Genomic DNA, 55044 nt, shown 5'->3' on the forward strand with positions numbered 1-55044 from the left:
TGCTGGTGTTTCTGTTGGCCGATAGTGGCAACCAGAGCGACCTGGAAAAACTCCGCCCCGACCGCATTGCGTTTCTACAGGCTGTATCCGGTGCCGCTGCGGTGAGTATCGAAAGCCAGCGCCTGCAAGCCCGACAAAAACAGTTGCTGGACGCCTTCATCAAACTGCTGGCCGGCGCGATCGACGCCAAGAGCCCCTATACGGGAGGGCATTGCCAACGCGTCCCGGCCCTGACATTGATGCTCGCCCAAGCGGCTGCGGCCAGTCAGGACCCGGCTTTCAGCGGTTATCGACCCACCGAGGATGAATGGGAAGCGTTGCACATCGCTGCCTGGCTGCACGACTGCGGCAAGGTCACCACCCCTGAGTATGTCGTCGATAAAGCCACGAAGCTGGAAACCCTGAACGACCGCATCCACGAAATCCGCACCCGTTTCGAAGTGCTCAAGCGCGATGCCTGGATCAGCTATTGGCAAGCCCTTGCCGAAGGTGGTGACGAGCAACATCTGGCGCAACTGCGCCATGCCACGCTGGCGGAGCTGGATGATGATTTCGCGTTCATTGCCCGCTGCAATCTCGGCGGCGAGGCCATGGCTGACGCTGACCTGAAACGCCTGCGCAGCATCGGCCAACGCACCTGGACACGAACCCTGGATGACCGATTGGGGGTTTCCTGGGAAGAGAGCCGGCGCCAGGCACGCACGCCAGCACCAACGCTGCCGGTCAGCGAATCGCTGCTGGCAGACAAACCCGAACATCTGTTCGAGCGAATCGAGTCCGAACTGATTTCACCGGACAACCCATGGGGCTTCAAACTCGATGTGCCACGCTACAAATACAACCGTGGCGAGCTGTACAACCTGAGCATTGCCCGAGGCACCCTGACGAACGAAGAGCGCTTCATCATCAATCATCACATGGTGCAGACAATCCTGATGCTCAATCACCTGCCCTTCCCCAGTCACCTGCGCACCGTCCCGGAAATTGCCGGTGGCCATCACGAAAAAATGGATGGCACCGGTTATCCAAAACGCTTGAAGCGCGAAGAGATGAGCCTGCCAGCCAGAATGATGGCGATAGCCGATATTTTCGAGGCGCTAACCGCTGCTGACCGCCCCTACAAGAAAGCCAAGACCTTGAGCGAGGCGCTGGGCATCATGGCCAACATGTGCCGGGACGCCCACATCGATCCCGAGTTGTTCGGGTTGTTCATCAACGCCCACATTTACTTGCAGTACGCCGAGCGCTTCCTCGATCCCCGGCAGATCGATGCGGTGGACCCGTCAGGCCTGCTGATCAAGGCTGGCCTGCGGGCTTGATCAGCAATCGGTCAGGCGCAGGAAAATCGCTGCCAGTTGCTCGATGCCGGCCTGATCCTGTGTGGTGAAACGCGCCAGTTTCGGGCTGTCGAGGTCCAGCACGCCGATCAAGCGTCCGTCCTTGACCAACGGCACCACCAGTTCGCTGTTCGACGCACTGTCGCAGGCGATATGTCCCGGGAATGCATGCACGTCTTCGACCAATTGCGTTTGCAAAGTCGCCGCCGCCGTCCCGCAAACACCGCGTCCGAACGGAATCCGCACGCAAGCGATCTGCCCCTGAAACGGGCCGAGCACCAGCTCTTCATTGCGATTGAGGTAGAAACCGGCCCAGTTCAGATCGTCGAGCTGATTGAACAGGAATGCCGAAAACTGCGCGGCGTTGGCGATGAAGTCCCGTTCGTCCGCCAACAAGGATTCAAGCTGCGCATGCAGCATGCCGTAACCTTCGAGGCCCTGGCCGCTCTGCTGTAAATCGATCATGCCTTGTGCTCCAACAGTTTCAGCCCGACCCAATAGCGGGCAAATTGATACGCGCAACGTCCGTTGCGATTGCCGCGCCCGGTGGCCCAACGCACTGCGAGGATGTCCAACTGCTCATCGCGCTGCCACTTGAGGCCGGCCTTGTCGGCCAACTGGCCGATCCAATGCTCGACCACATTGAGGAAGTGCTCCTGGGTAAACGGGTAAAACGACAGCCAAAGCCCGAAGCGATCCGACAGGGCAATCTTGTCCTCCACCGCCTCGCTCGGATGCAGCTCGCCGTCGACCCGCTTCCAGTTTTCGTTATCGCTTTCCTTTTCCGGCACCAGGTGGCGACGGTTGGAGGTGGCGTAAAGCAAAACGTTATCCGGCGCTTGCTCGAGCGAACCGTCGAGTACGCTCTTGAGCACGCGATAATCGCCTTCGCCCGACTCGAACGACAGGTCATCGCAGAACAACACGAAACGTTGCGGCAGCTTGGCAATCTGTTCAACCACCCGAGGCAGATCCGCCAGATGATCGCGTTCGATTTCGATCAGGCGCAAACCGGTCTTGGCGTGTTCGGCCAGCAGAGCGCGGACCAGCGACGATTTACCGGTGCCGCGCGAACCCCAGAGCAGCGCGTGGTTGGCCGGCATGCCATCGAGGAACTGCCGGGTATTGCGCCCCAGTTGCTCCACCTGCCGATCGACGCCGATCAGGTCGGACAGACGCATGTCGAGACTGACTTCCAGGGGCAACAGAAAGCCGCTGCGCCCCTCACGCTGCCAGCGAGCCGCCAGGCTCTGAGTCCAGTCGATGGCTTGCCGAGGGGCAGGCAACAGCGGCTCGATGCGCGCCAGAACGGCGTCGGCGCGTTCAAGAAAAGCATTCAATCGGGAATCCACGTCTTCTCCTCGAGCACATTCACAGTAATGATGGCGATACAGCGACAATGCAAGGCGGTAGATGAGCATCAGCCCCTTGTGCAAAGGGCTCGCGAGCACATCGGTATCCATGCATGATCGGCTATGCTTGAGCAGCGAAGGGAAATGGAAGTGGTTCAACACCCCATGGATATCAAGTTCACCAACCGCCTGTCTTACAAGCAGGCGCGCGTTACCGTGCTGGTCGGTTTAATCCTGGGCATGCTGCTCAGCCTGCTACAGATTGGCATCGATTATGCCAGTGAAGACGCTTCCATCAACCGGGAAATACAGTCTTTACTGCAAATCAGCCACAACCCTGCCTCACGTATCGCTTACAACATCGACGCCGAACTTGCCCAGGAACTGACCCTGGGCCTGCTGCGCTCGCCTGCGATCATCGGCGCGAAACTGGTCGACAACAATGGCAATGTGCTGGCGGACGTCAAACGCCCGGGCCTGCAAAGTGGCTATCGCCTGCTGAGCGACTTCCTGTTCGGTGCCGACCGCCAGTTCGAAGATCGCTTGTACCTGGATCACTTGCCGAACGAATCCCTCGGCACTTTGCGACTGGATGTCGATACCTACTCCTTCGGCTACCGCTTCCTGCGTCGAGCCGAAGTGACCCTGCTCAACGGTTTCGCCCGCAGCCTGATCCTGACGGGTATTTTGCTGGCGCTGTTCTACGTGATGCTGACCAAACCCTTGGTGCGCCTCATTCGCGAACTCAGCGGCCGCGACTCTCGCAGCATGGAGTCGAGTTCACTGGAATGCCCGGCGGGGCACGCCGCCGATGAAATCGGAGTGCTGGTAAAAGTGGCCAATCAGCAATTCGAGAACGTCGAGACTGAAATCCAGCAGCGGCGCAACGCCGAAAATCGCCTGACCGACTATCTCGGTCAACTGGAAAACATCGTTTCGGCCCGCACCGCGGAACTCAAGGCGATCAACGCCCGGCTCAGCCAATCCAACCAGGAACTGGAAACCGCTCGCAGCACAGCCCTGGACATGGCTGAAGCACGCTCGGTGTTCCTGGCCAACATGAGTCATGAAATTCGCACTCCCCTTAATGGCCTGCTGGGGATGATCGCGCTGTCCCTCGACGGCCCGCTCAATCCAGAGCAGCAGCAACAACTGTCCATCGCCCACGACTCGGGCAAAGTGCTGGTGGAATTGCTCAACGATATTTTGGATCTGTCGAAGTTCGATGCCGGCCAGCTCGAGCTCGAACACATCCCGTTCGACCTCGGCTCGTTGATCGAAGACACCGCCAACCTGCTGTCACAGAACGCTGCGCCGAGTGTCGAATTGACGTGCCTGATCGATCCGCACTTTCCGGCGCTGGTCCTCGGCGATCCGACCCGAGTCCGGCAAATCGTCAGCAACCTGCTGTCCAATGCCCTCAAATTCACCCGGTTCGGACGGGTCGATGTGCGCCTGTCGACCTTCGGCGACGGCGTCCGAATCGAGGTCTGTGACACGGGCATAGGCATCCCGCAGGACGCCCAGGTGAAAATTTTCCAGCCCTTCACCCAGGCCGGTGCTGGCATTACCCGGCAGTTCGGCGGCACCGGATTGGGGTTGGCCCTGACCTACAACCTCTGCGAAGCCATGCAGGGGCGCCTCACCATCAGCTCCGAAGCGGGTTTCGGCAGCCAGTTCTGCGCGGAACTGCCGCTACCCCGACACACCCGGGCACTGGCTGCGCCTTCGCTGCAAGGCAAAATTATCGCGATCACCGCAGCCAGCAGCGGGTTGGCGGAATTGCTCGGCAACTTGTTGCCAGGCTGGGGACTTGAGTATCTACAGCTCTCCATCGATGACCCACTGATCGGTCTGGCACCCGACGTGCTGATTACCGATTGCCCCGAATGCCTGTTCAGCCTGCGCCCTACCTTCACCGCGCCGATTCTGCTGGTGACCGCTTACGGCAGCTTCATGCCCGGCGAACAGGTCAGCGCCCTCGCCCCGCTGCAGCAACAGGCACGCCCCTTGGCACGCAACGCGCTGTACCAGACCTTGCGACGCATCCTGCAACCGGATGGCGGCCCGCTCAGCGACACCCGGATCGACATTCACTCACCGCAGCGACGTGGACGGGTGCTGCTGGTGGAGGACAATCCGGTCAACCAACTGGTGGCCAAAGGCATGCTCGGGAAACTCGGCTGCGATGTCACTGTCGCTGCGCACGGTGCGGAGGCGCTGGATCAGCTGGAATTCAAGGAGTTCGATCTGGTGCTGATGGACTGCAACATGCCGGTGATGGATGGCTATGAGGCCAGCCGGCAAATCCGCCGTAGCGGGCGCTGGCCACAGTTGCCCATCGTCGCCCTGACCGCCAACGCCATGTCCGAAGAACGCGAACGATGCCGTGCAGCGGGCATGAACGACTACCTGGCCAAACCCTTTCGCCGGGAAGAGCTGGCCGCTCTGCTGGACGTGTGGATTCCCGTTATGACAGCGCCTTGATTTGCCCCAACAGGTGATCGAGGCCATCGCGCAGCTCATTCAGACGATCCAGATCCACACCGCTGTCGCAGAGCAGGCGAGCCTTCAATGGCCCGACCTGATTGCGCAACGCCAGGCCGGAAGGCGACAGGCTCAGGTGCACCTCACGCTCATCGCGCGCCGAGCGCTGCCGCTGGACCAGTTGCAACTGCTCCAGACGCTTGAGCAGCGGCGTGAGCGTGCCGGAATCCAGGGCCAGGCGCTCACCCAGCGCCTTGACCGTTGGTTGCTCGGGAGCTGTCTCCTGCCATTCCCACAACACCAGCATCGCCAGGTACTGCGGATAGGTCAGACCCAACTGATCGAGCATCGGCTTGTAGGCGCGAATGACCGCGCGGGAAGCGGCGTACAGCTTGAAGCAGAGCTGGCTGTCGAGATTCAGCGAATCGACTGACAAGCTGTTCATTTAAGCAAGGCTTCTATCTCGCGGCTCAGGTCCTGCGGCTTGGTCGCCGGGGCGAAACGCTTGACCAACTGGCCGTCCTTGCCAATCAGGAACTTGGTGAAATTCCACTTGATACCCTGGGAGCCGAGCACACCCGGTGCACGCTTTTTCAATTGCACAAACAGGGGGTGGGCGCTGGCGCCATTGACATCGATTTTCTTGAACAGCGGGAAACTGACACCGTAGTTCAACTCGCAAAACTCGGAAATCGCCCCTTCGTTGCCCGGCTCCTGCTTGCCAAACTGATTGCAGGGAAAGCCCAGCACGACCAGGCCTTGATCCTTATAGGTCTGCCACAGCTCTTCAAGACCTTTGTACTGCGGGGTGAAACCGCATTTGCTGGCGGTGTTGACAACTAACACGGCTTTACCGACGAAATCCGCCAGGGTCTTTTGCTCGCCCTTGATGGTGGTGCAAGGGATGCTTAGCAGGTTGTCGCTCATGTTTTGAGGTTCCGGATAAAAGGATGAGATCACAAAATAGCGAGCAATTGAATTGTGTGCAATTTAATTAATCAAAAGTCGCAAAAGTAGCGGACCGAAATTTGTAGGAGCTGGCAAGCCCGCTCCTACCACGGCATTACCACGCATCGGGTCAGGCGCGGGGGACCAGATCCAGGCACACGGAGTTAATGCAGTAACGCAGGCCGGTTGGCGGCGGTCCATCTGGAAATACGTGCCCCAGGTGCGCATCGCATTTGGCGCAAACCACCTCCGTGCGGATCATGCCGTGGCTGACATCGCGAATCTCGATCATGGCGCTGTCAGCGATCGGTTCGTAGAAACTTGGCCAGCCGCAACCGGAATCAAACTTGGTCCTTGAGTCGAACAGCGGTTCGTTGCAGCAGATGCAGTGGTAGACACCGTCGGTTTTGGTGTCGTTGTACTTGCCGGAGAACGGGCGCTCGGTGCCCTTGAGCCGGCATACGTTGTACTGCTCCGGATCGAGCATGGCTTTCCATTCTTCCAGGGTTTTTTCCAACTTTTCCATCGTCACACCTCAGCGGCTGAAAAAGCCCGATCTGTACCTTTTCCACGGATCGGGCGGCACGTATGATTGCGCCTCGTCAAACGCCAGTCTGGCAGCCAGACCACGCGCATTCAAACGGATTTATGGGTGCTGCCTCTCAAGGCGTCAGACCTGTGTGATTACGCAGGATTCCCAGTACGGTTGTTCATTCGCCGCCTGGATCGTTCATTTTCGGGAACACATCGCCATGCAGGTCAGCAAATCGAACAAGCTCGCCAACGTCTGCTACGACATTCGCGGCCCAGTGCTCAAGCACGCCAAACGCCTGGAAGAGGAAGGCCATCGCATCCTCAAGCTGAACATCGGCAACCCGGCGCCCTTTGGTTTCGAAGCACCGGACGAAATCCTCCAGGACGTGATCCGCAACCTGCCGACCGCCCAGGGCTACAGTGACTCCAAAGGCCTGTTCAGTGCGCGCAAGGCCGTCATGCAGTACTACCAACAGAAGCAGGTGGAAGGTGTCGGCATTGAAGACATCTACCTGGGCAACGGCGTTTCCGAGCTGATCGTGATGTCGATGCAGGCCCTGCTCAACAATGGCGACGAAGTGCTGGTCCCGGCGCCGGATTACCCGTTGTGGACCGCCGCAGTCAGTCTGTCGGGCGGCAACCCGGTGCACTATCTGTGTGACGAGCAGGCCAACTGGTGGCCGGACCTGGCAGATATCAAGGCCAAGATCACCCCGAACACCAAGGCGCTGGTGATCATCAACCCGAACAACCCCACCGGTGCGGTGTACTCGAAAGAAGTGTTGCTGGGCATGCTGGAACTGGCCCGCCAGCATAATCTGGTGGTGTTCTCCGACGAGATCTACGACAAGATCCTGTACGACGATGCCGTGCACATTTGCACGGCATCCCTGGCGCCAGACTTGCTGTGCCTGACCTTCAACGGTCTGTCCAAGTCCTATCGGGTCGCTGGATTCCGTTCCGGCTGGATCGCCATTTCCGGCCCCAAACACCATGCCCAGAGCTACATCGAAGGCATCGACATGCTGGCCAACATGCGCCTGTGCGCCAACGTGCCGAGCCAGCATGCGATCCAGACCGCACTGGGCGGATATCAGAGCATCAACGATCTGGTGTTGCCGCCAGGACGGCTGCTGGAGCAGCGCAACCGTACCTGGGAATTGCTCAACGACATCCCAGGGGTCAGCTGTGTCAAGCCGATGGGCGCGCTGTATGCGTTCCCGCGCATCGATCCGAAAGTCTGCCCGATCCACAACGACGAGAAGTTCGTCCTCGACCTGCTGCTCTCCGAGAAGCTACTGGTGGTGCAAGGCACGGCCTTCAACTGGCCATGGCCAGACCATTTCCGGGTCGTGACCCTGCCGCGTGTCGATGACCTGGACATGGCCATCGGCCGCATTGGCAACTTCCTCAAGTCCTATCGCCAATGAGCGGATTTTCACCGTGCGACACCTTCAGCGGTCGCACGGTGATTCATTCAGCAACACATGTATGTGCCCCGCCGCCCACCGAAGCCTCAATTCATCATCTATACCCACTTACCGGTCCGTGACTAACAACGTCGGGGCCTGCGACATCCAATGCCTTACAAACCCTTCCTGCTGGACCATCGGAAATGCCCTGCAAGCAGCTAAGCTTTTGCCGTAGGACACAGTTTGAAATAGTCACCTGGTTGAATACCCCGGTGCAGCACCTTATATACCCCGCAGTACGCTACATCTTTAGCAAAAGGAGATTTCTACAACCATGATGCGCATCCTGCTGTTTTTGGCCACTAACCTGGCGGTCGTGCTGATTGCGAGCATCACCCTGAGCCTTTTCGGCTTCAACGGGTTCATGGCGGCCAACGGGGTTGACCTCAACCTCAATCAGCTGCTGATTTTCTGTGCGGTCTTTGGTTTCGCCGGTTCCCTGTTCTCGCTGTTCATCTCCAAGTGGATGGCGAAGATGAGCACCAGCACCCAGATCATTACCCAGCCACGCACCCGTCACGAGCAATGGCTGCTGCAAACCGTCGAGCAATTGTCCCGCGAAGCCGGGATCAAGATGCCTGAAGTCGGGATTTTCCCAGCCTACGAAGCGAACGCATTCGCCACCGGCTGGAACAAGAACGACGCGCTGGTCGCAGTGAGCCAGGGTCTGCTCGAGCGCTTCTCACCCGATGAAGTGAAAGCCGTACTGGCCCACGAAATCGGCCACGTGGCCAATGGCGACATGGTCACGCTGGCATTGATCCAGGGCGTGGTGAACACCTTCGTGATGTTCTTCGCACGGATCATCGGTAACTTTGTCGACAAGGTGATTTTCAAGAACGAAGAAGGCCAGGGCATTGCCTACTACGTGGCGACCATTTTCGCTGAACTGGTCCTGGGTATCCTGGCCAGCGCCATCGTCATGTGGTTCTCGCGCAAACGCGAATTCCGCGCTGACGAAGCCGGTGCACAACTGGCCGGCACGGCTGCGATGATCGGCGCCCTGCAACGCCTGCGTGCGGAACAGGGACTGCCGGTGCACATGCCTGACACCCTGAACGCGTTCGGCATCAACGGTGGCATCAAACAGGGCTTTGCCCGCATGTTCATGAGCCACCCGCCGCTGGAAGAGCGTATCGATGCGCTGGCTCGTCGCCGGGGCTGAGAGACTCCCTGATAAACAAGAAGGCCCGCAGTGATGCGGGCCTTTTTTTGCTAGCTTGAACAAGGACTGCTCGCAAAGTAGCTACAGCAGTCGCTAAAAATTACCGGGTGGACACCCGATACACCCGCTCTTCAAGTCGCGTAACGCCTGCCTCCAGAAACTTCCCGCTCTCGCTCAGCACGTCCTGATCTTCCAGGATTTTTAGCGACCATGCCTGGCCAAACAATCGCTGCACTTCGTCATCCAGCACGGCAAACGGTGGGCCGTCCATTTGAGCCTGGTCATAATCGAGCGTGATCAAAAGCCCATGGCAATCCTTGGGCAGGATCCGCTTCAAATGCGTGGCATATTGCTCGCGCATCGAAGGCGGCAGCGCAATCAATGCGGCCCGGTCATATAACGCAGCGCAATCAGCCACATCGCCGGCTGTCAGCTCGAAGAAGTCACCACACCAAAGCTCAATGGAGCCTGCGCGATAAACCTTGAACGGCCCCTGCTCGCTGACGACAGGATCAAAGTGATGCTCGCTGAAAAAGTCCTCGATGGCTTTTTCCGACAGCTCAACGCCCAGAACCTCGTGCCCCTGATGAGCGAGCCACAACACATCCAGACTCTTCCCACACAAGGGCACCAGAACGCGACTACCCTCTTCCAGGCCCAACGCCGGCCAGAACCGCTGCAGATAAGGATTCACTTCCAGCAGATGAAAGCCGATCTGATTCGACGCCCATCGCTTGTGCCAAAACTCCGGCTGCATAAATAACCCCGAAAATTCGATCAAAACACCCTAAAACTTATATTAGATTTAGATCAATGATCTGATTGAAGATGGTGCCATCTTAACCCTCAGGAGCTCGTTCATGTTCCCCAGCCTGTACATATCCCATGGTTCTCCCATGCTAGCCCTGGAACCTGGCGCCAGCGGGCCCGCCCTGGCTCGCCTGGCGGCAGAGATGCCGAAACCCAAAGCCATCGTGATTGTATCTGCGCACTGGGAGAGCAATGAACTGTTGGTCAGCGGTAATCCACGACCTGACACCTGGCATGACTTCGGCGGCTTCCCCAAAGCCTTGTTTGATGTTCAGTACTCAGCACCCGGCAATCCACAACTGGCTGCCGAGGTCGTCGAACTGTTGAAGGCCAGCAACCTCCCCGCTCGCATCGACCCTGACCGGCCTTTCGATCACGGTGTCTGGGTACCCCTGTCACTGATGTATCCACTGGCGGATATCCCGATCGTGCAGGTTTCCCTGCCCACCCGTGGCGGCCCAGCCCTGCTGACCCGCGTCGGCCATGCCCTGAGCAGCCTGCGTGCGCAAGGCGTGTTACTGATCGGTTCAGGCAGCATCACCCATAACCTGCGGGAACTGGACTGGCATGCCGGTCCCGAGAGTGTCGAGCCGTGGGCGCTGGCATTCCGTGACTGGATGATCGAAAAACTTGCGGCCAACGATGAAGCGGCCCTGCACGATTATCGACAACAAGCACCGAATGCCGTGCGCAACCATCCCAGCGACGAACACTTGCTGCCGCTGTACTTTGCCCGCAGTGCCGGCGGTCAGTTCAGTGTCGTCCACCAAGGATTCACCATGGGCGCACTGGGCATGGACATCTATCGTTTCGGTTGATCCGCCAGGCCGATTCGTACCGGTCAAGCCAGGCACAAATCAGCAGGAAAAAAAAATCCCCGAACCAGTCGGGGATTTTTTATGTGCGATCAATCAGCCCGAAAGCGGATCAATCTTCGCGGTAGCGACGCAACTTCAACTGCTTACCGGCAACGCGAGTGTCCTTCAGCTTGGTCAGCAGACGCTCCAGACCATCTTCCGGCAGCTCAACGAGGCTGAAGCTGTCACGAACCTGGATGCGACCGATGGCTTCACGAGCCAGACCACCTTCATTGAGGATGGCGCCCAGCAGGTTCTTGGCAGCGATGCCATCACGCGCGCCCAGCGCGGTACGGCAACGAGCACGGCCTTCGGCCAGAGGGATTGGTGCGCGACGCTCGCGGTCACCACGCTCAGGACGATCACCGGAACGCTCTGGACGATCGCCACGTGGTGCGTTGTTCGGCACCAGTGGACGCTCTTTCTCGATAGCGGCCAGGTTCAGCGCTTGACCGTTGGTCGCCTTGCGCAGCAGGGCTGCGGCCAAGGCACGCGGGCTGCAACCGATATCGGCAGTCAGGCGATCCAGCAGATCACCATGGGTCGATTCAGCTTCAGCCACCAGCGGCGAAAGGCTGTTGGTCAGTTTCTTGATGCGCGCGTCCAGAACGGCTTGAGCGTCCGGCAGACGAACTTCGGCAACTTTCTGACCGGTTACACGCTCGATGACCTGCAGCATGCGGCGCTCACGTGGAGTCACCAGCAACAGCGCGCGACCTTCGCGACCGGCACGGCCGGTACGGCCGATACGGTGAACGTAGGACTCCGGGTCGTACGGCATGTCAACGTTGAACACGTGAGTGATGCGCGGAACGTCCAGGCCACGAGCAGCAACGTCGGTCGCCACAACGATGTCCAGACGGCCATCCTTGAGGGAGTCGATCACACGCTCACGCTGGTTCTGGGCAATGTCACCGTTGAGCGCAGCGGCTTTGTAGCCTTTGGCTTCCAGGGCGCTGGCCAGGTCCAGGGTCGCTTGCTTGGTACGCACGAACATGATCAGCGCATCGAAATCTTCCACTTCCAGCAAGCTGAGAACGGCTGAAGTCTTCTGGTCAGCGTGAACCAACAGGTGAGCCTGTTCGATCGCGGTAACGGTCTGGGTCTTGCTCTGAATCTTCACGTGCTTCGGATCGCGCAGGTGGCGCTCAGCGATGGCACGGATCGATTGTGGCAAGGTGGCCGAGAACAATACGGTCTGACGGGTTTCCGGCATGGCCTTGAAGATAACTTCCAGGTCGTCCATGAAGCCCAGCTTGAGCATTTCGTCGGCTTCGTCGAGAACCAGGTGGTTAACGGTGGCCAGTACTTTTTCGTCGCGACGCAGGTGGTCGCACAGACGGCCCGGAGTGGCGACAACGATCTGTGCGCCATTACGGATTGCTTTCAGTTGTGGGCCCATCGGCGCGCCGCCGTAGACAGCCACAACAGTTACGCCCGGCATTTGCTTGGCGTAGGTTTCGAAAGCGGTTGCAACTTGTAGCGCCAACTCACGAGTTGGGGCCAGGATCAGAGCTTGCGGCTCGCGCTTGGACGGATCAATGCGGTGCAGGATAGGCAGGGCAAAGGCAGCGGTTTTACCGGTACCGGTTTGCGCCTGACCAATCATATCGTGACCGGCGAGAATGATCGGAATCGACTGCTGCTGAATGGCCGAAGGCTCTTCATAGCCGGTAGCGACTACTGCAGCGACAATATTGGGATGAAGTTCAAGAGCGGCGAAGCCGCCGATTTCCTGGGTCATGGGTCTGCCTCTAAGTGCATCCGCAAAGACCCATGCTCCAAAGCTGCGCATGCCGTGTTGAGACTCAAGAGTCGCCCTGGCAGCTTTGTCGGCGGGGATTTGCGAAAACGAATGAATGAAAAGAATCGTCAAGGAGAGTCCGCGATGCGGACGTGCAGCCGAAGCTGACTTCGGGGAATTGCTCTACCTAAACGCGGCCCGGCTAAAGGCCGGCGCGCACTATACCGGAATTTGCTGAAAAAGGGAGCTTTTTTTATCGCAAAACTCCCGCGCACGGCGTTCTGTCACAGGCTTTGCGGATAATCTGACAAGCGTCTATTTTTCAAAGGCCCGGCCCTGCGGGCGATGGCGCTAAAACGGTTCATCTTGAACAGTCAGACCGTCGGTCCGACTGCCCTTCCCGCCCGAGGAAATGCACCATGAAAGAGCTCAACACCAGCCGCGTGAGCCGTGAAAAGCGTGGTCATGTCCTGATGATCGGCCTGGATCGGGTCGCCAAACGCAACGCCTTCGATCTCGACCTGCTCAACGAATTGAGCCTGGCTTACGGCGAGTTCGAGGCAGACAGCGAAGCACGGGTGGCGGTGGTCTTCGGCCATGGCGAGCATTTCACCGCCGGGCTGGACCTGGTCAACGCCAGCGCCGCGCTGACCGAAGGCTGGCAGACACCCCCCGGTGGCTGCGATCCGTGGGGGGTGTTCGCCGGACCGAGGGTCAACAAACCGGTGATTGTCGCCGCGCAAGGCTACTGCCTGACGATCGGCATCGAGTTGATGCTGGCCGCCGATATCAACCTGTGCGCCAGCAACACCCGTTTTGCGCAAATGGAAGTGCAACGCGGCATATTTCCCTTCGGAGGTGCCACCCTGCGCCTGCATCAAGTCGCAGGCTGGGGTAACGCGATGCGCTGGATGCTGACCGGGGACGAATTCGATGCCCATGATGCCTTGCATCTTGGGTTGGTACAGGAAGTCATGGCCAGCGAGGATTTGCTGCCCCGGGCAATCGAGCTGGCCGAGCGAATTGCCCGGCAGGCGCCGCTTGGGGTTCAGGCAACGTTGATGTCTGCCCGGCAGGCGCGTTATGAGGGGGAAACGGCGGCCGCGCAAGGGTTGCCGGCGCTGGTGAAGAAGCTGATGAGCAGCGAGGATGCCCGGGAAGGTGTTTTGTCGCTGGTGGAGCGACGGCCCGGAGTCTTCAAAGGCGTGTGAAATGTGTGTTGGCTTCCATGGCCTCATCGCGGGCAATCCCGCGATGAAGTCCGGTCGAGCAATAAATCAGGTCGCCGGCCGAATCGCCTTGATCAACGACTGCAACGAGTACCCCAACCGCGGCGCCAGCCCTTCGGCCCGGGCGATCAGGCCGTCCATGTCCAGGTGCTGATCCAGGTCCGAAGGCACGATCAGAATCACGTTGCCCTCCTTTACCGGCAACTCCCAGTAATGCCGATGATAAAGCCCGCGCAACAACGCAGCGCCCAATGGCTTGCCATCATCGGTGGCCCACTGATTGATCACCAGCCATCCGCCAGGATTCAGGCGTTTCTGGCAGTTTTCCAGGAAAGACCAGGCCAGGTGCCCGACGCCGGGACCGACATCGGTATACAGGTCGACAAAAATCAGGTCCGCCGGCTCGGCAGTGTCGAGCAGCTCAAGCGCGTCACCCACACGGATGTACAGGCGCGGATCGTCATCCAGCCCGAGGTATTCGATGGCCAGACGCGGCACGTCAGGGCGCAACTCGATGGCTTCGACATCCTCCAGCGGCAGGAACTTGAGGCACGCCTGGGTCAGCGTCCCGGCACCGAGGCCGAGAAACAGTGCGCTTTCCGGCTGCTCGTGGCACAGCGCACCGATCAGCATCGCCCGGGTGTAGTCATACTCGAGCCAGCTCGGATCGGCCGTGAAGACGCAGCTTTGTTCGATGGCATCACCGAATTCGAGAAAGCGGTAATCGGCCACTTCCAACACGCGAATCACGCCAAATTCGTCCTGCACCTCGGCGAGCAGATGCTCGACGCGCTCCTCAGTCATTTCGTCTCCTGATCGTCACCGGGCCCGGCAACGCAATAACACCGCGAACAGGGCGCGGCAAAGGCGCGATTGTCCGCGAAGCGACGGGAACAGGTCACGCACTAATTGCTGATAACATGGATGTCCGAGCGTAAAACATTAGAGACCGCGATGAGCCAACCCTGGAGCCCTGACAGCTGGCGCGCCCTGCCGATCCAGCAACAACCCCAATACCCCGACGCGGCGCATTTGCTGCAAGTCGAGCAAACCCTGGCCAGCTACCCGCCACTGGTGTTTGCCGGTGAAGCCCGGGAGTTGCGCCGTCAGTTTGCCGAGGTGACCCAGGGCCGGGCTTTTCTGTTGCAGGGCGGCGACTGCGCCGAAAGCTTTGCCGAGTTCTCCGCGGCGAAAATCCGCGACACCTTCAAGGTGCTCCTGCAAATGGCGATTGTCATGACCTTTGCCGCCGGCTGCCCGGTGGTCAAGGTCGGGCGCATGGCCGGACAGTTCGCCAAGCCACGCTCGGCCAACGACGAAACCATCGACGGCGTGACCCTGCCGGCCTATCGGGGTGACATCGTCAACGGTATCGGTTTCGACGAAAAGAGCCGCGTGCCAGACCCGGAGCGCCTGCTGCAGTCCTACCACCAGTCCACCGCCACCCTGAACCTGCTGCGCGCCTTTGCCCAGGGCGGGTTTGCCGATCTGCATCAGGTACACAAGTGGAACCTGGACTTCATCGCCAACTCGGCCCTGGCGGAAAAATACAGCCACCTGGCCGACCGCATCGATGAAACCCTGGCCTTCATGCGCGCCTGCGGCATGGACAGTTCGCCGCAACTGCGCGAGACCAGTTTCTTCACCGCTCACGAGGCGCTGTTGCTGAACTACGAAGAAGCCTTCGTTCGTCGCGACAGCCTGACCAACGACTATTACGACTGCTCGGCGCACATGCTGTGGATCGGCGACCGCACCCGTCAGCTCGATGGCGCCCACGTCGAATTCCTGCGCGGGGTGAACAACCCGATCGGGGTCAAGGTCGGCCCGAGCATGAACCCTGAAGACCTGATTCGCCTGATCGACGTGCTCAATCCGGACAACGATCCGGGCCGCTTGAACCTGATTGCGCGCATGGGCGCGAACAAGGTCGGCGATCACTTGCCGCAGCTCATCCGCGCCGTACAGCGTGAAGGCAAGCAAGTGCTGTGGAGTTGCGACCCGATGCACGGCAACACCATCAAGGCCAGCAGCGGCTACAAGACCCGTGACTTCGCGCAGATTCTTGGCGAAGTGAAGCAGTTCTTCCAGGTTCACGAAGCCGAAGGCAGTTACGCCGGCGGCATTCACATCGAGATGACCGGGCAGAACGTTACCGAATGCATCGGGGGTGCGCGGCCGATTACCGAAGACGGTTTGTCTGATCGTTACCACACCCATTGCGATCCACGGATGAATGCCGACCAGTCACTGGAGTTGGCGTTTTTGATTGCCGAGACCCTGAAGCAGGTTCGACGCTAACTCGCATCGCCCCCATCGCTGGCAAGCCAGCTCCCACAGGATTTACGTCGTTGGGCAATAATGTGCACGACGCAACATCTGTGGGAGCTGGCTTGCCAGCGATGCCCTCAGATCAATCACCGCAAATGCTGGCCAATGCCACCCGCAACCTGTCCGCACTCGCCCGCGGGCAATTCAACTGAACCTGTGCCAACCCCAGCCAATCCGCCATCTGCCGCAGATTGGCCGCCAAGGCGAGCATCCCTTCGTCATCCAACCCTGGCTCTTCTAAATGCACGGCGTGCACTGCCAATCGACCAGCCGCCCGCTCGGCGCGCAAATCGACCCGTGCGGCAATCCGCTCGTTGTGCAGGAAGGGCAAGACGTAATAGCCGTAGACCCGCTTGTCCTGCGGCGTATAAATCTCCAGCCGATAGCGAAAGTCGAACAGGCGTTCAGTGCGGCTGCGTTCCCAGATCAGTGAATCGAAAGGTGAAAGCAAGGCGCTGGCCTCGACCTTGCGTGGCACCTTGGGCTCCGGCAAGCAATAGGCCAGCTGGCGCCAACCCTCGACCTCGCAGGTGAGCAGTTCGCCGGCCTCGACCAACTCCGCCAGACGTGGGCGGCTGTCAGCGGGATTCAGGCGAAAGTAGTCGCGCAGATCCTTTTCCGTGCCGACGCCCAACGCTGTCGTGGCATGCAACAGCAGTCCGCGCTGGGCTTGCGCCTCATCAACCCGTGGCTGCGCAAGAATCGCCGAGGGGATCACCCGCTCCGGCAAATCATAAAGCCGTTCGAACCCGCGCCGGCCGGCCACGGTCACTTCACCGGCGGCGAACAACCATTCCAGCGCATGCTTTTCCGCACTCCAGTCCCACCACGGCCCGGCCCGCTCCTGGCGGGTCGACAGACTGCCGGCCCCCAGCGCGCCCTGCGCCTCGACGGAGGCCAGCACCCGGCGAATGACGTCCTGCTGCTCACGACCAAAACGCGCCAGTTGTTGATAAATGTCTTCGCCACGACTCGCACGCTGCATGCGCCAGCCCATCAACGGGTACATCGACAAGGGCAGTAAAGAGGCCTCGTGCCCCCAGTATTCGAACAGCGTTCGGCGTCGGCCCTGACTCCAGGCGGCCTGGTCGAGCACGTCGCAAGGGTAGTTTCCAAGGCGGGAAAACAGCGGAAGGTAGTGCGAACGCACCAAGGCATTGACCGAGTCGATTTGCAGAATGCCCAGCCGTTCGATCAGACGGTTGACCTGAAGCGGCTTGATCGTCGCTGGCGACTGCCGCCCGTTGAACCCTTGGGCGGCCAGCGCCAGACGCCGAGCCTGTTTGAGGGTAAAGGACAACGTTGCGGGCATGGGCATCTCCTTGTCTGCTCGCAACCTACCTCACCGGTAAGTGGTTTGTGTAGCGTGGCACTCATCATTTATGCATCGGGTCGTTCCAGAATGGCTTGACCGACTCGAACTCGACATCCGCCCGACTCATGCCGATGTCTTTCAGCGCTTCATCACTCAGGCTCGCCAGCAGTTCGCGCTCCTTGTGCAGTTCGTACCAGCGACTGAACTTGTGCAGCAGATCGGATACCAGGTGGATCGAGTGTTTTTCTACCGCTGGATATTCATGTTGACCTTTCATCTTGTTGCCCTCCGTTTTGGATGACTCCAGTCTCGCGCCGGGACTAAGATCAATCCAACGAATGTTTCTGATGTCACATATCTCGGAGATTGATGAATGTCCGCCTACCCGAGCATCGACACCGAAGTGCTGCGCACCTTCGTGGCCATCGCCGATCAAGGCGGCTTTACCCGTGCGGGAGAATTGGTCAACCGCACCCAGTCGGCCGTAAGCATGCAGATGAAGCGGCTGGAAGAAGATGTGTTGCAGCGTCAGCTGTTCCAACGCGACGGCCGACAGGTTCGGCTGACAGCGGAAGGCCAGGTTTTGCTCGGGTATGCCCGGCGCATCCTCAAGCTGCACAGCGAAGTCTTCAACACCTTGCGCGAACCGCATATGGTCGGCACGGTACGGATCGGTACTCCGGACGATTATGTGATGCGTTTTCTACCGGGGATTCTGCGCCGGTTTGCCCAGTCCTATCCGCTGATCCAGATCGAAGTGCACTGCGAGTCGTCCAAGCAATTGCTGATGCGCCAGGACCTCGACCTGTCCATCGTGACCCGCGAGCCAGGCAGCGAAATAGGCCAGCTACTGCGCAAGGAACGCTTCGTCTGGGCCGAAGCCCAGTGTTTCAGTGCCCACGAACAAACTCCGTTGCCGCTGGCGATGTTCAACAGTGACTGCTTCTGCCGCTTGTGGGCCTGCAATGCCCTCGATGCCATGGGCCGCGATTATCGCGTGGCGTACAACAGCGACAGCTTGTCGGCGATCATGGCGGTGGTCAGCGCCGGCCTGGCGGTGACCGCGCAACTGGAAAGCCTGATCACGGCGGACATGCGCATCCTCGGTGAGGCCGAAGACCTGCCGGTCTTGCCCGAGGCCAGCATCATGCTGGTGCGCAACCTGCACAACCCGTCACCGATCACCGAATGCCTGGCCGACCACATCGTCGAAGGCTTCAAACTTTAAAGGCGAGCATCACCGCGCAGCACACCAGGAAGCCGCAGAACAATCCACGCAGCAACCGCTCGGGCATGGCGTGGGCGATTCTCACCCCCCAACTGATGCTCATCAGGCCACCGATCGCCAGCGGCACTCCAATCATCCAGTGCACTTGATGGTGTACGGCATAGGTGACCAGCGTGACACCCGTGCTGGGCAGTGCCAGCGCCAGCGACAAGCCCTGCGCCACCACTTGAGTCGTGCCAAACAGACTGGTCAATACCGGCGTCGCCACGACCGCCCCACCTACGCCAAACAACCCGCCCATGGTCCCCGACGCCGCGCCGAGCACACCCAGCCAGGGCCATGAATAATTCATCTGCGCCGAGGCCGGCGCGCTGGCGGTGAACATGCGCACCAAGTTGTAGGCCGACAGGGCAACAAGAAACGCGACGAAGCCAATCCGCATGATTTGCGCATCAACGCCCACGGCCCAAATCGAACCGATCCAGGCGAAACAGAACCCCATCGAAGCCAGCGGCAACGCGTGGCGTAACTCGATGCGGTTGCGTTGGTGGTAACGCCACAATGCCAGCATCACATTCGGCACGACCATCACCAACGCCGTCCCTTGGGCAATCTGCTGATCCAGACCGCAAAACACACCCAGCAAGGGAATGGCAATCAAGCCTCCGCCGATACCGAAAATTCCGCCAAGGGTTCCCAGTGCTGCGCCGAAGACCAGATACATCAGAAACTCAATCACAGCAGTTTTTCCCTTTAGGTGAAGCGGTTCATCCTACGCAGTTGGGTCTGGCTCGGAAACGCACAGCAACGCACAATGGCTATGCCAACTTCGCACAGGCATTGACCACACATGAATCCCAATCAATTGACCGATCAACTGGGCCTGTTCCTGGACGTGCTGGAAACCGGCAGCTTTTCTGCGGCATCCCGCCGGCATCCGCTTACGCCTTCGGCGGTGGCCCGGCGCATCGATAGCCTGGAAAGCGCCGTCGGCAGTCAGTTGTTCATCAGGAGTACCCACGCGGTGCGCGCCACGCCGGCCGGCATGGCCTTTGCCGAGCGTGCGCGACGGATCGTCGCCGAGTTGCGCCTGGCCAGGGCGGAAGCCGTCTCCCTCAGCAGTGCGCCGGAAGGTTTGATCCGGGTCGATGCGCCGGCCGCGTTCGGTCGCCGGCATCTGGCGCCGGTGATCGCCGATTTCTTGATGCTTTACCCCGGCCTCGATGTGCAATTGCACCTGATTGACAGTTTTGTCGACATGCAGGGCTTGAACCTTGGCAAGGTCGATCTGGTCCTGCGCGCCGGGCTGATGGCCGACACCCGGCTGGTGGCCACGCCGCTGGCGAGCATGATGCGCATCGCCTGCGCCAGTCCCGACTATTTGCAGCGCCGGGGCGTACCCACCGATCCGACTCAGTTGATTGACCATGACGGCCTCGATTGGGATGGCTTGGCTCCCCCCTTCGCGTGGCGTTTCGAGCGAGACGGTCAAATGCAATTGCACCGCCCTACGCGGGTGCGCATGAGCGCCAACAATGCCGAGGCGCTGGTCTGCGGTGCATTGGCCGGACTGGGTATTGCGCATTTGCCTACCTGGCTGGCCAGTGAATACCTGCTGCGCGGTGAACTGTTGCCATTGTTCTGCGAGAACGGCCTGCCGAAACCCGAGAGCTCCGGGATCTATGCCTTGCGCCTGGAACAACAACCCAATTCCCGCAGCCGCTTGCTGCTGGAGTACCTGAAAAGCCGTTTCAGCCCGATCCCGCCTTGGGATCAGGTGCTGCAAACCCACTTGGGGCGCCACTAGTCGAGAATTGTCTGGCGCATTAAAGATTCGCCCGCTAGATTCTGAAGATCACTGATCAAGGCTTTGACATGACCACCGAGCGCGACACCCCGGATACCTGCGACGACCTGCTGCTGGACAATCAGGCCTGCTTCGCCCTGCACTCCACTTCGCTGATGATGACCAAGGTCTACAAGCCTTTGCTCCAGGCGTTGGGCCTGACCTATCCGCAGTACCTGGCGATGATGGTGCTGTGGGAACGGGACGGTTTGACCGTAGGCGAAATCAGCGCACGCTTGCTGACCGATCCTGGCTCGCTCACGCCACTGCTCAAACGCCTGGAGACTGAAGGTCTGCTCAGTCGCACTCGCAGCCGTGAAGATGAGCGCGTGGTGATCGTCGAACTCACCGCCAAGGGCCGCGCCTTGCGCGACAAAGCCCGTGACATTCCCCAATGCATTCTCGGCGCGAGCGGCATGACGCTGGAGCGCTTGCAAAAACTGCAGGCGGAGCTGCAAGCGCTGCGTCATCACCTGCAAGAAAGCCTGATTTAAAAGCACCTTCACCTGCCTGTGGAAACCTGAATCCTGTGGGAGCCGGGCTTGCCCGCGATGGCGGTATGTCAGCGCCATTGATGTCGACTGACAGGACGCTATCGCGGGCGAGCCCCGCTCCCACAAGAATCGCCTGGGTATCTGAAATCTCGGCCACAAATTTTTTTTTGCGACTCGTCTTTCCCCTCCCGCGCCTCTAAATCGAGCCTTCCAGCCAATTCGGTCGCATCGACGCGATCTCTGAATAGGTTTTTTTTAAAAATTTATATTGCGCACAAAATATTTGCGCGATACATTCATTTCGTACTTACTTAGCGCGCAAACATTTAGCGCAAACAAACCAATCCGAACGAGGCTTTCACCATGCAAACTCTCTACACCGCAATCGCAACTTCCACCGGTGGCCGTGACGGTCGTGCGGTTTCCAGCGACAACATCCTCGACGTCAAACTCGCCACCCCGAAAGAACTCGGCGGTGCCGGCGGCGCAGCAACCAACCCTGAGCAACTGTTTGCAGCCGGCTACTCCGCCTGCTTCATCGGCGCACTGAAATTCGTCGCCAGCCAGACCAAACGCAAAATCCCGGATGACGCATCGATCACCGCCCATGTCGGTATCGGCCAGATCCCTGGCGGCTTCGGTCTGGACATCGACCTGCACATCAGCCTGCCGGGCCTTGAACAAGCCGACGCGCAATCCCTGGTCGACGCGGCCCATCAGGTCTGCCCGTACTCCAACGCCACCCGCGGCAACATCGATGTGCGTCTTCACGTCACCGTCTAACCGCTGATTGCCCAGGCCCGAACAGGAAATGAACATGAACACTTTCAGCAAAGTCTTGAGCGGCACCCTTCTCGCCTTTTCCATCCAGAGCGCATTTGCCGGCGACGTTGAACACAACACCCAGGCATTCCTCGATGTGCTCAATGCCGGCACTGGCAAACCGATGGAGCAAATGACACCTGCCGAAGCACGCGCCGTACTGGTGGGTGCGCAGGCCGGGGTGAAGCTGACGCTGCCAAAAGCCGATGTCAGCCAGAAGACCATTCAAGTCGACGGCCAGCCGCTGAGCCTGACCATCGTCCGGCCGGCCGGGGTCAAGGGCGAATTGCCGGTGTTCATGTTCTTCCACGGCGGTGGCTGGGTACTGGGAGACTTCCCGACCCACGAACGACTGGTGCGTGACCTGGTTGTCGGTTCGGGTGCGGCGGCGGTGTTCGTCAACTACACCCCGTCACCGGAAGCGCATTATCCGGTGGCGATCAACCAGGCTTACGCCGCAACCCAGTGGGTGGCCGAGCACGGCAAAGAGATCAACGTCGACGGCAAACGCCTGGCTGTGGCCGGCAACAGCGTCGGCGGCAACATGGCGGCCGTGGTCGCGCTGATGGCCAAAGACAAGGGAACGCCGGCGATCAGGTTCCAGGTGCTGCTGTGGCCGGTGACCGACGCCAACTTCGAGACGGGTTCTTACAACCAGTTCGCCGAAGGGCACTTCCTCAGCAAAAACATGATGAAGTGGTTCTGGGACAACTACACCACCGACGCGAATCAACGTAACGAGATCTACGCCTCGCCGCTGCGGGCCACCCCTGCGCAACTCAAGGGCCTGCCACCCGCCCTGGTGCAGACGGCCAGCGCCGATGTCCTGCGCGATGAAGGTGAAGCCTATGCGCGCAAACTCGACGAAGCCGGCGTGCCGGTGACCTCGGTTCGCTACAACGGCATGATCCACGACTACGGTTTGCTGAACGTGGTGAGTCAGGTGCCGGCGGTGCGTTCGGCGATGCTGCAGGCTTCGCAAGAACTCAAAGCGCACCTGAAATAAAAAACCAGTGGGGAGCCTGCTCGCGATAGCGGAGTGTCAGTTGACTTCGATGCTCAGGGATCCGACGCCATCGCGAGCAGGCTCGCTCCCACAAGGGTGCAGACACAAAAAAGCCCGACTCAATGGTCGGGCTTTTTCATTCCTGAAGCTGTGCTTATTTGGCACGGCCTTTGTAGGAACCGCCTTCGCGGGTATCGATCTCGATCATGTCGCCGATTTCGATGAAGTCAGCAACCGACAGCTCGGTACCGTTCTTCAGTTTGGCAGGCTTCATCACCTTGCCGGAAGTGTCACCGCGAGCGGAACCTTCGGTGTAGTCAACCTGACGCACGATGGTGGTCGGCAGCTCTACGGAAACCAGACGGCCTTCGAAGAACACGGCTTCGCAAACGTCGGTCATGCCTTCTTCGATGAACGGCAGTACGCTTTCGATGTCTTCAGCGTTCAGCTCGTACATGGTGTAGTCGGTGGTGTCCATGAACGTGTAGGAGTCGCCGCTGATGAAGGACAGGGTCGCTTCTTTGCGGTCGAGGATCACGTCGTCCAGTTTGTCGTCGGCGCTGTAGACGGTCTCGGTCTTGTAACCGGTCAACAGGTTTTTCAGCTTGGTCTTCATGATCGCGCTGTTACGACCGGACTTGGTGAATTCAGCTTTCTGAACCAGCCAAGGATCGTTGTCGATACGGATCACGGTACCGGGTTTGAGTTCTTTACCAGTTTTCATTGCGAATATCCGAATTTGGATGGGATTTACAAAAATCTAGGCCGCGTATCATATCCAATTTAGGTAAAACTGTACCAGCGCCGTGGCAAGATCAGCCTGCAAGGCTTGTTCCAGACACCACGCCTGGGCGTGTTTTTCCAGCTCTGGCCAGTGTTTGCGGGTCGATCGCCAGTGATCGGTCATTTTCTCACCGGCATTCCAGGCCCGCCAGAGACCGCTGATCGCCTCGCCAGCCGGTCCGGAAAGGCCCTTCACATAGAGCGCAAGGAAGGCTTCCAGCTTGTCCAGATGGATATCCTCGTCCTGCTGATAGATGTGCCAGAGCATCGGCCGCCCCGCCCATTGGGCACGGACGAAAGAATCTTCGCCGCGCACCGCATTGAAATTGCAGCTCCACAGCAACAGGTCATATTGGTCCTGTCGGACGAACGGCAGCACTTGCACGGTCAAGGCATCGCGCACATGCACGGCGCCCGCCGCCAGCCCCTCCACCCCGAGCCAACGCTCGACATCGCCAAGAATCCGCCCTTCCGGTACCAACAGGTGAGTGGGTGTCGCGTCACCCGCCATGGCATCCAGCCAACTGGCCAGCCCGGTATTTTCGTAGGCAAACAACGAAATCAACTGAGCGCCTGGCGCACGATCGACTCCCAGGCCTTGAAGGAACAGTCGTTGCGCTTCGGGATCTTGTTGAAATTGCTGACGCCGCTCCAGCAAACCCCTCTCACGCAGCAAGCCACCGGTGCCCTGGTTGAACCCCGGGAAGAAAAAGAACTTCTGCACCTGCTTGTATTTCACCGACGGCAAGCCATGGCAGCTGACGACCCAATCCTCGGCACTCAGATAGTCGAGGTTCATCCACAGCGGTGGTTTTTCCCGTTCGGCCATGGCCTCCATGTAAGCACCTGGCAATTGGCAGGCGAACGCGGCGATGACCACATCGGCGGCCTCAGTGGGTTGCCAGTCCGCCATCCACTGCCGCACCTCGACACCTTGCTGCCATTGCTGCGACGCGTGGATGTCGATTTGCGGGCAGAGGCGCTCGAAGGCGCGCAGATCATCGACCCACAAACGCACCGCCAGCGAATGCTCGGTGACCAGTTGTCGGGCCAGGCGCCAGGTCACACCGATGTCGCCGAAGTTGTCGACCACGGTGCAAAAAATATCCCAGCGGGTTTTCGTTTCAGGCATTCCAGGCTCCCGTTGGCAAAAGCGCCGATTGTCCGCATAAATTACCCCGCGCAGAAGGGCCGACGGCGATTAATCTTCATGCGACAATCGCCACTCGCCCGCGCCCATCGCCAGGAGGCAGCCATGCCCTACCGTCCCAACCCGCGCCGCCCGTTGACCATTCAGCTCAACACCTTACAACTGAGCGGCAGCATCGCCCTCGGTTTGTGGCTGGGGTTCATCGCCATCGCGCTGACCTGCTGGCTCGCATCACACTTTTTGTTCAAAGAGCAATTGGCCCCCGTGGCCCAGGCGGTGCAGCAACTGGCCAACCCGCCCGTTACACAACCGGTGCCGGACATTCCTCCACAGAGCCCGCTGTTCGAACAATACGAAGAGAACCTGCGCAAGAACGAGCAGGCACAAAGGCTCGATCAGGCTCGCAGCAGCACTCGCAATCTGTCGAACCCCAAGTGCCAGTTCTGGCTACAACAGGACCACACCGCACCGAGCGAGAAAAGCCGCGCCAACGTTTTGCAATTCTGCGATTGACCATGAACAAACAAACCGTCCACCAGCTGATTCTCGACAAGTTGCGCGTTGATCTCGACATCGCCGAACGCGCCGCACAGACCGCTTACGAAACCGCGACCCACGAAGAAAACATCGCCGAAAACAAGTACGACACCTTGGGGCTGGAGGCGTCCTATCTGGCCGCTGGCCAGGCCAGGCGTGTCGAAGAAATCAGGCAATCGCTGGCGCTGTGCCAAAACCTGATACTGCGCCCTTATGACCAGCGGCGCGGTATTGAAGTCGGCGCGCTACTGGGCCTGGAGGACGAAAAGGGTCGCGAGCAATGGCTGTTTCTGGCACCTGATGCAGCAGGCCTGAAGGTCGATCTGGTGGGGCAACTGATTACCGTCATTACCCCGCGCTCACCGCTGGGCAAAAGCCTGCTGGGCAAATTCGAGGGCGATGAGGTGGAGATTCAGGTGGCGGGCGCTCGGCAACAGTTTGCTGTCACCGAGGTCGTATAAACAGGCTTAGTGGACCGGCAATTCGACGCCGTCGAACAGCTCTTCCAGCTCTTGCTTGTTGTGGCACTGGATGGCCTTGGCCATGACTTCGCGAGTCAGGTGCGGGGCGAATTTCTCGATGAAGTCGCACATGAAACCACGCAGGAAAGTGCCGCGACGGAAACCGATCTTGGTGATGCTGGATTCGAACAGCTCACTGGCATCGAGCACCACCAGGTCGCTGTCGAGTTTGGTGTCGACCGCCATTTTCGCCACGATGCCCACGCCCAGTCCAAGGCGGACATAGGTCTTGATCACGTCGGCGTCGGCTGCGGTGAACACCACTTTCGGCGTCAGGCCGCGATGACTGAACGCTTCGTCGAGCTTCGAACGGCCAGTGAAACCGAACACATAGGTCACGATCGGGTATTCGGCCAGCGCTTCGAGGGTCAGCTTCGACAGCTTGGTCAGCGGGTGACCCTGGGGCACGACCACACAGCGGTTCCAGCGATAGCACGGCATCATGACCAGATCGCCAAACAGCTCCAGCGCTTCAGTGGCGATGGCGAAATCCACGGTGCCATCGGCGGCCATTTCGGCGATCTGCATCGGCGAACCCTGATGCATGTGCAGGGCCACGTCAGGGTATTGCTTGATGAAATTGCTGATCACCGGCGGCAATGCATAACGCGCCTGGGTGTGGGTGGTGGCGATCGACAGGGTGCCTTTCTTCTCGTTGGAGAATTCCTGGGCGATCTGCTTGATGCTTTCCACCTTGCGCAGAATCTCGCCAGCGGTGGTGATAATGCGCTCGCCGGCCGGGGTGACACGGGTCAAATGCTTGCCGCTGCGGGCGAAGACCTCGACGCCCAGTTCGTCTTCCAGCAGTCGAATCTGTTTACTGATGCCCGGTTGCGAGGTGTAAAGGCTTTGGGCGGTAGCGGAAACGTTGAGGTCGTGGTGCGCCACTTCCCAGATGTAGCGCAGTTGTTGAAGCTTCATATGAATCCCTCAAAGCAAATAGACGCCACGGGCATCAGCGACGGTATATAACTATATTAATGGCTTGAAGAATAAATCTAGAACTTTTTTATCAAACTGCCACTATTCATTCGTGGTCTAGCGATCCCCTTGGCGACGACGCTGCACCAGCGGCACCAGATAGACCGGCACCTGCGCCAGTTGCAAGACCCGCGCGGCGGTGCGCCCCAAAGGCGTTTCCGCGCCAGCAACGTGGCTGTGACTACCTAGGATCAGCAAATCGACCGAGAGTTTCTGCGCCTGGTCCAGAATCACCTGTGACGGGTCGCCCTGCAGCACCCGCACCGCCCGAATCCGCTCCAGATCCTGAGCCCCCTCATCCCCCAATTCTTCACGAAAGCTGTCGAGCACCTGCCGTTCGATGTTGGCAATGACCGTGTTCAGGCCCTGACTGTGAAACTCGTTCAACGCCTGCTCGTCGAGATAACTCTGCAGCACCGATTCGGCAAACAGCCCCATGGGCTCAACCGCGTGCACCACGTAGAGGTCGGCATTGAATGTCCGTGCCAACGCCAGGGCATGCTGCATCACCAGTGGTGCGTAGAGGCCGAGGTCAGTGGCATACAGCATCGAATGAATCATATGACCTCCTCGAGTGCCAAGATGGCGGAGATTGATTCAGCTTAGCAGTGCCCAGCCGGGTACGACGCCCGGCGTAACATGTTGAACGGCGGGGTTTAAACCTTTTGCTCGTTGCTGATGCCGTGGGGCACATGCCCGGTGGCAACGACTTCGCGGGCCAGTTCGCAATGACCGGCCTGATCGTCGAAGAACACGTCAGCTGCAAAGGCTTCCAGAAAGGCCGACTTGGTGAGTCCTCCGAGGAACAGCGATTCATCCAGACGAATGTCCCACTCTCGCAATGTGCGGATCACCCGTTCATGGGCGGGTGCCGAGCGCGCCGTCACCAGGGCTGTGCGAATCGGACAGGCGTCGTCCGGGAACTCACGCTGCAATAAATTGAGGGCCGCGAGGAACCCCTTGAACGGCCCTCCGCGCAATGGCTCACGGGCGGCTTCGCGCTCGCTGGCCTGGAACGCTTCCAGACCACCGGCCTGATAGACGCGCTCCGATTCGTCGGAAAACAGCACCGCATCACCGTCAAAGGCGATGCGCAATTCATCGCTGGCCGCACGGCTGGCGCCTCCCGACAGAATGGTCGCCGCGGCGAAGCCTGCGTCCAGCGCGTTGCGCACGTCTTCGGCATGGGTCGACAGAAACAAATCGCAACCAAACGCCTTGAGGTATGGATAGGGGCTACGCCCCCCGACAAAGGCTGCGCGGGAAATCGCCAGGCCATAGTGATGGATCGAGTTGAACACCCGCAGGCCGGTGTCGGCACTGTTGCGCGACACCAGGATCACCTCGACCCGGGCGCGGCCGAGGCTGGTATTGAGATTGAGGAGTTTTTGCACCAACGGAAAGGCATCGCCCGGCTCGAGGATTTCGTCCTCATGTTCGATCTGGTATTGCCGGTAGGCCTCGACGCCACTCGACAGGTAGACCTTGTGGCTTTCACTCAAGTCGAACAACGCGCGCGAAGAAATCGCCAGTACCAGCTTGTCGTCAATTGCCTTTGGCATGCCCTTCCCCCCCTTGGTTGATCGACTCAGGTGTTACGTCGATCGATAAAACTCAAACTGCGATACAAGGCCTCGATGCGTGGCATTTCACATCCCGCCGCTTTGGCGGCTGCCAGTGGACGGGCATAAATGGCGGCCAGTTCCAGCGGGCGCTTGTGCAGGAAGTCGTGATACATGCTTGGCCAGTAATCGGGCATTTTTTCGGTGACCATGAACAGATGCTCGGCATAGCCCGCCGGCACATCATGCCCGCAAGCGATGGCCCCTTGAACCACTTCGGCCATCAGCGCCTTGATCAGCTCGCGGCTGTCGGGATCGGCCATCAACGGAGTAGTGCTCGCCCCGAGTAAAACCGACAGACCGTTATAGGGAATATTCCAGACCAGTTTTTGCCAGCGCGCCTGGTGCAGGTTCGCCATCGCCTGGGAATCGATACCGGCGGCACGAAACAGTCCTACGCCTTCCTCGACAATCGCCGCACGCGCCGCCTCATTGGCTGCGGGGCCGCTGTGGTAGCCGACATGTACCGCGCCGAGCGCCTGATGGGTAATGACACCCGGACCTTCGCGATGCACACAGATGTAACAAAGCCCGCCGAGCACGTGCAGCGAATCGGGGAGTAACTCACGCAGGCTGTCTTCGACGTCCAGGCCGTTTTGCAGCAGCAATACCTTGGCGTTGGGCGCGGCAGCCTGAAGTATGGCGGGCGCCAGGTCCACATTGCTGGTGGTTTTCGCGCCGACCAGCAGCCAGTCGCACGGCGGCATGTCTTCAGCCGACGAGTAGGCCTGGACCGGGTTCAAGGTCATGGCCCCGTAGGGCGCACTGTCGACGTGCAGCCCGCGTTCGGCCACCGCGGAAAACTCGCTACGCAACAGGAAATGCACATCAAAACCGGCACGTGCCAGCATCACACCGTAAAAACCGCCAATTGCACCGGTTCCGATAACACCGATTGTCGGTTTGGCAACTGCCCCCATCATGGCAACTCCTCTGCTGTTCGACTCAGCGCCTTGCGTACCGCCCGATTGAGTTCGGTGGCGGTCAGGCGCGAGTTCAATGCCCCGAAAAACTCGCCGTCGCGTACGACAAACAGCGCCGGCAAATGAAAGACCTGATAACGCGCGACCACTCCACCGTTATTGCCGGCATCGATCCAGCACAGCTGATCGACGGCCAGATCCAGAGACGGCAATTGTTCACGGGCAAAACGGCAACTGGAGCAGCCTACGCTGGTGAATATCACCAGCGAAACGCCGCTCATCGTCAGCAGCCTTTGGTCGGCGTCGAAATCAGTCAGTTCCAATTCGACCACTATACTGGGGGAAACAATGTCAGATGGCCGACACATGGAGTCCGTGTTCATGGGACGTTTTATTCCTCATCCTGACGAAGTGCCCGTTGAATTGACGTTGCTGACACCTGAGTGTATTTCACGGCAACAGCTGCACACTACCAGCCTCGGGGGCATGGCTTGCAACTATCACCGCGCCTGGCGACACGGCACGGCACTGGAAGTGCGCATGCCGACCGTGAACCCCGACCTGCGATTTCTGGGCTACGTCGCGTGGTGCTTGCGACGCAAACACGGCTATCTGGTGGGCATTGCCTTCGTCGACGAGCAGACGCTGTTCAGCGCGCGGATGGGCGAGCAGGTGTGCCAGATCGAGCGCTTCTGCCGCCAGCATGACGCGCACAATGACCTGCAGGAAGTTCAGGCGCTGGCCCTCGAATGGGTTCAGGAACACGCCGACGAGTTTTCCCATGACACGGTGAGCCGGGCATTTGCACAGTCAATGCTGGATTAAAGCCATTGCTGCCCATTGTCGAGCCACGGTGTAACGCGCTAAGGTTCCGCTCCCCGACGCGCTTAATTTGCTGTGCTCCGCCGCGCGGGTTCGCTGGCGGCCGGCACCCGTGACCTGACGAGTAAACGATGGCTGATTTACCGATCAACGACTTAAACGTCGCCTCCAACGAGACGCTGATCACTCCCGACCAGCTCAAGCGTGACATTCCACTGAGCGACGCTGCCCTGCGCACCGTCACCAAGGGCCGCGAAGTCATTCGCAATATTCTTGATGGCACGGACCACCGCCTGTTCGTGGTCATCGGGCCGTGCTCGATCCACGACATCAAGGCCGCCCACGAATACGCCGAGCGCCTGAAGGTGCTGGCTGCCGAAGTGTCCGATACCCTGTATCTGGTCATGCGTGTGTATTTCGAGAAGCCACGCACCACCGTCGGCTGGAAAGGCTTGATCAACGATCCGTACCTGGACGATTCGTTCAAGATCCAGGACGGTCTGCACATCGGTCGTCAATTGCTGCTGGACCTGGCCGAAATGGGCCTGCCAACCGCCACCGAAGCACTCGATCCGATTTCCCCGCAATACCTGCAGGACCTGATCAGTTGGTCGGCGATTGGCGCGCGCACCACAGAATCCCAGACTCACCGCGAAATGGCTTCCGGCCTGTCCTCGGCCGTCGGCTTCAAGAACGGCACCGATGGCGGCCTGACCGTGGCCATCAACGCCCTGCAGTCGGTTTCCAGCCCGCACCGCTTCCTGGGCATCAACCAGGAAGGTGGCGTGTCGATCGTGACCACCAAGGGCAATGCCTACGGTCACGTGGTGCTGCGCGGTGGCAACGGCAAGCCGAACTACGACTCGGTCAGCGTCGCCCTCTGCGAGCAGGCGCTGAACAAGGCGAAGATCAAGCCGAACATCATGGTCGATTGCAGCCACGCCAACTCCAACAAGGACCCGGCCCTGCAACCGCTGGTGATGGAAAACGTCGCCAACCAGATCCTCGAAGGCAACAAGTCGATTATCGGCCTGATGGTTGAAAGTCACTTGAACTGGGGCTGCCAGGCGATCCCGAAAGACCTCGCCGACCTGCAATACGGCGTGTCGATCACCGACGCCTGCATCGACTGGTCTGCCACCGAAAACACCTTGCGCAGCATGCACGCCAAGCTCAAGGACGTGCTGCCTAAACGCGATCGCACCTGATCGCGCCATTGGCTGCAGACAAAAAAACGCCGGGCTGAGCCCGGCGTTTTTTTATGCGTTCGTTTTATCAAGCTTACTGGCTCAGCTTGGCGGCATGCCGCTGGTGACGCTCCATGTAGCGCTCGACATAGGAGCACGATGGAATGACCGTGTAGCCCATTTCCTCGGCGTACTGCAGCGCCTGCTCGGTCAGCGCCGCCGCAATGCCGCGACCTCGCAATGCATTGGGCACAAAAGTGCGATAGATATCCAGGGTCTGTTTCCCCAGATCCATATAGGTCAGGTAGGCACGATGACCGTCCACATTGGTCTCGAACTGATGACCAGCCTGGTCATGGTGGATGGACAACGCCTCGCTCATCACTACTCCTCGCGGGTCTTGGATTCCGACCCCTACCTTACCGATGTTTTTCCGGCGAAGAAACATCTACGCCACCCCGTGCCTGAATGGACACCGAGAAGAGCTACACCGATCTCGCCCAACCGAGCACGTACAAATAGTAGGCACCATTGGCAAAAATGCTCAAGGTACGCTCGTCATCACGCAGGTTGGCGGGTGCCGCTCCGGGTTACGCAGGGCTGGCTCGACCGAAGATCTCCCCCCGGGTCGATAGCCTGAACATTGCCGGATGTTGAGACTTGAGACGAACGCCCTTTGTTAAAGTCACCTGAACATGGAGAAAGATATGAGAGGCGCCGCACAAGATCCGAACGAAAGTGTAGACGAATCCATCTAGACACACTTTAGCCAAGACCGGGGAGAAGTGCCTTCCAGAGCGGGGAACTTTTCCTTGTTGGCTCGCTCAGGCTCGGGCCTTGTAGCTGGATATTTTTTAAACAATGCAGTTAAAAGTTGCTCGAAAAAGAATCAACGCCTACAATTTTTTTGGCTTCTTGCTTTACGTCAGTTTACTTACGACAAGTAATGGGTAGTATGTACGCCGGCTAATTCCTCACTCTGAGGAGATAGCTAATTAATGGAAAGTCCTTGAAGGGGAACACGATGAACAACGTTCTGAAATTCTCTGCTCTGGCTCTGGCCGCAGTTCTGGCTACCGGTTGCAGCAGCGCATCGAAAGAAACCGAAGCACGTCTGACTGCTACTGAAGACGCAGCAGCTCGCTCCCAGGCTCGTGCAGACGAAGCTTACCGTAAAGCTGATGAAGCTCTGGCTGCTGCTCAAAAAGCACAACAGACTGCTGACGAAGCTAACGAGCGTGCTCTGCGCATGCTGGACAAAGCTAGCCGCAAGTAATAATCCTTCGGGATTGTTATCAAGCCGACCCATTTTTGGGTCGGCTTTTTTATTGCCCGGCGTTTGTCGCAGGCAATAAAAAACCCGCCGACGCGGCCTGCGTCGGCGGGTTCTTTTCAAGGCTTATTGCATCGGGTCAAGCGGTGCACTCGTGACCATCGGCGCGGAATTGCTCGGCACGGCGATTTCCACCGGCAGGCCGTCTTCTGCAGCAACAACGTCACGCACCACGTCCCAGTTCATGCGCAGGTTGTTGGTGATGTCTTCACGCTTGAGCATCGCGTTGATCACCGCAGTGTGCTTGTCGACCACCGAAGGGTTGCCGCTGTCATCGAGCGGGGTGTGAGCTTCGAGATACACCTTGCCGCCACTCACGCCGAACTTGTACGGATCGTTGATGATACGAACCGAGGTACCCACCGGCACCATGCCGGCCATCTCCAGCACGTTGTTGTTGAACATGCGGAAGCAACCGTGGCTGGTGCGCATGCCGATGCCGAATTTCTTGTTCGAGCCGTGAATCAGGTAGCCAGGCGTGCCCAGGCTGAACTTGAACGGCCCCAGCGGGTTATCCGGTCCAGCCGGCACCACGTTCGGCAACGGGTCACCGTCGGCGGCGTGCTCAGCCTTGATCGACGCTGGAGGGGTCCAGGTCGGATTAGGCGTTTTCGCAGTGATGGTGGTGTGGGCGATTGGCGAGCCCCAACCCTCACGCCCGATCCCCAGCGGGAAGGTGTACACCACGTTCTTGCCTTTCGGGTAGTAGTAGAGGCGGTACTCGGCGAGGTTGATCACGATGCCTTCACGCGGACCCGGCGGCAGGATGAAGCGAGTCGGCAGGATGATTTCAGTGCCGGCGCCCGGCAGCCAGGCATCGACGCCCGGGTTGGCCGCGACCATTTCCGTGTAGCCCAGATCATAGGCCGTGCCGAGGTCGGCAAAAGTGTCTTCGTATTTGGCCTTGATCACCTGCACCTGACCGATGATGTCCTCACCGGGTGGTGGCAGGGGGAACTCCAACGCTGCGGCTGGGCCGGCCACAAACAGGGCGGCAAGGGTAAGGCAGCGGGTGACGGCAGGAAAGCGCGGCAACATCCGGAAAATCCTTCGCATGATCAACAGAGGGTATAAGGACGCGATTGTACACCGCCGTCCGTTATTTCGGGGAGCTGGCCGATAGCTTGCTATCGTTGACGATTTACAGCTCGAACCGCAGCTCTGGCCAGATCGGCGAGGTGCCGCGTTTTTGCGACTCGAGAATCGCCCGACACAACGAACACAGGCGCTGGTCCTGGAACACCCGGCGATCGACACTCGACCAGCGCGGCTGCGCCGGCAGCAGGCTGCCACACAAGGTACGGTCCGCCGAGCCGCCCAGCTCCAGCTGACGGGTCACCAGATGCACCCGCACTTCCTGGCAGGCGAACAGATCCAGCTGCTCGTCAGGCTCGATCAGTTGATAGGCAAAAAGTGACCAGGCGGGACGCGGCATCGGGGGCTCCAAATCGGGGGCGCCACCTTAGCCGAAAGCCCGCGCCTAGAAAAGAGTCATAACAGCGGTTTTAAGGTAGGCCAGACATTCTCCAGCAACTTGTCCTGGGCCCCGGCTGCCGGGTGTATGCCGTCGGCCTGCATCAAGTCCGGATGACCGCCCACGCCGTCGAGGAAAAACGGCACCAGCGGGATGTTTTTCTCGTTGGCCAGATTGCTGTAGACCTCGGCGAAGGCGTCGGTGTAACGCTTGCCATAATTGGGCGGCAGCTGCATGCCGAGCAACAGTACCTTGGCACCGCTGGCACGGGAGCTGTCGATCATCGAGGCAAGATTTTGTTGCAATTGAGTTGGCGGCATTCCGCGCAGGCCGTCGTTACCCCCAAGTTCGAGGATCACCAACTCCGGCTTATGCTCTGCAAGCAGCGCCGGCAGGCGCGCCTGGCCGCCAGCACTGGTATCACCACTGATGGACGCATTGAACACCTTCTCGTCGAAACCTTCGCGCTTGAGCCGTTGTTCAAGCAGAGACACCCACCCCACCCGGGTATCCAGGCCGAAACCGGCGCTGATACTATCGCCAACGATCAGGACAGTACCCGCCGCTGCGTTCTGGGCCATGCACAGCAAGGCCAGGCCAGCACTCAAAAACCACACACGCATCGGATTCTCCATGGGCGCAAGCATTCTCACCGCGAAGAACCTCAGCAAAGTGGTCCCCAGCGCGGAAGGTGAACTGACTATCCTGCACGAACTCAGCCTGCAATTGAACAAGGGCGACAGCCTGGCCATCGTCGGCGCCTCCGGTTCGGGCAAATCCACCCTCCTCGGCCTGCTCGCCGGCCTCGACCTGCCCAGCAGTGGTGAAGTCACCCTCGCCGGACAAAGCCTGAGCAACCTCGACGAAGACCAGCGCGCCCGCATTCGCGCCGAGCATGTGGGGTTTGTCTTCCAGTCATTTCAGTTGCTCGACAGCCTCAATGCCCTGGAAAACGTCATGTTGCCGCTGGAACTCGACGGCCGCATAGATGCTCGTGAACGGGCTACCGAATTGCTCAAGCGCGTGGGCCTCGGACAGCGCCTCACCCATTCGCCACGCCAGCTCTCCGGCGGTGAACAGCAGCGCGTGGCGATAGCCAGGGCGTTTGCCGCCGAGCCCGACGTGCTGTTTGCCGATGAGCCCACCGGCAACCTCGACAGCCATACCGGCGAGCGCATCAGCGACTTGCTGTTCGAACTCAACAAGGAACGCGGCACGACCCTGGTGCTTGTGACCCACGACGAACGCCTGGCACACCGTTGCCGGCGCCTGATCCGCCTCGAAGCCGGCCTGCTGGTCGCCCCCCTGGAGCCTTGATGGCACGCTTGCCGTTTGTGCGCCTGTTCAGCCTCGCCATCCGCCAACTCATGCGCGACGCCCGCGCCGGTGAGTTGCGCGTGTTGTTTTTCGCCTTGGTGGTGGCCGTGGCGGCGAGTACGGCCATCGGTTATTTCGGCGCCCGCCTGAACGGCGCCATGATGCTGCGCGCCACCGAGTTTCTCGGCGCCGACCTGTTGCTCGAGGGCAGCTCACCGACGCGCCCGGAGCAGATAAGAAGCGGCACCGATCTGGGCCTCGAACATGCGCAAGTGGTGGAGTTTTCCAGCGTCATCGCCACCGACAATGGCATTCAACTGTCGAGTATCAAGGCCGCCGATAATGCCTACCCATTGCGCGGCGAACTGAAAAGCGCCCCTGCCCCATTCGCCCCGGAAACACATGGTGGCGGGCCGAAACCCGGCGAAGCCTGGGTCGAAGCCCGATTGCTGACCGCGCTGAACCTGAAGATCGGCGACAGCATCGATGTCGGCATGAAAACCCTGACCCTGGCGCGGGTGCTGACCTACGAACCCGACCGTGCCGGCAATTTCTACAGCCTGACACCGCGGGTTCTGATCAATCTCGACGACCTCGCGGCAACCGGCGTGGTGCAACCCGGCAGTCGAGTCAGTTATCGCGAGCTCTGGCGTGGCAATGCCCGGGCGCTGGAAACCTATCGCCAACTGATCAAGCCTGGTCTGGCGGCCAACCAGCGCATCCAGGATGCCCGCGATGGCAACCGGCAGATTGGCGGTGCGCTCGGCAAGGCCGAACGTTACCTGAACATGGCCAGTCTGGTGGCGGTCTTGCTCGCCGGGGTCGCGGTGGCATTGTCGGCGACGCGCTTCGCCACCCGCCGCTTCGATGCCAGCGCGCTGTTGCGCTGCCTGGGCCTGTCCCGGCGCGAAACCCTGGTGCTGTTCAGTCTGCAACTGACCGTGCTCGGACTGCTCGCCAGCATCAGCGGCGCGGCCATTGGCTGGCTGGCGCAACTCGGTCTGTTTGCCTTGCTGCACGACTTGTTGCCGAGCGACGTGCCACCGGGCGGCCTGTTCCCGGCCTTCGCCGGAATCGGTACCGGGCTGGTGGCATTGGCCGGGTTTGCCTTGCCGCCATTGGCGGCATTGGGCCGGGTGCCGCCCTTGCGGGTGTTGCGCCGCGACATGCTGCCCATTCCGTCCAGTACCTGGATGGTTTATGGCGCCGCGTTGGCTGCGTTGGGTCTGATCATGTGGCGCCTGAGCCTGGATCTGCTGCTGACGTTCGCCCTGTTGGGCGGCGGCATGATTGCGGCGCTGGTATTGGGTGGGTTGCTGCTACTGCTGTTGAAAAGCCTGCGGCGCATGCTCGCCCGTGCGTCCCTGCCGTGGCGCCTCGGTCTTGGCCAATTGCTGCGTCATCCGCTGGCTGCCGCAGGTCAGTCCCTGGCGTTCGGTTTGATCCTGCTGTCAATGGCGTTGATCGCTCTACTGCGCGGCGAGTTGCTGGACACCTGGCAAAACCAGTTACCCAAAAACGCACCGAATTACTTCGCACTGAACATCCTGCCCGCGGATAAACAAGCCTTTACTGATCGCCTGATCTCACTGTCGGCGCAATCGGCCCCCCTCTACCCGGTAGTGCCAGGACGGCTGATCAGCATCAACGGTGAACCGGTGCAGCAAATCGTCAGCAAGGATTCAGCTGGTGATCGGGCGATCCAGCGTGACCTGAGCCTGACCTGGGCGGCGGACCTGCCGGCGGGCAACAAACTCACGGCGGGCCACTGGTGGCAAGAACAAATTCCGGACGAAGTGCCTGGCGTATCGGTTGAAGGCAAGGTCGCTGAAAGCCTGAAACTCAAGCTCGGTGACCACATGGTATTCAGTGTCGGCGGGGTCAACCGCGAGGCGAAAGTCACCAGCCTGCGGGAAATCAACTGGGACAACTTCCAGCCGAATTTCTTCATGATCTTCCAGCCCGGCACCCTGAAGGATCTGCCGGCGACTTATCTGACCAGCTTCTACCTGTCCGCGGGCCATGATCAGCAGATCGTCGACCTGTCCCGCAGTTTTCCGGCAGTGACGATCCTGCAAGTCGAAGCCTTGCTTGAGCAACTGCGCAGCATCCTCGCCCAGGTCACCCTGGCGGTGGAATACGTGCTGCTGTTCGTGTTGGCGGCCGGGATGGCGGTATTGTTTTCCGGCCTGCAGGCGACCCTGGATGAACGCATTCGTCAGGGCGCACTGCTGCGAGCACTGGGGGCGGAACGCCAGTTGCTGGTCAAGGCGCGGCGGATCGAATTTGGTTTGCTGGGCGCCGTCAGCGGATTACTGGCAGCGCTGGGGTCGGAGGTCGTGAGCCTGGTGCTTTACCGTTTCGCCTTTGACCTGCCCTGGCATCCACATCCGTGGCTGTTGCTGCTGCCGCTGATCGGGGCCGTACTGATCGGCGGTGCCGGGGTGTTCGGCACGCGCCGCGCCCTGAACGCCAGCCCCCTGACAGTCCTGCGCGAGGGTTGATACATTCAACCCTGCACCGGTCCCTGAAGATTGCAGTTATTCGAGGGGCTCATCCTGTTTGCGGTATGAAATCTCATTGATCCACCACAACACTTCTCCGGTGGGGGTCTGCACAACGGCCTCGTCCCCCACCTCTTTCTTCAGAAGCGCACGCGCCATCGGCGAATCTATCGAGATGTAATCGTTGCGACCGTAGATCTCGTCATACCCCACGACCCTGAATTTCTTGATGTCCCCTGCTTCGTTTTCGATCTCGACCCAAGCCCCGAAAAACACCTTTCCTTCCTGTTCGGGTGAATACTCGACAACCCGGACATCCTCGAGCCGTTTGCGAAGGTATCGGACGCGCCGATCGATTTCCCGAAGCAGCTTTTTGTTGTACTGATAATCCGCGTTTTCACTGCGATCGCCCAGCGATGCCGCCCAGGTGACCTTGCGCGTGGTGTCGGGGCGTTTTTCTCGCCAAAGGAAATCAAGCTCCTGCTTCAAAGCCTCATGACCTTCCTTCGTGATGATGTTGGTGCTCAAGACGGGCCTCTCACTAACAATTATCCGGGCACGAATGTGCAGCGCCCTGTCCACGGGTTCACAGCGAAGACGCCGGTATCCCGGCGCGTTCGTATCATAACTTCAGCCAGCTGCGTTCAGGTAAACCGCATCCAGAGTGGGAATGGGCAGGATCAAGGCTGCAAAAGTTGAAAACCGTCAGGAGAGAACAAGGACTGATTGCCCGCCACTCAATCGTTAATCAAACGCACCGTTGAGGACTTCATAGATGATCCCGGTTGCCAGCGCGACCAGTATCAAGTCGGTGCCCGCTTGCTGCCATTCATAACCGTCATAATGAGGCAGCCTGCCAATCAATCGACTGTCCAGCTTCTTCGCAATCCCCGGCGGTAGCGGCTTGCCCCGCGCGAGGTTTTTCTGGATGCCGGGGGGCAATGCAGGGCCGGGGCTCCAGTAATCCCGGTATCCGCCCACGATCCCGAGAACGCTTCCATGATTGATACTGGGGCCATCCTCCCAGTCGTCCCCCCCGGCATTTTTGCCTTTGCTGCCCTGCCCACCCTGATTGCCATGGCCCTGGCTGTTTTGCGGATTTCCCTTGCCATTTCCCTGGCCCTTTCCATTACCAGGGTCAGCCCATGCAGTTGCCGACCCGGAGACCAGCGCAAGACAAGCTACAGCAACAACCAATGTGCGAGATGTGAGCATGAGTCGTTCCTTTGGCATGGCTGAATATGTCCATGAACCTTAGACGCTCTTGGCGATGCGGGTTCCGTATCACTTATCCAGCCCGCCCTGGGAGCCAATGATACGAACAAGCGTGGCGACCATTGTCAGTCGGTTTTTTTCCGCCTATCTTATACAAAACCTATACAACAATCGCGATCATGTACAATAAACACAGTACCACTCCACACAGTACGTTGACGGTGAATGCCCGCTCGGCGCTCGGGAAATCAGGTTCCTGAACGCGGCGCCAGTCATCCCTTCATGACAGATTCGCCGATAAGCGCTGGGTGACGGGTGTGGGGGCATCAAACCTTGAGTGACCAGCACTCCCCTGCCGCCAGGGGAGTCCCTTTCCTGAAGGCCGTATGGCTGAGAAAAACAACGTGAACCCATCATTAGCCGAGCATTACCGTGAAATTCTCGTCGGCGTCGGCGAGAACCCAGAGCGCGAAGGACTGCTGGACACGCCCAAGCGCGCGGCCAAAGCGATGCAATACCTGTGCAACGGCTACACGATGAGCCTGGAGGACGTGAGCAACGGCGCCCTGTTCGAATCGCAGAACGATGAGATGGTCATCGTGCGCGACATCGAGCTGTATTCATTGTGCGAGCATCACATGCTGCCCTTCATCGGCAAGGCCCATGTGGCCTACCTCCCTACCGGGCGAGTGCTGGGCCTGTCGAAAGTGGCGCGAGTGGTCGACATGTTCGCCCGTCGCTTGCAGATACAGGAAAACCTGACCAGACAAATTGCCGACGCCATCCAGCACATCACCGATGCCGCCGGGGTGGCCGTGGTTATCGAAGCGAAGCACATGTGCATGATGATGCGCGGCGTAGAGAAGCAAAACTCGGTGATGACCTCGTCGGTCATGCTCGGCGCCTTTCGTGAGTCGTCCACAACGCGCCAGGAGTTCCTGCAACTGATCGGGCGCCGCCCTTAACTTCCGGACGGGAAAACGGTTATCCCCGATTGACTGCTTGGCGCCTGCCGATAGCGGCAATCTCTCTGCTTATGACAGCGAACGCCTACTCTGGTAGGCAAGGAGTGCACCTTGAATCTGCAAGCGTTGACCGAGCGGGCCTCGAAGGGCGAAATCCGCGAACTTGAGCTGCTGTCACTGGAGGGCGGTTTTTATCTGGCACGTGTCAGGCTGGATCACGGTCAGTTCACGCTGCTGGACGATGCCGCGAAACCGATGCACCTGCGCTCCGTCAGTCACCTGCGTGAATTGCTGCAACTTGTCCCGCCCTTTCCCTGCGTGCTGGTGCAGCAGTGTGTTCATGATGAGATGTGCGGCGTGCGCGAAGGCCCCATCGAGTCGATGCGCATGCCTTTTTCGCTGGCTGCGCCTTGGTGAGCCTGTGAACTCGGCCACTGCCCGATGAAAAAGACCCGTCGGTTGTGCCTGGTCCTGGGCGACCAGTTATCGTTTGATCTGGCCTCATTGAAGGGGCTGGATAGCGAGCTCGATGTGGTGTTGCTGGTAGAGGTGATGGAGGAAGCCAGCCACGTCCCCCATCACCCGCAAAAAATCACGCTTATCTTCAGCGCCATGCGCCATTTTGCCGAGGCGTTGCGGCAACGTGGCAGCCGTGTGCAATACATCGCCCTGGATGATCCGCACAACACCGGCTCGGTGCCTGGGGAGCTACAGCGCTGGCAGTCGCTGTTGCAGCCGGAGGAATTGCACCTGACTGAGTGCGGCGACTGGCGCCTGGAGCAGTCGATCAAGGATCTCGGCTTACCGGTCCAGTGGCATGCCGATTCGCGTTTTCTCTGTTCCCGTGTGGAGTTCTCGGCTTGGGCGAAAGGCAAAAAGCAGCTGCGAATGGAGTTTTTCTACCGCGAGATGCGGCGCAAGAGTGGCCTGCTGATCAATGGCGACGGCACTCCGGTGGGCGGCGCCTGGAACTTTGATGCAGAAAACCGCAAGGCCTTGCCCAAAGGCGTAAAACCTCCGTACCCGGCACGCTTTTGCGCGGACTCGATCACCCGAGAAGTAATAGCGCTGGTGAGCAAACACTTCAGCCACCACTACGGCTCCCTGGACACCTTCGACTATCCCGTGACCCACGCCGAGGCACAGGCGCTGTGGGACTATTTCCTGGACTATGGCCTGGCCGCCTTTGGCGATTATCAGGATGCCATGGCCAGCGACGAACCCTTTCTGTTCCATGCCCGTATCAGCGCGGCGCTCAATATCGGTCTGCTGGACCTGCGTCAGCTGTGCAGTGATGTGGAAGCCGCCTATTGGTCAGGCAGTATTGCGCTGAATGCGGCCGAAGGATTTATTCGGCAACTGATCGGCTGGCGTGAGTACGTGCGTGGCGTCTACTGGCTGAAAATGCCGGACTATGCCAGCGGCAATCTCTTCGGTAACAGCAGGCCGTTGCCGGAGTTCTACTGGACCGGCGACACGCAAATGAACTGCATGCATCAGGCGATTGGCCATAGCCTGGTACATGCCTACGCCCATCACATCCAGAGACTGATGGTGACCGGCAACTTTGCACTGCTCGTCGGCGTGGCCCCGAGCCAGATTTGCGACTGGTACCTGGCGATCTACATGGACGCCTTCGACTGGGTAGAACTCCCCAATACACTGGGCATGGTCATGCACGCCGATGGCGGTTATCTGGGCTCGAAACCGTACTGCGCCAGCGGGCAGTACATCAAACGCATGTCTGACTATTGCCGTGACTGCGCGTACAAGGTGAGCGAAAGCACAAGCGAGGACGCCTGCCCCTTCAACTCGCTCTATTGGCATTTTCTGATGCGCCATCGCGACCTGCTGCGGGGTAATCAACGCATGGCCATGGTTTACAGAAACCTCGACCGCATGCCAGACGCCAAGCAGCAGGCACTCTGGCAACGTGGCCAGGATCTGCTGGCCAAACTGGACGCCGGAGAAGCGTTTTAGCACTCTGAATTTCAGCGACGGGTGATAAGCCCTTGGCGGGCCACACGGGTCAGTTGCCTGATCACTTCGACCGCCTCTGCGGCGCTGGGCGATTGAATGACCGCCAGATCGAAACTGTCGCTGGCAAACCGGGCCAGGGACTCTCCGTCCTCGACAAACTGGATCAAGAACGCTGCCGGTCCACCGGAACGACGTGGCCAGCCATCGAGATAACGCAAGAGCGTCGGCTGATGTTTACCGCCAAGCAGGATTTTTGGATTGCGCTGGGTGAGATGTGCCGTAATCGGCGCGGGACGTACAACGGGGCTGAGTGCATTCATCGTGTCGTGTCTCTGCCTCAAAAGTCTGCATGGCAGGTGAGAGGCAACACCGAACCAGCGCTTTAGCGGTATTTCGAAGCCTCTTTTCAAAGCTTCTGACGGCCACTCGATGAGTCACCTGGCGCCCCGCAAGTAGCTGTTTAAATCGGCGCATGACGAGCATCCTATTGAAGCTGACCGGACAGTGTCAAGAATGACGCGCAACAAAAAGGCCCGCGCGATGCGGGCCTGATGGGTTGAGTCAGAGCGGTCAGCCGGCGATGGCGCGGTCGGCCGACAGCTTGCCCGCACCTTCGATCAATACGGCGATGCTGCCACCCAGCAGCGCCAGGGCGAACTCATAACCGTTGTTGGCCATGAACAAGCCGTTGTGGATGTGCACCGAGAAGATTGCCACCAGCGACAGAAAGGTCAGGCCCAGTGCCGCCGGACGCACCAGCAACCCGATGATCAAGGCCAGGCCGGCAAAAAACTCAGTGCCGCCCGCCAGTGTCGCCATCAGATAGCCCGGCGCCAGGCCGATGCTTTCCATGTACTGCGCGGTGCCGGCCAGGCCATAACCGCCAAACGCGCCAAAGAGTTTTTGCGAGCCGTGGGCAGCGAAGATGATGCCGACAAAAATTCGCAGAACGGTCAGGCCATAGCCGGCGCGGGTAAACAGAACCTTGTTAATCAGTGTGCTCATGCTGCGTCATCCTTAGAGAGTATGGGTTGGTTGGCCGCTATATTAATCAGTAAATATCATGTTAAAAGCGCAAAAAACCCGCCATAACAATCAGTTTATTCGATCATTTTCGTAGGGCAACCTTCTGCCCCTGGGGCTCCAACGACTCCCGCTCCCGATCGAACGCCAAGTAATACTTGTTCACACTATTAACATAGCTGACAGGTCCCATCCCCACCTGCTCCATGGCGATGCGCTCCACCTGGAAAAACCACTGATTCGGATTCAACCCTCGACGCCGTGCTTCGGCGCGCATCCCCTGCACCCGCTCCGGACCGATGTTGTACGCCGCCAGCACAAACGCCATGCGCTCACGCTCGTTGAGTTTCGGGCTGGAGAAGAACTTGCGGCGAATCATCGCCAGGTACTTGGCCCCGGCCTGCACATTGGCATCCAGATTCTGAATATTGTTGACGCCTACACGCTGAGCCGCGGACGAGGTGATCTGCATCAGGCCGGTCGGACCGTCGCCACCACCGGCCGCGGGTTGCAGGGCGGACTCCTTGAACGCCAGCGCGGCCAGGTTCAGCCAGTCCATGCCTTGGGCATCCGCATGTTTCTGCAGCACCGGGCGCAGCTTTTCCAGGCGCTGGCGGTCTTCCTTGGCCAAGGGATAGTGCACTTGATACAGACGCCGATAAATCCGCAGGAAATCGGCATCCTGATCCGACGGTTTCTTATAAGTGGTCAGGAAGCGATCGATGCTGGCCCGCAGCATCGACGCGTCGCGGCGCACGAACCAGAACTCCTCGCCCGGATCGCTGATTTGCACCTGCCGATCGAAACGCAATTTGGGCAGGATCTTGCCCCAACGCTCTGCGATCGGTTGTTCGACGATGGTCAGGTGAAAAATCTCGCCCTGGACCATCTCCAGTACGTCCTCGACCGCCAGTGTCGGATCGACCCACTCGATCTTCACGGGCGGCAGTTTATGCAGGGCGAGTTTCTGATTGATCTGGCTGACGGCGTCCCCGGCAGCGCTGCCGGTGGGCAAGGCCAGGGTTTTACCCGAGAGTTGTTCGAGGCGGGTGTACCGGCGCTCGCCTTTTATGCCGACCAACACCAGCGGGATGTTGCTGGCGATCGGTTCACTGGTGCTGACGGCGTAACCCGCCTGCAGGTCAAGCAACTCGCCCGGCGCGACCAGATCCCCCTCCCCGCGCTGCAGCGCGCCGAGCAATTGATCCTTGGCTTTGGGAATGATCTTGAGGGTGATTTCCTGACCATCACGGGCGTAGCCATTGAGGTATTGCTCGAAGGCCCGCAAGCGATGGTATTCGACGCCAATGGGCTGTCCCTGGACTTCCCCGGAGCTGTTGCGGCTTTGATTGACCAGCACACGCAGTACGCGACTGCTGCGAATGTCCGTCAGATCACGCACCTTGGTCGCCGGCACGGCTTGCAGCGGCCCGGGCAGACGCGCAACCGCCGGCATCGGCAGCAGCAGCGAACAACACAGCAGTAGCAAAACCGAGGGACGAATCATCCACTCTCCGGAAAGAATTCAGGTTGATCACATGAGTGATTTCATGAAATCAAACGAAAAAACAGAGCGCCTGGAGCGCTGGCAAAGTGCGAAAGACTGGCACAGTGATGGCACATCAACCACCCTGTCCTGGCTCGTGGCATCAAAAGACAGCTTTAACTCGTTGTAGTTCTTGGCTTTTCTTATAAATCTACACTGATATGCTTTCCGGCCTTTGGTCCGAGGTAGCACCATGCAACTCATCGATATCGGCGTCAACCTGACCAACCCCAGTTTTGCCGACAAACACCAGGCTGTACTCGACCGCGCCTACGCGGCCGGGGTTTGCCAATTGGTGCTCACCGGCACCAGCGTCGAGGGCAGCGAACAGGCGCTGGAGTTATGCCAGCAACTGGACGAAAGCGCTCAGCGGCTGTTCGCCACGGCCGGTATTCACCCGCACTCGGCCAGCGATTGGAACGCCGACAGTGCCCGGCGTTTGCGCAGTTTGCTCCAGGAACGGAATGTGGTCGCCGTGGGCGAATGCGGGCTGGATTTCAACCGCGATTTCTCGCCGCGCCCGCAGCAGGAAAAAGTCCTTGAGGAGCATCTGGCGCTGGCGGTCGAATTGCAGTTGCCCGTTTTTCTTCACGAGCGGGACGCCAGCCAGCGTCTGCTCGACATCCTGCGTGACTTCCGCGATCACCTGCCCGCCGCCGTGGTGCATTGCTTCACCGGCGAACGGAAGGCGCTGTTCAGTTACCTCGACCTGGACTTGCACATCGGTATTACCGGCTGGATCTGTGACGAACGCCGGGGCACCCATTTGCATCCGTTGGTCAAGGAGATCAAGCGCGGGCGCCTGATGCTCGAAAGCGATGCACCGTACCTGTTGCCACGCAGCCTTCGGCCCAAGCCGAAGAATGGCCGCAATGAACCGGCCTACCTGACCGAAGTGCTGCGCGAAGTGGCGTTGCATCGCGGGGAGAGCCAGGAAGATCTGGCCGCTCACACCACAGCCTGCGCGCGGGTGTTTTTTGGCCTGCCTTCGATTCCCGAGTAATCATCAAACCCTGTTGGAGCGGGCTAGCCCGCGATGACGGAGTGTCAGTCAACATTATCGGCGCCTGATTCACCGCCATCGCAAGCTAGCTCGCCCCACAGGTTGAAGCGGTGGCTCATTGACGCATGTCAACATTCGGCAACCTGCATAGCGGCACAATACTGGCACCTTGCCAATGCTGTTTCCGCTATCAGAGAAAACCTCCATGGGTGCCTGGCTTAGCAATATCTCGCTGAAGTACAAATTCTGGGCGGTGAATGCCGTCGCCTTCGTCACCACCCTGCTGCTGGTGCTATACGCTGTGCAGCTGGAACAGCAAGCCCGCAGTCATGCCGCCCAGGCATCGGTCCTGGCCCAGGCGCGATTACTCGGCGCCTGGCCTGCGGGACAGCCGTTGCCAAAAGCTGACAATGTACTGATCTCCGATCGCGGACATGCCCCGCTCCTCAACGGGCAGCCTGTGCTGGAACTGACCGATGCCAAGGGCTGGGTCGAGATCGACTCCATGCCGTTGTTCGGTGACAACCTGCTCATTGGCGCCGAGGCATTCACCCGCGCTGATGGTCAGCAAGTCGCAGTGATCGCCCATGGTCCGAGCCTCAGCCAAGTATTCAGCGAGCGTTTTGCCAACTACGCCGTGGCCGTGTTCATCCTGATGCTGGCGATGCTTGGGGCTTCGCAATTGCTGATCCGCTTCCTGCTCAGCCAGCTCAACACCTTGAAGGATGTGATGCTCCACGTCGAAAAAACCGGCGACCTCTCGGCCCGCGTCCCCCTGGCGTGCAGCGACGAAGTCGGGCAGATGGCCAACGCCTTCAACGCCATGCAGGCGGGTTATCAACGGGTGGTCAACACGGTTGCCAGCACCGCCCGGCAACTGGACGACGGTGCCGCGCGACTGGCGCTGAGCATGAACGAGGTGCGCCACGGCATGCTCGGCCAGCAAAGCGAAACTGATCAGGCTGCCACGGCCATCAACGAAATGACCGCCACCGTCTATCACATTGCCCAGCACGCCGGTGCCACCCGCGATCTCTCGCAATCGGCCGATACCCTGGCCGGCAGTGGGCAGGAAGTGGTCATGCGCGTGCAACGGTCGATCGCCGGCTTATCCACCGGGGTGCAGCAGACGGCCGAAATGATTCAGCGCCTGGCCGAAGACAGCCAGAAGATCAACGGCGTGGTCAATGTGATCCACAGCATCGCCGAGCAAACCAACCTGTTGGCGTTGAACGCGGCGATTGAAGCGGCCCGGGCTGGTGAAATGGGGCGCGGGTTTGCCGTGGTCGCCGATGAAGTGCGCAACCTGGCCAAACGCGTGCAGGCCTCTACCGACGAAATCACCGTGATGGTGTCCGCGCTGCAGGCCGGAACCCGGGATGCCGTGGACTTCATGCAAGAGAGCTCGTTCAAGGCCGACGACTGCGTGCAACAGGCCCAGGAAGCGGGGGCGGCGCTGGCGCAAATCACCGGCGCAGTGGCGCAGATGCGCGAAAGCAATACACAGATCGCCGTGGCGGCCGAGCAGCAGAGCCAGGTGGCGGAGGAGATGAATCGGGCGGTGGTGAGCATTCGCGATGTCACCGAGAACACGGTGCGCCAGACCGTCAACTCGGCAACGACCAGCAATGACCTGGCGGCATTGGCCGGGGAGTTGAGCAAGGCCATCGGGCAACTCAAGCTGTGAGGGAGTCATCGCGAGCAGGCTCGCTCCCACAAAGGGATAGTCCTTGGCCACATATTGTGGTCTGACAAAACTCCCTTGCTCGCGATGGTGCCGGCCCGGTCAGGATCAATATTGACCATGACCTCTATCACCTCAATAGCCAAGCTTGATTCGCCGCTCACAGCGGCCAGACCTATCCTTTAATCATGTGTTCAACATGGATCGAGGATTAGCATCATGGGTAAACGTCACCCCAACCTTCCCGCGTGGCAATGGCGCGCCTACCCGAACAATCATCAGCATCCGACCAATCTGGTATTGCACCTGATTGCCGTGCCGCTGTTCATCCTGGGGTTCCTGTTGATTGTTACCGGGGTGTTCGGCTTGAGTTTCGTGAACATCGCCATCGGCGTGATCGGCCTGTTGGCCGCGCTGGCCTTGCAACGTCACGGTCACAGCCTGGAGGCACAAGCGTCCGAGCCGTTCAGTGATCGCAAGGATGCCATCTCGCGCCTGCTGGTCGAGCAGTTCCTGACCTTCCCGCGTTTTTTCTTCAGTGGCGGCTGGTGGCGCGCCTGGCGTGAGCGCCACCGCCGTCATTGATCAGGCGAACACCGTCACGGTCTGGCGGCTCATGGCAATCAACCGGCCTTGCGCATCCCACAGCTTCGCGGCGGCATGGCCGTAGCCGTCGGCGGCATGTTCGGTTTCGACGAGGTATTTGCACCAGTCCAGGGTGCTCAGCTCAAGCAACGGCTGCACGAATTCGATGGTCCAGGTCAGAGTGCTGCCCATCGCCGGCTTCTTCAGAAACGGCATCAGCGCCGGTGGCCAGGCGTCGACCAGTGTCAGGATGTGCGATTCCGTAACCGGCTCTTCCTTCACATCGCCCCGCAAACGCACCCAGCCGCCCATCTGACGCGATGTGTTGCCGGTGAACGGCAGCCCGCCGACACTCCAGCGCATCGCCAGGTGCCGCATGAATTCCGGGGTTACACCCTTGATGTAGGGCAGTTCCTGGCAGTCATCCCAGTGTTTCATTTCCGGGGCCGGTTGCGCCGTCACCGCCACTTCCGAAGGGCGCGAGGCGCCGAAACTGCCCTGGATCAACGTCACCACCTGCCCTTTCTGTATCGCCCGGCCCAGCACCTGGCTGACGGCTTTGCCTTCGCGCAACACATCGACTTCGAAACTGACCGGCACTTCCGGCTCGACCGGTCCCACAAAGGTGATCGCCAGCGAACGCACCGGCCGATCCGCCGGCACCCTGGCGCGCATGGCTTCGTATTGCAAGGCAGCCACCAGGCCACCGAAACTGGCTCGGCCCTGAGCCCATCCGGCCGGAATGGACAGCTCCAGCGGCTGGCGACGGACAGCATCGAGCAGATCGGAAAAACGCATGCAAACCTCAAGGCAGGAAAAGGATGAAGGAATCTTAACCAGCCGGCGCGGCGGGCACAGTGATGATTACGGCCAAATTAAATGACAGATAAGCCGAACAGGATTGATGTGGTGCATGGATGCCAGTGAGGGGCAACCTCCCCCCCATCAAGTCCTGAGTGTATTCAGGGTGTGAAGCAGGCCTTGCTGAGCTTATCCAGGACACGATCAGCACGCTGCTCAGCCTTGACCATGGTGGTTTTCCAGACCGCGACACAGGGCTGCAAATCCGCCTCCTGCTCTGCCCTGGCCAGCCATTGCCAGCAGTCATGCCAATCACCCAGGGCACTTTGCGCGGACTTCAAGCGAGGTAAAGCCTTGGCTGGCAGTCGATCCAGTTCGGGATAGGCTTCGATGCCATAACGCACGCGCTTGATCAGCAGACGCAAACGATGACGGTCATGGGCAGGGTCGTGCAGGGCCTCGTCGAGTTTCTTCCATTGCTTGGCCAGGCGCTTTTCGATGCGCCTGCGCAGGCCCTTGAGCAAACCCTGACGCTGGGCGGCCCGCAGGAACCGCGGAAAGGCATCGACGATCATCAGCAAATGCGCCAGTTCAGGACTGACCGCCACCGCAGGATAGGCTTCGACCATCTGCGCCATGCGCCGCTGCGCCGCCTCGGGTTGACCGTGCTGGAGCAGATACGCCGCCAGCACCTCGCGATCGCGCAAGGGCGTGGTCAATTGGCCAACCGCAGAGGCTGCCGCCTCCAGTTGTTCGACACCGGGCAAGCCACGCAATGGCCGCAACAGGCTGCGCAATCGACGCACGGTGGTGCGCAGTTCGTGCAGCGCTTCCGGGTCAGTGCGGGCACTCAAGCGCGCCTGGCAGGCCAGCAGATGGACATCCAGCCCTAAAACGTGAGCGACTAACCGGTCAACCAAGGTAGACATCGCTTGCTCCTTGAACGGGATTACCCCAATAGCAGCCTCACATCATGCCTCAACGCCCCGCCCGTGACTCACGAATATAGAAACGTGCCTTCTCGGCCTTGTGGGAGCAGCCTTCAAAACCCTCGAATTGCTGTTGGGTCTTGGCCGCGGTCAACAGCGACAATGCCTTGGAGTAACTGACTGTCCCGGCGAAACCTTCCGCTTTGGCCAGGTCCAGTTCATGCCATGCAGCGTCAAGGTTGCTACCGCAACTGTCACGGTAAGCGGTCTTACCGGCACAACCGGCAAGCGCCAGGGCAATCAATGGCACACAAATCCAGGCTTTCATCACTCACACCTCAAAGATAGGTAAACAATCATCCACATAGGACGGTCTGGCGCGGGAAAAGTGCCGTCCATCGCCAGAGCAACTATAGCGCTCGCGAGAATAACCACCCGCCGCCATGGAATGTCGAAAAAACGACGCATCCACCCCACCGAACGACCATAACGATTGAAGCACGCCCCACGATAGGTGCATTGTTGAACCATTAAAACGAGGGCGGTTCATGAAGAAGCGTGTCGCACTGGTATTGGGTTCAGGTGGAGCCCGCGGCTATGCCCATATTGGCGTTATCGAAGAAATTGAGCGGCGTGGCTACGACATCGCCTGCATTGCCGGTTGCTCCATGGGCGCGGTGGTCGGCGGGATCTATGCCGCCGGCAAACTCAATGAGTATCGTAACTGGATCGAAAGCCTGGATTACCTCGACGTTTTGCGCCTTGTCGACGTCAGTTTTCGCCTGGGAGCGATACGCGGGGAAAAAGTCTTCGGACAGATCCGCAAGATCGTTGGCGAAATCAATATCGAAGACCTGCGCATCCCCTATACGGCAGTGGCCACCGACCTGACCAACCAACAGGAAATCTGGTTCCAGGAAGGTTGCCTGCACCAGGCCATGCGGGCTTCGGCGGCGATTCCGAGCCTGTTTACGCCAGTGATGCAAGGCAATCGCATGCTGGTGGATGGCGGCATTCTCAACCCACTGCCGATCGTGCCGGTGGTATCGAGTCACTGCGACTTGATCATTGCCGTCAACCTCAACTCCACCAACCAGCGACACTATCAACTGCCGGTGATCCAGCGCCCGGCCGCGTTCAAGACCCGCTTCGACAGACTGATCAATTCCCTCGGTTCGAAGATGCCGTTCCGGCGCAAGCAGGCCGAGCAATTGTTGCTACTGGAAAAAGAAGCGTTGCTGGCAGAAGCAGCCGAAATCAACCCCTGGATCGAATCCGCCGAACCCGAGGCCCAGCAACCGGCTGCCGCGCCTGAACGCGACGGCGCGCCGAAATCCGCCACCGGTTCATTCATTATCGACAACGTCGGGCCGGCGTCCTTGCTGGACCTGATCAACCAGAGTTTCGAGGTGATGCAGACGTCGTTGGCGCAGTACAAGATTGCCGGGTACCCGCCGGACATCCTGATCAACGTGCCGAAGCGGGTGTGCCGGTTTTTCGAGTTCTACAAGGCGCCGGAGTTGATTGCACTGGGACGCGAGATTGCCCGGGACACGCTGGATCGTTATGAGAGCGAGCGCGAGTCCTGAGATTTCTCGAGTTGATGCAATGGCCTCATCGCTGGCAAGCCAGCTCCCACAAGTTCAGTGGCCTTCACAAATGTTGTGCTCAGCTCAGCCTGTGGGAGCCGGGCTTGCCCACAATGGGGCCCGATCAGCCAGCACCAGCCTGCAGACCACCCTCACTCAACAACCGGTACCCCACGCCCGCCTCGGTCACGATAAACCGCGGCTGGGTCGGATCGTCCGCCAGTTTCTGCCGCAGATGCCCGACCACGATCCGCAAATAGTGACTGTCCTCGGTGTGAGTCGGCCCCCAAATGTCCTTGAGCAACTGCTGCTGGGTGATGACCCGCCCCGGATGCCGGGCCAGTTGCGCCAGCACTGCGTATTCCTTGCGGGTCAACGCGACTTCGGCGCCATCGAGCAACACCCGGCGATAGGCCAGGTCCACAGTGAGCGGACCGAAGGTCAGTGCCGCTTGCTGAGCCTCGCCCACCGGCGCCTGGCGCAACAGCGCACGTATTCGGGCCAAAAACTCCTGAATGCCGAACGGCTTGGTCACGTAGTCGTTGGCGCCGCCATCCAGCGCTTCGACTTTCTGCCCTTCGCCAGCGCGCACCGAAAGCACCAGCACCGGCACCTTGGACCACTCGCGAAATTCGCGCAGCACTTGTTGGCCGTCCATGTCCGGCAGCCCAAGGTCGAGCACCAGCAGGTCCGGTTTGTTCAACGCAGCCTGGGCCAGGCCTTCGGTGCCGGTGCCGGCTTCCAGCACTTTGTAGCCTTGGGAAGCGAGGCTGATGCGCAGGAATTTGCGGATCTGCGGTTCGTCGTCGATGACCAAAATGGTCGTGGTCTGGCTCATGGTTTCCGGTCGCGGCATGGGGAGTTCCAAAGGGTATCAGGCTTCACTTTCAACGTTCACTTTCAAAGGCGGGCTGTTCCTGCAATGGCAAGTGCAAAGTGATGCAGGTGCCGTGTCCTTCGATGCCGTCGGCGACGCTGATACGACCGCCATGGGCGCCCACCATGCCCTGACAGATCGCCAGCCCCAGCCCGGTGCCTTGCCCGCCGCGATCACCCCGTGCCGCGGTGTAGAACATGTCGAAAATCTTCGCTCGCTCAGCCTCGGGAATGCCCGGCCCCTCATCACTTACCGAGAAAAACAGCTCTTGGTCAGCGACACCGGCGCGCAATTGCAGGCGGCCATGCATCGGCGAGAAACGCGCGGCGTTTTCCAGCATATTGATCAATGCCTGTTCGATCAGTGCGGCGTGGACATACAGCAGCGGCAACTGCGCCGGGACCTCGACACTGACCTGCAACGGCGCCAGCACCGCACGCAGGCGATTGAGCGAACTGCCGACGATGTCGGCCGGCGACACCCAGTCCCGCGCCAGCTTCAAGGCGCCGTGGCCGAGGCGCGTCATGTCCAGCAGGTTTTGAATATAGCGGTCCAAGCGTTCGGCTTCATCGCGGGTGCCTTCGAGCAATTCGCGGCGATCCTCCAGCGGGATCGCCTCACCGAGAGCCAACAAGCTGTCGATGCTGCCGCGCATGGAGGTCAGTGGTGTGCGCAAATCGTGGGACACCGAGGCCAGCAAGGCGCTGCGCAGTTGCTCGGTCTCGCCGTGCAGGCGTGCGGCTTCCAGATCATCGGCCAGTTGCGCGCGAGCCAGGGCCTGGGCCAACGGTTGACTCAACGCCGTCAACAAGCGCCGGCGCTGGCCGCTCAAGGTCTGGCCTTCCTTGGCGCAGACACCAAGCAGCGCCAGCGGACCATCCTCCACCGACAGCGGCCACCACCACCAGCGCCCGAACGGCAGCGTCCCGGTGCCGGCGCCGGCCGGTTGATCGTGTTGCCAGGCCCAATCGGCGGCGGCACGTTCGGCCTCGGTGAACTCCAGCGGCCCACCGGTTTCGACTTTCCAACCGCTTTGACCGTCCCGATTGAGCAGGCACAGTTGCAAGTCGCTCCAGCCATTGAGGTGCTGGGCGGCGGCGCTGATCACAGCCTGACGGTCCGTGGCGGCGGTGAGTTTGCGCGACAGGTCGAGCAGTTCGGTGGTTTCTTCCTGGGTATCGCGCAAGGCCTCCAATTGCCGGCGCTGGCGTGCCGCGAGGTTGCCGGTGAGGGCCGCCATCAGCAGGAAGAACAACAAGGTGAGCACGTCTTCTTCGCGCTGGATGCTGAAGGAAAAATTCGGCGGAATGAACAGGAAGTCATACGTCAGAAACGACAACGCGGCACAGGCCAGCGCCGGCCCGAGACTGCTGCGCACCGCCACCAGTAACACCGCGGCGAGGAACACCAGCGAGATGTTCGGCAACGGCAAAATACTGGCCACTCCCCAGGCCAGGGCGCTGGCCAGAATCGTCGCCACCACCGCCAGCGCATAATCGAACCAGACCAGCGAGTGCGCCGGTCGTTGGCGGGGCGGATATTGTTCTTCGTCACTGGCAAGGACGTTGATTTCCAACCCGTGCGCATCGCGCAACAAGCGTGAGGCCAGCCCTCCCCCGAACAACCGTCGACGCCATCGCGCCCGGGACTGGCCGACCAGTACCAGGCTGGCACGGCGCTCGGCAGCGTGCTGGATCAAGGTCTTCGCCACCTCGCCGGCGCGCAGGTGCACCACCTCGCCCCCCAGGCGTTCTGCCAGTTGCTGGGCGCTTTGCAAACGCAGGCGCGACTGCTCGTCTCGCACACTGCCGTTTTCCACATGCACCAGGCTCCAGGGCAAGTGCCGGCGCTGGGCGACACGGCTGGCGTGTCGCACCAGGCGCTCTGCCTGGGCATCGCCGTCGACCCCGACCAACAAGCGTCCCCTCACGGCCGGCGCGGCTTGACCCAGTTGGCGATACCCCTGGGCCAGATCGTTATCGACCTGGGCCGCTGCGGTTTGCATCGCCAGTTCGCGCAGGGCGGTGAGGTTGGTCTGGGTGAAAAATGCATCGATGGCGGCTCGCGCCTGCTCCGGTACGTAGACCTTGCCGTCGCGCAGACGCTCGAGCAGTTCCCGTGGCGGCAGGTCAATCAGCAGCAGTTCGTAGGCCTCTTGCAGCACCCAGTCCGGCAACGTCTCGCGAACCTGCACGCCGGTAATGCCACGGACCTGATCGTTGAGGCTTTCCAGGTGCTGGACGTTGACGGTGGTGAACACGTCGATGCCAGCGGCGAGCAATTCCTGAATGTCCTGCCAGCGTTTGGCGTGGCGACTGCCAGGGGCGTTGCTGTGGGCGAGTTCGTCCACCAGCACCAGTTTCGGTTTGGCCGCGAGCAGGCCGTCAAGGTCCATCTCTTCGAGCATCACGCCACGGTATTCCGAACGCACCAACGGTTGCTGTGGCAAGCCGCCGAGCAACGCTTCGGTTTCGGCGCGACCATGGGTTTCCACCACACCGGCAATGACCTTCACTCCCTGGCGCAGTTGCGTGTGTGCTGCTTGCAGCATGGCGTAGGTCTTGCCGACACCGGGTGCCGCGCCGAGGAAAACCTTGAGTCGGCCTCGGCCGTCCCGGGGCAGGTCTGCTAACAACGCGTCGGCGCGGCCGGAGTCGCTCATGCTTGAAGCTCTCTTTCATTTTGAGGTTGATGGGGCGATTGTTCTATCGCCATC

Annotated in this window: 59 protein-coding genes (1 of these 59 cut by a window edge); 27 read left to right on the top strand and 32 right to left on the bottom strand. The window is 59.9% G+C overall.

Going from position 1 to position 55044, the window contains the following annotated elements:
- Positions 1-1319 carry the 3' portion of an HD domain-containing phosphohydrolase gene (locus F7R06_RS24530; RefSeq protein WP_090318125.1) on the top strand. Its footprint begins 1627 nt before the window's first position, so 1319 of the gene's 2946 nt are visible here — the last part of the coding sequence; its start codon lies beyond the left edge, outside the window; the stop codon is at positions 1317-1319.
- Here the strand turns inward: F7R06_RS24530 and F7R06_RS24535 are convergent, their stop codons facing one another.
- Both F7R06_RS24535 and F7R06_RS24540 read right to left on the bottom strand, forming a co-directional pair.
- Complete coding sequence (locus tag F7R06_RS24535) at positions 1320-1802, bottom strand: GAF domain-containing protein (RefSeq protein WP_090318122.1); 483 nt, start codon at positions 1800-1802, stop codon at positions 1320-1322.
- Positions 1799-2689 carry an ATP-binding protein gene (locus tag F7R06_RS24540; protein ID WP_090318120.1) on the bottom strand — a complete coding sequence of 297 codons (891 nt, stop codon included), beginning with the start codon at positions 2687-2689 and terminating at the stop codon, positions 1799-1801. Before F7R06_RS24540 ends, F7R06_RS24535 begins: the two co-directional genes overlap by 4 nt.
- Positions 2690-2854: 165 nt before the next feature.
- On the opposite strand from F7R06_RS24540, the gene F7R06_RS24545 reads away from it, so the two are divergent.
- A complete protein-coding gene (locus F7R06_RS24545) occupies positions 2855-5176 on the top strand; it encodes a response regulator (RefSeq protein WP_174552468.1) in 2322 nt (773 codons plus the stop codon).
- Here the strand turns inward: F7R06_RS24545 and F7R06_RS24550 are convergent.
- From F7R06_RS24550 to msrB, 3 genes are all read right to left on the bottom strand, one after another.
- Positions 5160-5621, bottom strand: a complete 462-nt coding sequence (locus F7R06_RS24550) for a MarR family winged helix-turn-helix transcriptional regulator (RefSeq protein ID WP_090318114.1) — start codon at positions 5619-5621, stop codon at positions 5160-5162. The genes F7R06_RS24545 and F7R06_RS24550 overlap by 17 nt on opposite strands.
- Positions 5618-6103, bottom strand: coding sequence for a glutathione peroxidase (locus F7R06_RS24555; protein ID WP_090318111.1), 486 nt, complete (start codon positions 6101-6103; stop codon positions 5618-5620). Before F7R06_RS24555 ends, F7R06_RS24550 begins: the two co-directional genes overlap by 4 nt.
- Before the next feature lie 151 nt (positions 6104-6254).
- Entirely contained in the window at positions 6255-6650 is a 396-nt protein-coding gene (gene msrB, locus F7R06_RS24560; protein WP_090318109.1) for a peptide-methionine (R)-S-oxide reductase MsrB, read from the bottom strand.
- Between the two features lie 226 nt (positions 6651-6876).
- On the opposite strand from msrB, the gene F7R06_RS24565 reads away from it, so the two are divergent.
- The gene (locus F7R06_RS24565; RefSeq protein WP_007983502.1) at positions 6877-8088 is read left to right on the top strand and encodes a pyridoxal phosphate-dependent aminotransferase; all 1212 of its coding nucleotides are present in this window, start codon (positions 6877-6879) and stop codon (positions 8086-8088) included.
- A 316-nt stretch (positions 8089-8404) separates the two neighbouring features.
- A complete protein-coding gene (htpX, locus tag F7R06_RS24570) occupies positions 8405-9295 on the top strand; it encodes a protease HtpX (RefSeq protein WP_047527200.1) in 891 nt (296 codons plus the stop codon).
- Positions 9296-9395: 100 nt separating this feature from the next.
- Here the strand turns inward: htpX and F7R06_RS24575 are convergent, their stop codons facing one another.
- A complete protein-coding gene (locus F7R06_RS24575; protein WP_090318106.1) occupies positions 9396-10052 on the bottom strand; it encodes a thiopurine S-methyltransferase in 657 nt (218 codons plus the stop codon).
- Positions 10053-10155: 103 nt separating this feature from the next.
- Between F7R06_RS24575 and F7R06_RS24580 the strand changes: the two genes are divergently transcribed.
- Positions 10156-10923 carry a DODA-type extradiol aromatic ring-opening family dioxygenase gene (locus F7R06_RS24580; RefSeq protein ID WP_090318102.1) on the top strand — a complete coding sequence of 256 codons (768 nt, stop codon included), beginning with the start codon at positions 10156-10158 and terminating at the stop codon, positions 10921-10923.
- Positions 10924-11032: 109 nt separating this feature from the next.
- Here F7R06_RS24580 and F7R06_RS24585 read toward each other — a convergent pair whose 3' ends face one another.
- Positions 11033-12706 carry a DEAD/DEAH box helicase gene (locus tag F7R06_RS24585; RefSeq protein ID WP_090318099.1) on the bottom strand — a complete coding sequence of 558 codons (1674 nt, stop codon included), beginning with the start codon at positions 12704-12706 and terminating at the stop codon, positions 11033-11035.
- 419 nt (positions 12707-13125) lie between these two features.
- On the opposite strand from F7R06_RS24585, the gene F7R06_RS24595 reads away from it, so the two are divergent.
- Positions 13126-13917 carry a crotonase/enoyl-CoA hydratase family protein gene (locus tag F7R06_RS24595; RefSeq protein ID WP_090318096.1) on the top strand — a complete coding sequence of 264 codons (792 nt, stop codon included), beginning with the start codon at positions 13126-13128 and terminating at the stop codon, positions 13915-13917.
- Positions 13918-13983: 66 nt separating this feature from the next.
- On the opposite strand, the gene F7R06_RS24600 is transcribed toward F7R06_RS24595, so the two are convergent.
- On the bottom strand, positions 13984-14739 hold the full coding sequence (locus F7R06_RS24600) for a spermidine synthase (RefSeq protein ID WP_090318093.1): 756 nt from the start codon (positions 14737-14739) through the stop codon (positions 13984-13986).
- A gap of 150 nt (positions 14740-14889) precedes the next feature.
- Here F7R06_RS24600 and F7R06_RS24605 point away from each other — a divergent pair, with 150 nt between their 5' ends.
- A complete protein-coding gene (locus tag F7R06_RS24605; RefSeq protein WP_090318089.1) occupies positions 14890-16236 on the top strand; it encodes a class II 3-deoxy-7-phosphoheptulonate synthase in 1347 nt (448 codons plus the stop codon).
- Positions 16237-16348: 112 nt separating this feature from the next.
- On the opposite strand, the gene F7R06_RS24610 is transcribed toward F7R06_RS24605, so the two are convergent.
- Both F7R06_RS24610 and F7R06_RS24615 read right to left on the bottom strand, forming a co-directional pair.
- Complete coding sequence (locus F7R06_RS24610; protein WP_090318086.1) at positions 16349-17578, bottom strand: winged helix-turn-helix domain-containing protein; 1230 nt, start codon at positions 17576-17578, stop codon at positions 16349-16351.
- A 64-nt stretch (positions 17579-17642) separates the two neighbouring features.
- On the bottom strand, positions 17643-17858 hold the full coding sequence (locus tag F7R06_RS24615) for a DUF1127 domain-containing protein (protein WP_090318083.1): 216 nt from the start codon (positions 17856-17858) through the stop codon (positions 17643-17645).
- 96 nt (positions 17859-17954) lie between these two features.
- Here F7R06_RS24615 and F7R06_RS24620 point away from each other — a divergent pair, with 96 nt between their 5' ends.
- Positions 17955-18809, top strand: coding sequence for a LysR substrate-binding domain-containing protein (locus F7R06_RS24620; RefSeq protein ID WP_090318082.1), 855 nt, complete (start codon positions 17955-17957; stop codon positions 18807-18809).
- Here F7R06_RS24620 and F7R06_RS24625 read toward each other — a convergent pair.
- The gene (locus F7R06_RS24625; protein ID WP_090318081.1) at positions 18799-19548 is read right to left on the bottom strand and encodes a sulfite exporter TauE/SafE family protein; all 750 of its coding nucleotides are present in this window, start codon (positions 19546-19548) and stop codon (positions 18799-18801) included. The genes F7R06_RS24620 and F7R06_RS24625 overlap by 11 nt on opposite strands.
- A gap of 111 nt (positions 19549-19659) precedes the next feature.
- On the opposite strand from F7R06_RS24625, the gene F7R06_RS24630 reads away from it, so the two are divergent.
- From F7R06_RS24630 to F7R06_RS24645, 4 genes are all read left to right on the top strand, one after another.
- Positions 19660-20616 carry a LysR family transcriptional regulator gene (locus F7R06_RS24630; protein ID WP_090318079.1) on the top strand — a complete coding sequence of 319 codons (957 nt, stop codon included), beginning with the start codon at positions 19660-19662 and terminating at the stop codon, positions 20614-20616.
- A gap of 68 nt (positions 20617-20684) precedes the next feature.
- Entirely contained in the window at positions 20685-21149 is a 465-nt protein-coding gene (locus F7R06_RS24635) for a MarR family winged helix-turn-helix transcriptional regulator (RefSeq protein ID WP_090318078.1), read from the top strand.
- A gap of 363 nt (positions 21150-21512) precedes the next feature.
- On the top strand, positions 21513-21932 hold the full coding sequence (locus F7R06_RS24640) for an organic hydroperoxide resistance protein (protein WP_076027979.1): 420 nt from the start codon (positions 21513-21515) through the stop codon (positions 21930-21932).
- A 34-nt stretch (positions 21933-21966) separates the two neighbouring features.
- Positions 21967-22977, top strand: a complete 1011-nt coding sequence (locus F7R06_RS24645; RefSeq protein ID WP_090318076.1) for an alpha/beta hydrolase — start codon at positions 21967-21969, stop codon at positions 22975-22977.
- Positions 22978-23131: 154 nt separating this feature from the next.
- On the opposite strand, the gene efp is transcribed toward F7R06_RS24645, so the two are convergent.
- Together efp and earP are read right to left on the bottom strand one after the other, a co-directional pair.
- The gene (efp, locus tag F7R06_RS24655) at positions 23132-23701 is read right to left on the bottom strand and encodes an elongation factor P (protein WP_008057003.1); all 570 of its coding nucleotides are present in this window, start codon (positions 23699-23701) and stop codon (positions 23132-23134) included.
- A 48-nt stretch (positions 23702-23749) separates the two neighbouring features.
- Positions 23750-24892 carry an elongation factor P maturation arginine rhamnosyltransferase EarP gene (gene earP, locus F7R06_RS24660; RefSeq protein WP_090318073.1) on the bottom strand — a complete coding sequence of 381 codons (1143 nt, stop codon included), beginning with the start codon at positions 24890-24892 and terminating at the stop codon, positions 23750-23752.
- A 123-nt stretch (positions 24893-25015) separates the two neighbouring features.
- On the opposite strand from earP, the gene F7R06_RS24665 reads away from it, so the two are divergent.
- A complete protein-coding gene (locus tag F7R06_RS24665) occupies positions 25016-25423 on the top strand; it encodes a hypothetical protein (RefSeq protein WP_090318071.1) in 408 nt (135 codons plus the stop codon).
- Between the two features lie 2 nt (positions 25424-25425).
- On the top strand, positions 25426-25908 hold the full coding sequence (locus F7R06_RS24670; protein WP_090318069.1) for a GreA/GreB family elongation factor: 483 nt from the start codon (positions 25426-25428) through the stop codon (positions 25906-25908).
- A gap of 6 nt (positions 25909-25914) precedes the next feature.
- Here the strand turns inward: F7R06_RS24670 and cysB are convergent, their stop codons facing one another.
- The 5 genes from cysB to F7R06_RS24695 form a co-directional block, all read right to left on the bottom strand.
- On the bottom strand, positions 25915-26889 hold the full coding sequence (gene cysB / locus F7R06_RS24675; protein WP_007899921.1) for an HTH-type transcriptional regulator CysB: 975 nt from the start codon (positions 26887-26889) through the stop codon (positions 25915-25917).
- 117 nt (positions 26890-27006) lie between these two features.
- Positions 27007-27510 (bottom strand): universal stress protein, encoded by a 504-nt coding sequence (locus F7R06_RS24680; RefSeq protein WP_090318066.1) that lies wholly within the window; start codon positions 27508-27510, stop codon positions 27007-27009.
- A gap of 95 nt (positions 27511-27605) precedes the next feature.
- On the bottom strand, positions 27606-28511 hold the full coding sequence (locus F7R06_RS24685; RefSeq protein ID WP_090318062.1) for a 5'-nucleotidase: 906 nt from the start codon (positions 28509-28511) through the stop codon (positions 27606-27608).
- Positions 28512-28537: 26 nt separating this feature from the next.
- The gene (locus F7R06_RS24690) at positions 28538-29494 is read right to left on the bottom strand and encodes a putative 2-dehydropantoate 2-reductase (protein WP_090318059.1); all 957 of its coding nucleotides are present in this window, start codon (positions 29492-29494) and stop codon (positions 28538-28540) included.
- Positions 29491-29877 (bottom strand): thioredoxin family protein, encoded by a 387-nt coding sequence (locus F7R06_RS24695; protein ID WP_090318056.1) that lies wholly within the window; start codon positions 29875-29877, stop codon positions 29491-29493. Before F7R06_RS24695 ends, F7R06_RS24690 begins: the two co-directional genes overlap by 4 nt.
- On the opposite strand from F7R06_RS24695, the gene F7R06_RS24700 reads away from it, so the two are divergent.
- Both F7R06_RS24700 and F7R06_RS24705 read left to right on the top strand, forming a co-directional pair.
- Positions 29876-30319 (top strand): PilZ domain-containing protein, encoded by a 444-nt coding sequence (locus tag F7R06_RS24700; protein WP_090318053.1) that lies wholly within the window; start codon positions 29876-29878, stop codon positions 30317-30319. The genes F7R06_RS24695 and F7R06_RS24700 overlap by 2 nt on opposite strands.
- Positions 30320-30447: 128 nt before the next feature.
- Positions 30448-31524 (top strand): 3-deoxy-7-phosphoheptulonate synthase, encoded by a 1077-nt coding sequence (locus tag F7R06_RS24705; RefSeq protein ID WP_090318048.1) that lies wholly within the window; start codon positions 30448-30450, stop codon positions 31522-31524.
- A 73-nt stretch (positions 31525-31597) separates the two neighbouring features.
- On the opposite strand, the gene F7R06_RS24710 is transcribed toward F7R06_RS24705, so the two are convergent.
- Entirely contained in the window at positions 31598-31885 is a 288-nt protein-coding gene (locus F7R06_RS24710) for a GNAT family N-acetyltransferase (RefSeq protein ID WP_020800382.1), read from the bottom strand.
- A 642-nt stretch (positions 31886-32527) separates the two neighbouring features.
- Here F7R06_RS24710 and oprI point away from each other — a divergent pair.
- Positions 32528-32779, top strand: coding sequence for an outer membrane lipoprotei OprI (gene oprI / locus F7R06_RS24715; protein ID WP_003199355.1), 252 nt, complete (start codon positions 32528-32530; stop codon positions 32777-32779).
- 123 nt (positions 32780-32902) lie between these two features.
- Here oprI and F7R06_RS24720 read toward each other — a convergent pair whose 3' ends face one another.
- The 3 genes from F7R06_RS24720 to F7R06_RS24730 form a co-directional block, all read right to left on the bottom strand.
- Entirely contained in the window at positions 32903-33874 is a 972-nt protein-coding gene (locus F7R06_RS24720) for a L,D-transpeptidase family protein (protein WP_090318044.1), read from the bottom strand.
- Positions 33875-33977: 103 nt separating this feature from the next.
- Complete coding sequence (locus F7R06_RS24725) at positions 33978-34271, bottom strand: hypothetical protein (RefSeq protein ID WP_003226812.1); 294 nt, start codon at positions 34269-34271, stop codon at positions 33978-33980.
- A 56-nt stretch (positions 34272-34327) separates the two neighbouring features.
- Positions 34328-34933, bottom strand: coding sequence for an arylesterase (locus F7R06_RS24730; protein WP_090318041.1), 606 nt, complete (start codon positions 34931-34933; stop codon positions 34328-34330).
- Between the two features lie 10 nt (positions 34934-34943).
- Here F7R06_RS24730 and F7R06_RS24735 point away from each other — a divergent pair, with 10 nt between their 5' ends.
- Positions 34944-35627 (top strand): ABC transporter ATP-binding protein, encoded by a 684-nt coding sequence (locus tag F7R06_RS24735; protein WP_090318037.1) that lies wholly within the window; start codon positions 34944-34946, stop codon positions 35625-35627.
- A complete protein-coding gene (locus F7R06_RS24740) occupies positions 35627-38131 on the top strand; it encodes an ABC transporter permease (protein WP_090318032.1) in 2505 nt (834 codons plus the stop codon). The genes F7R06_RS24735 and F7R06_RS24740 overlap by 1 nt, the downstream gene beginning before the upstream one ends.
- Before the next feature lie 36 nt (positions 38132-38167).
- Here the strand turns inward: F7R06_RS24740 and greB are convergent, their stop codons facing one another.
- Both greB and F7R06_RS24750 read right to left on the bottom strand, forming a co-directional pair.
- Positions 38168-38659, bottom strand: a complete 492-nt coding sequence (gene greB / locus F7R06_RS24745) for a transcription elongation factor GreB (protein ID WP_090318029.1) — start codon at positions 38657-38659, stop codon at positions 38168-38170.
- A gap of 216 nt (positions 38660-38875) precedes the next feature.
- Positions 38876-39346, bottom strand: a complete 471-nt coding sequence (locus tag F7R06_RS24750) for an anti-virulence regulator CigR family protein (RefSeq protein ID WP_090318026.1) — start codon at positions 39344-39346, stop codon at positions 38876-38878.
- Between the two features lie 404 nt (positions 39347-39750).
- Here F7R06_RS24750 and folE point away from each other — a divergent pair, with 404 nt between their 5' ends.
- The 3 genes from folE (at position 39751) to F7R06_RS24765 (ending at position 42291) form a co-directional block, all read left to right on the top strand.
- Positions 39751-40311 (top strand): GTP cyclohydrolase I FolE, encoded by a 561-nt coding sequence (folE, locus tag F7R06_RS24755; RefSeq protein ID WP_090318386.1) that lies wholly within the window; start codon positions 39751-39753, stop codon positions 40309-40311.
- A 111-nt stretch (positions 40312-40422) separates the two neighbouring features.
- On the top strand, positions 40423-40728 hold the full coding sequence (locus tag F7R06_RS24760) for a DUF6482 family protein (RefSeq protein ID WP_090318024.1): 306 nt from the start codon (positions 40423-40425) through the stop codon (positions 40726-40728).
- 24 nt (positions 40729-40752) lie between these two features.
- Positions 40753-42291, top strand: coding sequence for a cryptochrome/photolyase family protein (locus F7R06_RS24765; protein WP_090318022.1), 1539 nt, complete (start codon positions 40753-40755; stop codon positions 42289-42291).
- A gap of 11 nt (positions 42292-42302) precedes the next feature.
- On the opposite strand, the gene F7R06_RS24770 is transcribed toward F7R06_RS24765, so the two are convergent.
- From F7R06_RS24770 to F7R06_RS24780, 3 genes are all read right to left on the bottom strand, one after another.
- Positions 42303-42611 carry a hypothetical protein gene (locus tag F7R06_RS24770; RefSeq protein WP_090318019.1) on the bottom strand — a complete coding sequence of 103 codons (309 nt, stop codon included), beginning with the start codon at positions 42609-42611 and terminating at the stop codon, positions 42303-42305.
- Positions 42612-42861: 250 nt separating this feature from the next.
- A complete protein-coding gene (locus tag F7R06_RS24775) occupies positions 42862-43296 on the bottom strand; it encodes a DoxX family protein (RefSeq protein WP_090318016.1) in 435 nt (144 codons plus the stop codon).
- A 103-nt stretch (positions 43297-43399) separates the two neighbouring features.
- Positions 43400-44821: an MltF family protein gene (locus F7R06_RS24780; protein ID WP_090318012.1), complete on the bottom strand. Its 1422-nt coding sequence runs from the start codon at positions 44819-44821 to the stop codon at positions 43400-43402.
- A 31-nt stretch (positions 44822-44852) separates the two neighbouring features.
- Between F7R06_RS24780 and F7R06_RS30805 the strand changes: the two genes are divergently transcribed.
- The 4 genes from F7R06_RS30805 (at position 44853) to F7R06_RS24795 (ending at position 48132) form a co-directional block, all read left to right on the top strand.
- Positions 44853-44990 (top strand): hypothetical protein, encoded by a 138-nt coding sequence (locus F7R06_RS30805; RefSeq protein WP_159437782.1) that lies wholly within the window; start codon positions 44853-44855, stop codon positions 44988-44990.
- 63 nt (positions 44991-45053) lie between these two features.
- Positions 45054-45863: a TatD family hydrolase gene (locus tag F7R06_RS24785; protein ID WP_090318009.1), complete on the top strand. Its 810-nt coding sequence runs from the start codon at positions 45054-45056 to the stop codon at positions 45861-45863.
- Between the two features lie 205 nt (positions 45864-46068).
- Positions 46069-47550 carry a methyl-accepting chemotaxis protein gene (locus tag F7R06_RS24790; RefSeq protein ID WP_090318006.1) on the top strand — a complete coding sequence of 494 codons (1482 nt, stop codon included), beginning with the start codon at positions 46069-46071 and terminating at the stop codon, positions 47548-47550.
- Between the two features lie 216 nt (positions 47551-47766).
- Entirely contained in the window at positions 47767-48132 is a 366-nt protein-coding gene (locus tag F7R06_RS24795; RefSeq protein WP_090318003.1) for a terminase, read from the top strand.
- Here the strand turns inward: F7R06_RS24795 and F7R06_RS24800 are convergent, their stop codons facing one another.
- From F7R06_RS24800 to F7R06_RS24810, 3 genes are all read right to left on the bottom strand, one after another.
- A complete protein-coding gene (locus F7R06_RS24800; RefSeq protein ID WP_090317999.1) occupies positions 48133-48930 on the bottom strand; it encodes an acyl-CoA thioesterase in 798 nt (265 codons plus the stop codon).
- A 164-nt stretch (positions 48931-49094) separates the two neighbouring features.
- Positions 49095-49862 carry a CHAD domain-containing protein gene (locus tag F7R06_RS24805; RefSeq protein ID WP_090317996.1) on the bottom strand — a complete coding sequence of 256 codons (768 nt, stop codon included), beginning with the start codon at positions 49860-49862 and terminating at the stop codon, positions 49095-49097.
- Between the two features lie 49 nt (positions 49863-49911).
- Complete coding sequence (locus F7R06_RS24810) at positions 49912-50190, bottom strand: hypothetical protein (protein WP_007991739.1); 279 nt, start codon at positions 50188-50190, stop codon at positions 49912-49914.
- Positions 50191-50410: 220 nt separating this feature from the next.
- Here F7R06_RS24810 and F7R06_RS24815 point away from each other — a divergent pair, with 220 nt between their 5' ends.
- A complete protein-coding gene (locus F7R06_RS24815; protein ID WP_090317993.1) occupies positions 50411-51451 on the top strand; it encodes a patatin-like phospholipase family protein in 1041 nt (346 codons plus the stop codon).
- Between the two features lie 124 nt (positions 51452-51575).
- On the opposite strand, the gene F7R06_RS24820 is transcribed toward F7R06_RS24815, so the two are convergent.
- Positions 51576-52289, bottom strand: coding sequence for a response regulator (locus F7R06_RS24820; protein ID WP_090318383.1), 714 nt, complete (start codon positions 52287-52289; stop codon positions 51576-51578).
- Between the two features lie 49 nt (positions 52290-52338).
- Entirely contained in the window at positions 52339-54990 is a 2652-nt protein-coding gene (locus tag F7R06_RS24825; protein WP_090317990.1) for a sensor histidine kinase, read from the bottom strand.
- Positions 54991-55044: the final 54 nt, after the last annotated feature.

Source organism: Pseudomonas moorei, assembly GCF_008801475.1.
In the GTDB taxonomy this organism is placed as follows: Bacteria; Pseudomonadota; Gammaproteobacteria; order Pseudomonadales; family Pseudomonadaceae; genus Aquipseudomonas; species Aquipseudomonas moorei.

Coding starts and splice junctions, on each gene's coding strand:
- F7R06_RS24635 (WP_090318078.1), top strand. CDS start 20,685: ATGACCACCGAGCGCGACACCCCGGATACCTGCGACGACCTGCTGCTG.
- F7R06_RS24565 (WP_007983502.1), top strand. CDS start 6,877: ATGCAGGTCAGCAAATCGAACAAGCTCGCCAACGTCTGCTACGACATT.
- F7R06_RS24555 (WP_090318111.1), bottom strand. CDS start 6,103: ATGAGCGACAACCTGCTAAGCATCCCTTGCACCACCATCAAGGGCGAG.
- F7R06_RS24550 (WP_090318114.1), bottom strand. CDS start 5,621: ATGAACAGCTTGTCAGTCGATTCGCTGAATCTCGACAGCCAGCTCTGC.
- F7R06_RS24705 (WP_090318048.1), top strand. CDS start 30,448: ATGGCTGATTTACCGATCAACGACTTAAACGTCGCCTCCAACGAGACG.
- msrB (WP_090318109.1), bottom strand. CDS start 6,650: ATGGAAAAGTTGGAAAAAACCCTGGAAGAATGGAAAGCCATGCTCGAT.
- F7R06_RS24740 (WP_090318032.1), top strand. CDS start 35,627: ATGGCACGCTTGCCGTTTGTGCGCCTGTTCAGCCTCGCCATCCGCCAA.
- F7R06_RS24600 (WP_090318093.1), bottom strand. CDS start 14,739: ATGACTGAGGAGCGCGTCGAGCATCTGCTCGCCGAGGTGCAGGACGAA.
- F7R06_RS24730 (WP_090318041.1), bottom strand. CDS start 34,933: ATGCGTGTGTGGTTTTTGAGTGCTGGCCTGGCCTTGCTGTGCATGGCC.
- F7R06_RS24780 (WP_090318012.1), bottom strand. CDS start 44,821: ATGATTCGTCCCTCGGTTTTGCTACTGCTGTGTTGTTCGCTGCTGCTG.
- F7R06_RS24605 (WP_090318089.1), top strand. CDS start 14,890: ATGAGCCAACCCTGGAGCCCTGACAGCTGGCGCGCCCTGCCGATCCAG.
- F7R06_RS24645 (WP_090318076.1), top strand. CDS start 21,967: ATGAACACTTTCAGCAAAGTCTTGAGCGGCACCCTTCTCGCCTTTTCC.
- F7R06_RS24535 (WP_090318122.1), bottom strand. CDS start 1,802: ATGATCGATTTACAGCAGAGCGGCCAGGGCCTCGAAGGTTACGGCATG.
- F7R06_RS24750 (WP_090318026.1), bottom strand. CDS start 39,346: ATGCTCACATCTCGCACATTGGTTGTTGCTGTAGCTTGTCTTGCGCTG.
- F7R06_RS24595 (WP_090318096.1), top strand. CDS start 13,126: ATGAAAGAGCTCAACACCAGCCGCGTGAGCCGTGAAAAGCGTGGTCAT.
- F7R06_RS24825 (WP_090317990.1), bottom strand. CDS start 54,990: ATGAGCGACTCCGGCCGCGCCGACGCGTTGTTAGCAGACCTGCCCCGG.
- F7R06_RS30805 (WP_159437782.1), top strand. CDS start 44,853: ATGAGTGATTTCATGAAATCAAACGAAAAAACAGAGCGCCTGGAGCGC.
- F7R06_RS24670 (WP_090318069.1), top strand. CDS start 25,426: ATGAACAAACAAACCGTCCACCAGCTGATTCTCGACAAGTTGCGCGTT.
- F7R06_RS24620 (WP_090318082.1), top strand. CDS start 17,955: ATGTCCGCCTACCCGAGCATCGACACCGAAGTGCTGCGCACCTTCGTG.
- F7R06_RS24810 (WP_007991739.1), bottom strand. CDS start 50,190: ATGAAAGCCTGGATTTGTGTGCCATTGATTGCCCTGGCGCTTGCCGGT.
- F7R06_RS24785 (WP_090318009.1), top strand. CDS start 45,054: ATGCAACTCATCGATATCGGCGTCAACCTGACCAACCCCAGTTTTGCC.
- F7R06_RS24680 (WP_090318066.1), bottom strand. CDS start 27,510: ATGATTCATTCGATGCTGTATGCCACTGACCTCGGCCTCTACGCACCA.
- F7R06_RS24575 (WP_090318106.1), bottom strand. CDS start 10,052: ATGCAGCCGGAGTTTTGGCACAAGCGATGGGCGTCGAATCAGATCGGC.
- F7R06_RS24630 (WP_090318079.1), top strand. CDS start 19,660: ATGAATCCCAATCAATTGACCGATCAACTGGGCCTGTTCCTGGACGTG.
- F7R06_RS24695 (WP_090318056.1), bottom strand. CDS start 29,877: ATGAACACGGACTCCATGTGTCGGCCATCTGACATTGTTTCCCCCAGT.
- F7R06_RS24580 (WP_090318102.1), top strand. CDS start 10,156: ATGTTCCCCAGCCTGTACATATCCCATGGTTCTCCCATGCTAGCCCTG.
- earP (WP_090318073.1), bottom strand. CDS start 24,892: ATGCCTGAAACGAAAACCCGCTGGGATATTTTTTGCACCGTGGTCGAC.
- F7R06_RS24800 (WP_090317999.1), bottom strand. CDS start 48,930: ATGCGTTTTTCCGATCTGCTCGATGCTGTCCGTCGCCAGCCGCTGGAG.
- F7R06_RS24615 (WP_090318083.1), bottom strand. CDS start 17,858: ATGAAAGGTCAACATGAATATCCAGCGGTAGAAAAACACTCGATCCAC.
- F7R06_RS24545 (WP_174552468.1), top strand. CDS start 2,855: ATGGATATCAAGTTCACCAACCGCCTGTCTTACAAGCAGGCGCGCGTT.
- cysB (WP_007899921.1), bottom strand. CDS start 26,889: ATGAAGCTTCAACAACTGCGCTACATCTGGGAAGTGGCGCACCACGAC.
- F7R06_RS24585 (WP_090318099.1), bottom strand. CDS start 12,706: ATGACCCAGGAAATCGGCGGCTTCGCCGCTCTTGAACTTCATCCCAAT.
- oprI (WP_003199355.1), top strand. CDS start 32,528: ATGAACAACGTTCTGAAATTCTCTGCTCTGGCTCTGGCCGCAGTTCTG.
- F7R06_RS24815 (WP_090317993.1), top strand. CDS start 50,411: ATGAAGAAGCGTGTCGCACTGGTATTGGGTTCAGGTGGAGCCCGCGGC.
- F7R06_RS24725 (WP_003226812.1), bottom strand. CDS start 34,271: ATGCCGCGTCCCGCCTGGTCACTTTTTGCCTATCAACTGATCGAGCCT.
- F7R06_RS24710 (WP_020800382.1), bottom strand. CDS start 31,885: ATGAGCGAGGCGTTGTCCATCCACCATGACCAGGCTGGTCATCAGTTC.
- F7R06_RS24735 (WP_090318037.1), top strand. CDS start 34,944: ATGGGCGCAAGCATTCTCACCGCGAAGAACCTCAGCAAAGTGGTCCCC.
- F7R06_RS24770 (WP_090318019.1), bottom strand. CDS start 42,611: ATGAATGCACTCAGCCCCGTTGTACGTCCCGCGCCGATTACGGCACAT.
- F7R06_RS24700 (WP_090318053.1), top strand. CDS start 29,876: ATGGGACGTTTTATTCCTCATCCTGACGAAGTGCCCGTTGAATTGACG.
- F7R06_RS24790 (WP_090318006.1), top strand. CDS start 46,069: ATGGGTGCCTGGCTTAGCAATATCTCGCTGAAGTACAAATTCTGGGCG.
- F7R06_RS24720 (WP_090318044.1), bottom strand. CDS start 33,874: ATGTTGCCGCGCTTTCCTGCCGTCACCCGCTGCCTTACCCTTGCCGCC.
- efp (WP_008057003.1), bottom strand. CDS start 23,701: ATGAAAACTGGTAAAGAACTCAAACCCGGTACCGTGATCCGTATCGAC.
- htpX (WP_047527200.1), top strand. CDS start 8,405: ATGATGCGCATCCTGCTGTTTTTGGCCACTAACCTGGCGGTCGTGCTG.
- F7R06_RS24820 (WP_090318383.1), bottom strand. CDS start 52,289: ATGAGCCAGACCACGACCATTTTGGTCATCGACGACGAACCGCAGATC.
- F7R06_RS24640 (WP_076027979.1), top strand. CDS start 21,513: ATGCAAACTCTCTACACCGCAATCGCAACTTCCACCGGTGGCCGTGAC.
- F7R06_RS24685 (WP_090318062.1), bottom strand. CDS start 28,511: ATGCCAAAGGCAATTGACGACAAGCTGGTACTGGCGATTTCTTCGCGC.
- F7R06_RS24765 (WP_090318022.1), top strand. CDS start 40,753: ATGAAAAAGACCCGTCGGTTGTGCCTGGTCCTGGGCGACCAGTTATCG.
- F7R06_RS24805 (WP_090317996.1), bottom strand. CDS start 49,862: ATGTCTACCTTGGTTGACCGGTTAGTCGCTCACGTTTTAGGGCTGGAT.
- F7R06_RS24690 (WP_090318059.1), bottom strand. CDS start 29,494: ATGATGGGGGCAGTTGCCAAACCGACAATCGGTGTTATCGGAACCGGT.
- F7R06_RS24795 (WP_090318003.1), top strand. CDS start 47,767: ATGGGTAAACGTCACCCCAACCTTCCCGCGTGGCAATGGCGCGCCTAC.
- F7R06_RS24610 (WP_090318086.1), bottom strand. CDS start 17,578: ATGCCCGCAACGTTGTCCTTTACCCTCAAACAGGCTCGGCGTCTGGCG.
- F7R06_RS24775 (WP_090318016.1), bottom strand. CDS start 43,296: ATGAGCACACTGATTAACAAGGTTCTGTTTACCCGCGCCGGCTATGGC.
- F7R06_RS24665 (WP_090318071.1), top strand. CDS start 25,016: ATGCCCTACCGTCCCAACCCGCGCCGCCCGTTGACCATTCAGCTCAAC.